Below are 53,218 nucleotides of genomic sequence, written 5' to 3' on the forward strand. Positions count from 1 at the left end.
ACCCGGTCCCATTTCGAACCCGGTCGTTAAGCTTTCCAGCGCCGATGGTACTGCCTCCATGGTGCGGGGTGGGAGAGTAGGTCGCCGCCGGACATCTTTGTGGAGCGGGCAGCCCCTTTCGGGGGGTTGCCCGCTTCTTTTTGTTGTGGGTGGGGTTGTGGGTTGTATCGGCCCCACCCAGGAGCAGTCCGCGAGGCCTGGGAACTGCGGCCTTGTCGGGCTCTTCGCAGTTGAGGGTGTAGTCCGGTCGGCGCGTCGGTGGCCGGGTAGGGGTCGAGGTCTCCCGAGGATGGGGGTGACTATGATCTCGGGCTCGAAGTGCTCGCGCAGCGGTTGGAGCCCGATCGGGCGATTCTCCGGTGCCGGGTTGTCGAGCCCGACAGATGGTGTCGTCGCTGCGGATGCCAGGGCGCGGCCAGGGACACGGTGGTCCGGCGGTTGGCGCACGAGCCGTTCGGGTGGCGGCCCACGGTGTTGGAGGTCAGCCTCCGCCGATACCGTTGTAACGCCGCCTCCGACGACCCGGAACACGGACCGACGACGCGCCGCGAGCCGTCAGTCGCCGACGCTGCCGTCGATCATCTCGCGCAGGATGTCCGCGTGGCCCGCGTGCCGGGCGGTCTCCACGATCACGTGCAGGTACATCCACGTCAGCTCCCTGCCCCGCGGTGTGGTGACGGCGTAGTCGAGGCTGTGCTGGGCGGCGATCTCGCGGGAGCGGTCGCACTCCGCCTGGTAGGCGGCGATGACGTCGTCGAGCTTCTCGTTCGGCTCCAGCCGCAGGTCGGCCTCCGGGTCTGCGTCGGTCCACGGCGGCGTGGGCAGCTCCGCGGCGGGGATCTGCCCGATCTGCTCGGCGAACCCGCCCAGTTCCACCCACCGCAGGTGTTTGATCAGGCCGCCGAGGTTGGTGCCGGTCGGCACCGGGCTGCGCCGGGCGTCCTCCTCCGACACCCCGCGGGCCTTGCGCACGACGGCGTCGCGCAGATAATCCAGGAACGTCTCGAGCTGCTCGCGCTCGCTGGCGGCGACCACGCTGCCGAGGATCTCACCGGGTCTAGTCATGGCCGGAACATAGCACGCGGGCCGACCCTCGCACCGGGGCTGTTTTTGGGCTCTTCGCAGTCGCAGTTGAGGGTGTAGTCCGGTCGGCGCGTCGGTGGCCGGGTAGGGGTCGAGGTCTCCCGAGGATGGAGGTGACTATGCCGTCCATCTGGAAGACCTCGACGTGTCTGACGCTACCTTCGCCCGCCCTGACCTGACCACGTTCGCTCGTCTTGATGATCTCGGGCTCGAAGTGCTCGCGCAGCGGTTGGAGCCCGATCGGGCGATTCTCCGGTGCCGGGTTGTCGAGCCCGACAGATGGTGTCGTCGCTGCGGATGCCAGGGCGCGGCCAGGGACACGGTGGTCCGGCGGTTGGCGCACGAGCCGTTCGGGTGGCGGCCCACGGTGTTGGAGGTCAGCCTCCGCCGATACCGGTGCACCGGGTGCGGTCACGTGTGGCGCCAGGACACGTCGCGGGCCGCCGAGCCGCGGGCGAAGCTGTCGCGACGTGGCCTGTGGTGGGCGCTGGAAGCCCTGGTGTGCCAACACCTGAGTGTCGCCCGCGTCGCCGACGCTCTGGGGGTCTCGTGGAACACCGCCAACGACGCGGTCCTGGCCGAGGGCCGCCGGGTCCTGATCGACGATCCGCACCGCTTCGACGACGTGCAGGTCATCGGCGTGGACGAGCACGTCTGGCGGCACACCCGGCGTGGCGACAAGTACGTGACCGTGATCATCGACCTGACGCCGATCCGCGACGGCACCGGGCTGGCGCGGCTTCTGGACATGGTCGCCGGCCGCTCCAAACAGGCGTTCAAGGCCTGGCTCGCCGAACGGGACAAGTCCTGGCGCGACAATATCGAGGTCGTCGCGATGGACGGGTTCACCGGGTTCAAGACCGCCACCGCCGAAGAGCTACCCGAGGCTGTGCCGGTGCTGGACCCCTTCCACGTCGTCCGTCTGGCAGGCGACGCCCTGGATCAGTGCCGGTGCCGGGTCCAGCAAGCCACCCACGGGCACCGAGGCCGCACCGGCGATCCACTATATGCCGCGCGACGCACCCTGCACACCGGCGCCGACCTGCTCACCGAGACCCAGCAGCACCGGCTGACGGAGCTGTTCGCGGCCGACGCCCACGTCGAGGTCGAAGCCACCTGGGGCATCTACCAGCGGATGATCGCCGCCTACCGTGAGCCCGACCGAACCCGGGGCCGCGAGCTGATGAGGCAGTTGATCGAGTCGATCAGCCGAGGCGTCCCCAGCCCGTTCAGCGAGATCATCACGCTCGGCCGCACCCTGACCAAGCGCGCCGCCGACATGCTCGCCTACTTCGACCGGCCCGGCACATCCAACGGCCCCACCGAAGCGATCAACGGCCGCCTCGAACACCTCCGCGGCTCCGCCCTCGGGTTCCGCAACCTGACGACCTACATCGCCAGATCACTACTCGAGACTGGCGGCTTCCGACCCCAACTACACCCTCGATTGTGAAGAGCCCCTTGTCGGCCTTGATGGATGAGCGAGCAGCATGAGAATTGTCGTTGATGACCTGTCCGGCCCCGAGATTGCCGAGTTCCTCAGCGAGCACCTTCAGCAGTTGCGGTCGATTACGCCTTTGGAGAGTAAGCACGCACTCGATCTCGACAAGCTCCGCGAACCCGAAGTCACCTTCTGGTCTGTGATGGATGGTGAGTCCGTGGTCGGCTGCGCTGCGATCAAGAAGTTGGACGCGGACCACGCCGAGTTGAAGTCGATGCGTACTACCGCACATCGCAAGCGCAGCGGGGTCGCCTCACTGCTGCTGGGCCACATCCTCACCGAGGCCGAGCGTATGAACTTCGCCCGATTGAGCTTGGAGACCGGCAGTGCTGAGTTCTTCCTGCCTGCCAGGAGACTCTATGAAAAGTTCGGGTTCGATTACTGCGCTCCCTTCGCCGATTACCGGCTTGACCCGAGCAGTGTGTTCATGACGAGGTTGATCTAGCGGGTTGCTGCGGCCCTTTTCCTTCCGGCCATGGGCTCCTTCCAGCTGTGGGTTGAATCGGCGCCACGACGAGATCATCCGTCGAGTCGAGAAGTAGCCATTTCCCGGTCGCCGCCGGCGTCCGCGGGTTTGTGGCGGGGGCGGGCCAAAGCCGTCGCTGCGAGGATCAGCGTGGTGAGCACGAACGCGACGCGCAGGCCGTGGTGGTCCGCGACGATGCCGAGAGCTGTGGGACCGACGATCGTGCCGATTCCGAGGAAGAACACGGTCGCGCTGAACCCTGCGGACGGCCGGTCGGGGAAGACGCGGTAGCTCCACACGGCCAGCAGTCCCGACCCCGCCATGAACGCCGACCCGTACAGCACCGCCGAGGTGGCGATGGCGCCCCACGCCCCAGGTGCCACCGACCCGGCCGCCCACGACCCGGAGGCCGCCCCCAGGAGGGCGACGGCGGTCGCGAGCGCGCCGACGAGCAGCGTGTGTGTCCGGCGCAGCCCGAGGCGTTCGGTGAGGGCCCCGGTCAGCACCCCGGAGATCCCGGCCGCGCCCATCAGGGTCCAGAACAGTGGGGCCGCTTCCTGGACCCCGGTGGCCTTAGTGACGGCGTCACCTGCGAACGCCCAGTACACGGCGCCGCCCAGGCCGTAGCTGAACGCCGTGAGGTACAGCGGCACGGCGTCGCGGCGCAGTGACCAGCCAAGGTCCCAGACCGGGACGTTCCGCGCTGGAATCTGTGTCGGGGCCCGGGCCGGTGCCGCACGGCGGGGGAGGACGCGGGCGTTGTAGGCCGTGACGGCGAGGGCGATGAGGGCGAACGCCATCCAGGCGTACCGCCATGCCGCGCCGGCGGCGAGTAGAGCCAGCGGCCCTGCGATGGCTGTGGCGAATGCGGTTCCGCTCGGGAGCAGCGCGAGTACGCGTTCGCGGCGCTGCGGAGGCAGCGCTTGGTCCACGGCGTCGGAGTAGGGCGCCCACGCCCAACCGGAGCTCGTGCCGGCCAGGATCAGCCCGATCACCAGTGGAGGTGTGCTGCCGGCGAACGCCACCATGGCCATCCCCGCTGTCGCGGCGAGGCCGCCCGTGATGATGAGCGGGCGCGGGCCGAGCCGGGAGACGAGGGTTCCCACGAGGGTGAGCGCCAGGAGGTAGCCGAGGTAGGTGGCGCTCGCGACCATGCCGACCAGTGACATCGACAGGCCGAACTCGCGCCGGATCTCCGGCAGGAACAGCCCGTAGCCGTATCTGGCGAATCCGAACGTGACACCGATCGCCATCACCCCGGCGATCCCGATCCGCCAGTGGTCCGGAAGCCTCCGGTGCAGCCGCATTGTTCTCCTCGATCCGCGTTGGGTCTTCCCTTGGGTTCTCCAGGGCCGTTGACCAGGATCGATGGAGGGCGGGTACGTCCACCAGTGGCGTAAAAGCCATTAGGCATTATATTTGCGCCATGGCGAGTGCACTCGGAGAGAGGGAGAGCAAGGGGACCGAGGGGATCAGGACCGTTGTCCCGGTGCTGGCCGACAGTCCGCTGTTCGAGCTGGCCGTGCCCTGCGAGGTGTTCGGCAAGGAGCGGTTCGACCTCGATCCGCGCTGGTACGAGTTGACGCTGTGCGCCACCGCTCCGGGCCCGCAGAACGGTCCGGGCGGGCTGCGGCTCGAAGTCGACGCGGGCGTGGAGGCGCTCGACGACGCCGATCTCGTCGTGGTCCCCGCGTGCAGGATGCCGGACTACCGTCCGCCCGAAGACCTGCTGGCAGGGCTTCGGGCAGCCCATGCGCGGGGCGCGCGGATCGCGGCCGTGTGCTCGGGCGCGTTCGTCCTCGCCGAGGCAGGGCTGTTGGACGGGAAGGAGGCGACGACGCACTGGATGTACGCGGAGGAGCTGCGCCGCCGCCATCCCCGGGTCCTGCTGGTCGAGGACGCCCTCTACGTGGACACCGGGTCGGTGCTGACCAGCGCGGGCACAGCGGCGGGCATCGACCTGTGCCTGCACATCGTCCGCAGCGACTTCGGCGCCGCTGTCGCGGCGGACGTGGGTCGGCGCATGGTCGCTGCGCCGCACCGGGAGGCCGGCCAGTCCCAGTATGCGCCGGACCCGCCGCCGCGTTCCGGCGTCGAGTCGGGGCTGGCGCCGGTCCTCGACTGGGCCGTCGAGCGGCTGCACGAGCCGTTGACCGTTCCGCAACTCGCGGGGCGAGCGGGCATGAGCCTGCGCACCTTCGGCAGGCACTTCGCACGCGAGACGGGCGTCACCCCGCTCGCCTGGCTCAACCGGCAGCGCCTCGCGAAGGCCCGCGAACTACTGGAGACCACCGATCTTTCCGTGGACGCCGTCGCACAGCGGAGCGGGCTCGGCGGCGGCGACCTGCTGCGCCAGCACTTCCACCGCCACCTCGGCAGCACACCGGCCGCGTACCGCCGCACTTTCCGCAGCGGTCCGCCCACCTGGTAGCCGCGGCCCGACCGCCCCGCCTGGGGAGCCGGGCGCCGGAGGCGGCCGCGGGCTTGGGGAGAGGGCGGTCCCAGGCCAACCGAACGGGAATGTCGGCGCCGTTTGTGATCATCAGGCCATGCACACGATGCCCCTTCCCGGCCTGCACACAGCGACCAGCGCAATCGAAGGACGACGGATCGCCTTCGACACCGGCGGCAGCGGTCCGCCCGTGCTGCTCCTGCATGGATTCCCGCAGACCCGCGTGACTTGGCGCGAGGTCGCGCCCCGCCTCATACGACGGTTCGAGGTCGTCTGCCCGGACCTTCCCGGGTACGGAGACAGCGACCGCCTCGCCAATGGTCCGGAAGGGTTTGCCAAGACCAGGGTCGCTGAGCACATGGTCGGCCTGATGCGCTCGCTCGGCCATGACCGCTTCGCCGTCGTCGGACACGACCGAGGTGCGCTCGTGGCCTTTCGCGCCGCACTGGACCACCCCGAGATCGTCAGCCACCTCGGTGTGCTCGATGTGCTTCCGACGGTTGACAACTGGGCCGCTCTGCACGGCGCCAACGGCGTGTTCGCGTTCCACCTGTACCTGCTTGCGCAGCCCAGCGACCTGCCCGAACGGATGATCGGCGCGGACCCGGACGCGTTCTTCGGCCACTTCCTCGACACCTGGACCAAACAAGCCGGCGCGATCCCGCCGGAAGTGCGGGCGCATTACCTTTCCGCCATGCGGCGCCCCGAGGTCATCCGCGCCGTCTGCGACGACTACCGTGCCAGCGCCTTCATCGACAGCGCCCATGACGAGGCGGACCAGAGGGCGGGGCATCGCCTGAAAATGCCGGTGCTGGCCGCATGGCAGGACCCCGGAGACACGCCGCTACCGTTCGACCCCGCCCAGATCTGGTCCACTTGGGCACACGACCTGCTCACCCTCGTCGAGCCATGCGGCCACTTCCTCCCCGAAGAACGCCCCCACCAGATCACCGACGCCATCACGGAGCTCGTCATCCGGTGATCATGGCTGTGTCCCGTAGGTCGATGAACGCGTCACGCAGGTACGCCACCACCGCGAGGACGGCCATGACCGCGCAGGGACCAGGGGTCCCGACATGCCGTAGAGTGAGACGACTTGGACCTACCACGCGCTGCTACTTCTCGGTGGCAGCGCTTTTGAGCGTTTACGGGCGGGACATGACTGACGACAGCGGATCAGCGGGCCGTGGCGGCTCGGGACCGCGCGACCGCGGAGGCCAGCGCTCCGGTGGCTACGGCGGCCAGGGCTCGGGACAGGGCGGCCGGTCCCGTACCGGTTTCGGCGGCGGCTCCGGCGAACGGGGCGGCTTCCGGGGACGCCCCCCTGGGCAGGGGGGCCGCCCCCGTGACGACCAGCGATCCGACCGCCGAGATGACCGCGGTGGCGACCGGCGCGACGACCGTAGGGACGACCGCCGCGACGACCGCGGCGGAGAACGGCGCGACGACCGCTCCGCCCCGCGTGGCGGGCAGGACCGCCGCGATGACCGGTGGGCTCCGCGCGGCGGGCAGGGCGGCGGGCGGCCTGACCGTCGTGACGACCGGTTCGGTGGTGGCCGCGATGACCGTTCCGGCGGACGGCCCGACCGTCGCGATGACCGTTCCGGCGGGCGGCCTGACCGCCGCGATGACCGGTTCGGTGGTGGCCGCGATGACCGTTCCGGCGGGCGGCCCGACCGCCGCGACGACCGCTCCGGCAGTGGCCGTGACGACCGTTCCGGCGGGCGCGGTGGTGAGCGCCGCTGGCAGGGCCGGGGTGATCGCCCGTTCCGGTCCGACGACCGGCGCGGCGGCCGTCCCGACCGTCCGCAGCGCGACCGCGACGAACCCCGCGACCCGCGCGACGTCGCTCCGCCGCTGCCCGAGGAGGTGCAGCCGCACCAGCTCGACGGCGAGGTCCGCGCCGAGCTGTCGACCCTGCCGAAGTCGCTGGCCGACGCCGTTGCCCGGCACCTGGTCATGGCGGGGGAGGTCGTGGAGGAGGACCCCGACCTCGCCTACCGCCACGCGGTCTACGCGCGCCGCAAGGCGTCGCGCGTGGGCGCCGTGCGCGAGGCGTCGGGTGTGGCCGCCTACAAGGTCGGCAAGTGGCAGGAGGCGCTGTCTGATCTGCGTGCGGCCCGGCGGTTGACGGGCAACAACTCCTATCTCGCGATCATGGCCGACTGCGAGCGGGGCCTCGGCCGGCCGGAGCGGGCACTGGAGCTCGCGCGGGGCCCTGAGGCGCAGCGGCTCGGCGGCGAGGACCGTGTCGAGCTCCGCATCGTCGCCTCCGGTGCGCGTCGCGACCTCGGCGAGCTGTCCGCCGCGCTGGCGGAGCTCCAGGGCCCGGAGCTGAAGGAGCGCAGGGCGCGGCCGTGGGTCGCCCGCCTGTTCTACGCCTACGCCGACGTCCTCGAAGAGCTGGGGCGTACGGTCGAGGCGCGCGAGTACTTCGCGAAGTCGTCCTCGGTCGACCGCGAGGGCGCCACGGACGCCGATGACCGCCTGGCCGAACTCGAAGGCGTGGAGATCGTCGACATCGGCGGCGACGTCGTGTGGAGCGACGCCGAGGACCCGGAGTTCGACGAGGACGACGACGAGGTCGACGAGGGCGGCATCCCCGGGGAGGCCGCGTCCGCGTCCTCCGATGAGCGGGCGCCCGAGCGGGACGCGCGGGCGCCCGACGACAGTGGGCGCCGCCGCCCCGATCCCGAGGACTGAGGGGCGCCGCAGCGCCGCATGAGTGCGGCCCCCGCCGGTGCGCGGGGGCCGCATTGTGCTGTGCGGACGGACGGACGGACGGGCGGCGGTGGTCGTCGCCCGCGCCTTTCCCTTTCCCCCGTCCTCCCTGAAGCGGCGACGCGCGGGCTGCCGCCGTCCCACCGCCGTTCCACCGCTGTCCCACCGGGGTCCGCCCTGGTGGACGCGGCGGGCGGCCCCTTGCCATGATCGAGTGTGCTCGTCATCCTCAGCGGCCTTCCCGCGACCGGCAAGACCACGATCGGGCGGCTCGCGGCGGCCGACATCGGCGCGGTGCATGTGCGGGTCGACACCATCGAGCAGGCCATCGTCCGGTCCGGGCTGGCCGAGCACCCGCTCGGCCCCGCCGGCTACACGGTCGGCCACGCCGTCGCCGGGGACATCCTCGCCCAGGGCCTGGATGTGATCGCGGAGTCGGTGAACCCGCTGCCCGTCACCCGATCGGCGTGGCGCGGCGTCGCGTGGTGGGCGGGTTCGGCGTTCGTCGAGGCGGAGGTGGTGTGCTCCGACCCGGTGGAGCACCGCCGCCGGGTGGACACGCGCGGCAGCGACGTCCCCGGCCTGGTTAAGCCGAGGTGGGAGGAGGTGCGCGACCGCGAGTACGCGCCGTGGACGGACGCGCGGCTGGTGCTCGACACCGCGCTGCACGGCCCCGCCGACTGCGCGGCGATGCTGCGCGGCGCCGTCGAGCAGGAGCGTGCGCGCGGCCGGGAACCGGGTGCTGGCTCCTCGGCGGCGGATCGGTGACACTGGATGCATGCCTGAGCTGCCCGAACTTCAGGTCTTGGCGGAGTTCCTCGGTGAGCGGGCCGTGGGCCGTGTGGTCGCGCGCGTCGACGTCTTGGCCGTGTCCGTCCTCAAGACCTACGACCCGCCGGTGGACGCGCTCGGCGGCCTCACCGTCACCGCCGTAGCCCGGCGCGGCAAGTTCCTGGACTTCGACGTCGACGGCCTGCACCTGATCGTGCACTTGGCGCGGGCGGGGTCGCTGCGCTGGCACGAGCGCGTGTCGGGCCGGGCACCGCGGCCGGGGAAGGGCCCGTTGGGGCTGCGCGTGTCCTTGGACGACGGCAGCGGCTTCGACCTCGCCGAGGCGGGCACCCAGAAGCGCATGGCGGTCTCCGTGGTGCGCAGCCCCGACGACGTGGAGGGGATCGCGTCGCTGGGCCCCGACCCGCTCGACCCGGGGTTCGACCGGGCCGGGTTCGCCGCGCTGGCGGCCGGCCGGCGCACCCGGATCAAGGGCCTGCTGCGCGACCAGAAGGTCATCGCCGGAGTCGGCAACGCCTACTCCGACGAGATCCTGCACGCGGCGCGCATCTCGCCGTTCGCCATCGCGGCCGACCTGTCGGCGGAGCAGGTCGACCGGCTGTTCGAGGCGACGCGCGGCGTCCTGTCGGCGGCGGTCGAACGGGCGCGCGGCGCCGATCCCGGTTCCCTCGCGAAGGAGAAGCGGGCGGGTTTCCGGGTCCACGGCAGGACGGGGCGGCAGTGCCCGGTGTGCGGCGACACCATCAGGGAGGTGTCGTACGCGGATTCCGCCCTCCAGTACTGTGCGACCTGCCAGACCGGCGGCAAGGCGCTGGCCGACCGCCGGATGTCCCGGCTGCTGAAGTAGCCCCCGGGGAGTAGCCCCTAGACGAGAGCGGAACGACCGGATGCGCGATGGGGAGACCACCGGGGCGGGCGGTCCGCCGCCGCTGAACGGCGCGGTCGTGCGCATCGGCGCGATGCCCGAACACCACGACTCGGTGGTGTGCCTGCTGTACTCGGGGCGCCGCCCGGTCCTGGTCCGGCACCGCGACCGCGCGTGGGAGTTCCCCGGCGGGCACACCGAGGAGGGCGAGGACGTCGACGCCACCGCGCGCAGGGAGGCGCGCGAGGAGGCCGGAGCGGAGTTGGGCGAGGTGCGCACGGTCGGGTTCTACGTCCTCGCGGGCGGACACACGACCGTGGTCACGCATGCGCAGGTGCGGGCGCTGCGCCCCTTGACCGGTGAGTTCGAGACCGTCGAGGTGCGCGCGTTCGACCGGCTCCCGGCCGACCTGTCGTGGGACGACGGGATCTACGCGCACCTGCTGCGGGAGAGCGGCCTCCCCGGCGCGCCGCCCTCCGGCAGCGGAGCCTGAGCTCAGCGGGCCCCGATGGCGCGCGTGTAGGTCGCCTCCCACCCGCCCGGCCGGTAGCCGAGGCGGGCGTTGACCGCCAGCATGGGGGCGTTGCGGACGTGGTTGTCGGTGTAGGCGCGGGTGAAACCCCGCTCGCGGGCGCGATGCAGCGCCGTGGTCTTCGCGTAGGTGGCGAGGCCGAGCCCCCGGTGCGCGCGCAGCGTGCCGGTGTAGGCGGAGCTGACGCGCGCGGTGGGTGTACCCGGCGCGTTCGGCGAACCGCCGTCCCGGGTCGTCCATCACCAACGCGTGGGCGGTGTCGGCCCCCAGGTCCCGAAGGTGGGCGTCGGCGGCGTCGAGGAGGGCGGCGCCGACCCCGGTGCGGCGGTGCTCGGCGGGCACCATGATTTCGATGATGCCTGTGCGGTGCTCCGCGGGTTGGACGGGGGCCCAGGCGCGCAGTGTGCCCGCGAACACGCCGCCGCGCTCGGCGACCATGCTGAGCAGCCGGGTGCCGGGGGCGGCGGCCTCGAACCGCCAGAGCGCGTATCCGGGTGTGGTGAGGGTGAACGGGATGACGTCGCGCCGCAGCGCGCACACGGCGTCGATGTCGGAGCGGGCGAACGCCCGGACGGTCGCCCCGGGGTGCGGGGCACTCGCGGGTGCGGGCTCCGACGCGCTCACAGGTCGATCCGGTAGGCGGCCTCGTCGGTGTGCGCGCGGTAGCCGAGCCAGGTGTTGATGGCGAGCATCGGGGCGTTGGTCGAGTCGTTGCCGGTGAACGCGTGCGTGTATCCCAAGTCGCGCGCCCGGTGCAGGACGTGGGTCTTGGCGTACTTGGTGATGCCCCGGCCGCGGAACTCGCGCAGGGTGCCGGTGAAGGCCGATCCGATGCGGCCGTCGCCCGACACGTTGATGCCGACGATGGCGGCGGGTGCGCCGTCGGAAACGGCCACGGTGCTCAGTTCGCGGTCCAGGATGGGGTCCGCCCACGAGGTCTGCTGCCAAGTCGCGTAGGGCACCTGGTCGAAGGGGAGGTCGCTCGGCTCGTCGGCCAGGGCGGCGGCCTCGATGGCGTGGATCGGGCGGGGGTCGTCGGCGAACTCGGCGTAGGGCCGGAGTTCGACACCGTCGGGGCGCGCGGGAACCGGTGGCAGCACGGACAGGTCGAGTACCTGGTGCCGGGCGACCGACACTTCGCGGTATCCGGCCTTCTCCGCGCGCCGGCGGCCGGCGGCGTCGGTGGTGAACGAGCGGATGGTGGTGGCGCCGACGGACACCAGGTGCTTCGTCGCCGTGTCGATGAGGGCGGTGCCGATGCCGCGTCCCCGCGCTTCGGCCAGCACCATGGTCAGGTGGAAGCCCTGCCCCGGGACCGACGTCTCCCATTCGAGGGCGGCGCGGGTGAATCCGACGACGCGGCCGTCGAGTTCGGCGACGAAGGACGCGCCTCGTTCGCCGGCGGGCGGGTTGTGGAAGCGCCAGCGCACCTGCTCCGGCGAGCTGATCAGATGCGGGGTGATGGCACTGCGCACGGTGTGGACAGCGGCGGAGTCGTCGGCGGTCGCGGGGCGGATGTCGAAGGTCATGGACGCTGACATTAGACATCCGCCCCGCGGATGTCAGGTGGTTATCGGCCCACGAGCCGGGTCGCCGTCCGGACGTCCGGGCTTGTGGCGGTGAGCGCCTCGACGAGGGCGGCCCCGGTGGCGTGCAGGTCGTCGTCCGTCATGGGCGCGAGCGCGTCGACGATGAACACGGCGCGTGTGGTGGCGCCGGTGAGGCGGGTGCGCACGCACTGGCGCCAGTTCCACCGGCGGCAGGTCACACCGAGGTCGTCGCGCCACACCACCTCCCCGGCGTTGGGGTGCTCCACGGCGGGCTCGCCCGCCTTGGTGATCTCGAAGGACTCGTCGCCGGTGGCGCGCACGAGGCGCAGCGGGCCCTCGTAGTGGTCGACGTCCTCTCCGCCGAGCGGCACGGCGTGGGCGACGGAGACGGCGTTGTACACGTCGGTGAGGCGGTCCACCCGGGGCAGCCCTTCCGCGACCCTGCGCAGCAGCGCTTCGACGCTGGTGCGGGTGCGCTGGGGTTTCGCGCCGAACGCGCGGAAGGCGTCGCGCCAGGACGCCACGTGGGGGTGCTCCTCGGGCGGGGTGGCGCCGAGGGACGCGCGGGCCTGCTCTTCGGCGGCGGCGAGGATCTTCTCGCTGGTGTCGTCGCTCGGGCCGGGGACGAGGCCCTCGGCGAGGACGAGCAGTGCGCGGTAGTCGGGCCGGAGCTCGAAGACGGCGTCGTCGACGGTCGCCCGGTCGAGCCAGCTGCGGGCGTCGGTGGTCATTGTTCCCCCTGGTGGTGGTGTTGGCGCGGATCGGGCGGCGCGGCCGGGGCCGCGGGCAGGTGCACGGTCATGAGGAACGCGCACGGCTCGTCGCCGGCGCACGCGTATCCGTGCGCGACGTCGGCGGCGTAGTGGGCGCTGGCGCCCTCGGGCAGTGCGTATTCGGTGCCGTCGACGGTGAGGGCCGTGGTGCCGGCGGTGACGGTGAGCGTCTCGTGCGTCCCGGCGGGGTGCGGCGCACTGCGGTGGTGCTCGCCGGGGCGCATGCGCCAGTCCCACAGCTCAAGCGGTGCCGGGCCGGGGGTGGTGAACAGGAGCCGGACCGTTCCGTCGGAGGCCCCGCGCCACAGGGGGTCGATCTCATCGGCGCGGACGACGTGGACGCCTGCGGACGGGGCGGACTCGACCAGCGCCGAGACCGGGACGGCGAGGGCGTCGGCGAGCCGGACCAGCGTGGTGAGATTCGGATTGCCGGTGCCGTTCTCCAGCGCGACCAGCGCCCCCTTGCTGACACCGGAGCGCTGTGCGAGGCGGTCCAGGGAGAGCCCCAACCGGGCGCGGGCGGCACGCACACTGCGGGCGACCGTGCGCACGGCCTCCTCCGACAACGCGGCACCCCTTTCGGTCGTTCCAATGACTTCCACGGTCGTTAGAACGACTGTACCGGAGGGTCGGGACCGGACGCGCCGCGCACGCGGGGCGCCCCCGGGCGCCGACGGATCCGGCTCAGCGCAGGTGCAGTCCGCCGTCGAGGGTGACGATCTGCCCGGTGACGTAGGAGTTGGCGAGCAGCGCCGACACCATGTCCGCGACGTCCTCCGGGCGTGCCGCCCGCCGCATCGGCGCCGACTCCGCCCACAGCGCGCGGGCCCCGGCCCAATCGAGGGTGAGCGGGGTGTCGACCAGCCCCGGGGCGACCGCGTTCACCCGGACCCCGGGGCCGAGGGAGGCGGCGAGCAGCAGTGTCACGTGGTTCAGCGCCGCCTTGGACGCCGCATAGGGGATGGACGCGCCCTTGGGGCGCACCCCCGCGTGGCTGGTGATGTTCACGATCGCCCCGCCGCCGTCGCGGTCGGACCGGGCGAGCGCGTCCGCGCATTCGGTGACCAGGGTCCACGGGGCGATCAGGTTGACCTCCAGCAGTTCCCGCCACTGTGCGGGCGGGGCCGCGGCCAGGTCGGCGTGCGCGACCGGACGACTGATCCCGGCGTTGTTCACCAGGACGTCGAGCCGGCCCCGCCAGCCGATCGCCGCGGCGGCGAGGGCGCGGGCCTGCCCTTCGTCGGCGAGGTCGGCCCGCAGGTACCGGCCGCCGATGGACGCCGCCAACGCGGTCCCCGACGCGACGCTGTCGCGGCTGTGTACGGCGACGGCGAACCCGTCGTCGGCCAGGCGGCGGGCGATGCCCGCCCCGATACCGGAGGCCGAACCGGTGACGAGGGCGACCGGACGGTCGGCGCGGGTCACGGGTTGTGGGGGCGTCCCGGTTGGTCGGCCGCGAGCCGGTCGAGCCAGTGGACGATGCCGCTGACGTTGCCCTCGACCCCGCTGAGGACGTCCATGACGGCCTGCGACTCCGCCGCGTCGGCGGGGGCCGGCGTGTAGCGGGACGTGACCTGGTCGCGGACCATGGCGATGGCGTGATCGAGGTCGCCGTCGGTTCCGTGCGCCTCGCGCACGGTCTCGACCCACACCCGGAGTTCCCGCTCGGCGCGGTCGATGGTCTCCGCCACGTCGGTGACCGCGCCGAAGTGGGAGAACATCAGGCGCTGCGGGTCGATTCCGGTGAACAGCCGCAGCGAGGCGAGTGCCGCGTCGAGGTCGAAGTCCGGCGGCGGGGTCGCCGGCCGGACGTCCCCGGTGTGCGGGTTGTACACGCCCAGGGCGTCGCCGACGTAGAGGTCGCCGGTGAGGGAGTCGACGAGGGCCATGTGGTGCTTGGCGTGGCCCGGCGCGTAATGGGAGACCAGGCGGCGCCCGCCGCCGAGGTCGACCTCGCCGGACTCGCCGACGGAGCGGATGCGCTCGGCCGCGGTGGGGTGCATGTCGCCGAACAGCACATCGAGGCGGTCGCCCCACACCATCCGGGCGCTGCGCATGAGCCGCTCGGGGTCTGCCAGATGCCGGGCGCCCCGCTCGTGCACGACGATCTCGGCGTTGGGGAACATCCCGGCGATGGCGCCGGTGCCGCCCGCGTGGTCGAGGTGGATGTGCGTGAGCACCACCGTTGCCAGGTCGGTGGGCTGCACCCCCAGGGACGCGATGCCGTCGCGCAGGGTCTCGGCCGAACCTGCCGTGCCCACCTCGATGACGCACGGGCGCTCGGACCGGATCAGGTAGCTCGACGTGATCCCCGGGCACCCCGCCATGAACGTGTCGATCGCGAAGATGTCCTCGCCCAGCGGCGCGATGCCGCCGACGGCCGATCTCGGGTCCGCCTGCTGCTCCACTGCTGCCCAACTCCTCCCGATCGCCGGTGGGCCTCTCGCCCACACCGGCTGAAATGCGAATCCGCGGGTTGTCCACAGACGGAATCTTCCGCCTTCCCCTGATCATGCCCGCCCGGCGATTCTAGGAAGTGCCCGAAACCGTCCGGCGCACGGAGCCCCCTTGAACACCGGCCGTCCGCCCGCCGAAGTTGGAAGGACCAGTCATGCCGAAGTCGTCCACAGCCCGCGTCCCCGCCTCCCGCGTCCCGTCGGCACCGGCACCGGCGCCCGCGCGCCCGGTGCGCAAGGCCCCGGCCGCGCCCGCCGCCGAGCGGCGCACCGCCGCCCGCGTCCACGACCCCAGCGGCCACCGCAACGAAGTCCTCCTCGCGGGCAGGGTCACCGCCGAGCCGGCGGTGCGCGAGCTGCCCAGCGGCGACCACCTCATCACCTGGCGCATTTCCATCACCCGGCCCACGGCCGAGCAGCGCCCCAACCAACCGGCCGACCCCATCACCTGCGTGAGCTTCCAGGCGATCATGGAGGAGGTCACCCGCGGCTGGCGCATCGGCGACACCGTCCAGATCAGCGGTTCGCTGCGGCGCCGGTTCTGGCGGTCGCCGTCCGGGTCCTCCAGCGTCATCGAGGTCGAGGTAAGGGCCGCGCAGCGGCTGGCCGACGCCGACCCTCCGCCCGGAGCCCCCGCCGGGCCGCCCCAACCGGCCGCCCCGCCGGATGGGCCGGGCCCAACCGATCACCAGCCCAGCTGAGCCAGGGCGGGTCCCGCGTCCGCCTGGTCCGCGCCGTCCCGCCCCGACCAGGCGGCCCCGCACAGGGCGCGCAGGCCGTCGAGCCGGTCGCCTGAGCCGGTGAGCTCCAACCGGCCGCCGCGCACCGTGGCGCGCCAGCCGCCGCAGTCGGCGCCGTCGGGCCCGGTGTGCACGCGGGGGTGCACGGTCCCCATCGCTGCGAGGTCCCACCCAAGGTAGGAAGGACGGTGCTGCGGTGCCGCGGCGATCAACCGCTCCGGGGTGGTCACACCCGAGAGCACCAGCAGGCTGGCCGCGCCGCGGCGGGTCGCGCCCTCGATGTCGGTGTCCAGGCGGTCGCCCACGACCAGGGGCCGCTTCGCCCCGGTGCGCAGCACCCCCTCTTCGTGCAGGGGCCGCATGGGCTTGCCGGCGACCAGCGGCTCCTGCCCGGTGGCCGTGGCGATCACCCGCGCGAACGAGCCGTTGGCCGGCATCACCCCGCGCGCCATGGGGGCCGTGGTGTCGCCGTTGGTCAGCACGAACAGCGCCCCCGCCGCCACCGCGAGCGCACCCTCGGCGATCAGGCTGTAGTCCAGGCGCGGGTGGTACCCCTGCACCACCGCCACCGGTTCCTCGCGGGCGATCGTCACCGGGCGCAGGCCCGCCGCGCGCACCGCCTGGCGCAGCCCGGTGTCGCCCACCACCAGCACGGGCGCGCCCGGGGCGAACCGTTCGGTGAGGAGCCGCGCGGCGGCCTGCGGCGAGGTCACCACGTCGCTCTCCTCGGCGGCCACGCCCATGCCGCTGAGGATCCCGGCGATCGCGGCGGGGGTGCGGGCGGCGTTGTTGGTGACGAACGCCACCCGCATCCCCGCAGCCCGCGCCTTGCCCACCGCCTCGGGGGCCGCGGGCACCGGCTCAGGGCCGATGTAGACCACCCCGTCGAGGTCGAGGAGCGCCGCGTCGTAGACCGTGTCGAGCGGTTCGTCGCACCCGGCCAGGACCGGTGCGCCGCTGCTGGAAGTGTGCTCAGTGCTGGAGGTGTGCTCAGTCATCGTGTGCGTGCGGCGGCCGTGGCGTCGCGCCCGCGGACCCGCCGCTGCCTTCCCCCGTCGATGTCGGTCTCGGTGCGTCCGGGCCCCGTCCCGTCCCGCTCGCGAGACCTCTCCGGCCGGGTCCGGTGCCCATGTCCAGTGCATCATCGCAGGCGCGGTGGCCTGGCGGCGGCCCCAGCCCACCCCGCGCCCGGGGGCGACGCCGCGCCTCCCAGCGGAGGCGAGGCCGCGTCCCGCGGGCCGGAGGTGGCACGGTCCCCAGCCTTGGGACGACGCCGCAGCCGCCACCACCGGGCCGCCGTCCCCCGCACCCCCGTGGACCACCACCCCCCGCCGGCAGACGACCGCGGTCGGGCCCGTAGTCGACTGGTCCGGTGTCAGCGCCGGGTGGTAGGAAGCGCGCATGACCAAGTCGCTGGATTTCCACGAATGCCTCTCCCACATCGATGCCCGCTCCGCTGCCCTGCGCACCGCCATTGCCGACGCTCCCGACCTCGGCGCCCGCGTTCCCGCATGCCCCGACTGGGCGCTGCGCGACCTTGTCGAACACCTCGGTGAGGTGCACCGGTCCTGGGCCGCCGTGGTCGTTGCGGGGCCCAGCGACACACCGCCGTCGGAGGCCGAGCTCGCCATCGGCTCCCCGGGCGACGACCTCATCGCATGGTCGGCCGAGTCGACCGGGCTCCTGCTGGCGGCCCTGCGCGAAACAGGCCCCGACCAGGGCTGCTGGGGGTGGTGGGGCGCTTCCGAGGCCCCACTGACGTCGGGATCGGTGGCCCGCCACCAGGTGCACGAGGCCGCGGTGCACGCCTACGACGCCCAGGAAGCCGCGGGGCGCCCCGCGGCCGTCCCCGAGGCGGTGGCCCTCGACGGTGTCGCCGAGTTCCTCACCGTCGTCCTCGGTGCCGCAGGGCCGTGGCCGCATCGGCCGGCCCGGATCGCCGTGCGCGCCGACACCGGACCGCAGTGGACCGTCGACCTCACCGCTGCGGGCGCCGCGGTCTCCAACGGCGCCGAGGGGGTCCCGGCCACCACCCTGCACGGCCCGGCGAGCGACCTCCTCCTCGCCCTCTACCGCCGCACTCCACTCGACCGTGTGCGGATCGAAGGCGACCGCGCCCTCGCCGAAGAGGTGCTGGCCTGGCCCGACATGGACTGATGGCGAGGGCCGCCCCCACCTCGCGCCGCACCCGTGCCCGGCGCCCCACCGCCCTGAGCAGCCGTCAAAACAAGGCGGGAAGGGGGTACTGCCTCGGCCCCGCCGTCCTTGGTGCTGCTTCTCCCCGCGGACCACCCGAAGGCCGTGCGGCGGCACGGCCTTCTCGCCGACACGGTCTCCCAGAACGCATCGGTCCGCCACGACGAGGAGACCCCGAGACCGAACAGATGAGGGCACCCCCGCGCCGACTCGACGGCACGGCCTGGGGTGTCAGGCCCCCTATGTGTCGTCGTCCGCGCGCAGCACCAGCCCGGTGCGGGGCTTCGGGCCGAAGGAGGTCGACTTGCGCGGTGTCAGCTCGCCCCCGGCGGTGATGGCGTAGACCTCGTCCACCGTCAACGGCGGTACGACCACCACGCTGTCGCGCGGCCCGGTGCGGGCGGCGGCCTCGCTCGGCGAGTCGTGCACCAGAACGGCCGAGTCCTCGGTGATCCCCCACGCCGGGAGGAGTACCCCGTCGAGTACCGCCGTGGGCAGCGTGCGCCACCGCGGCGAGTGGCCGGGCATCGCCGCGGCCAGCCGGTCCGGGCCGAACCCGTGCAGCAGCCACCACCGTCCGGCCCCGCCGAGCAGCAGTGCCGGTCCGTGTGCGGCGGCGTGCAGCCGCTCCACGGCGCCCTCGACCGAGCCCGGGTCGTCGGGCCCGCCGGGCAGCGCTTCGACGTCGGCGGTTTTTGCCGCGGCGCGCGCGGCCATCCGGGCGTCGAGGCCCGGCAGCACGCGGTGGATGGCACGCAGGTGCGGGGGAGAGGTGTCGGAGTCCACGAGCATGGCCAGCCCGTAGCCGGCCCACGGGTCGGCGCCGCCCAGTTCGCCGCGCAACCGCTGATACGCGGCGTAGCGGTGGTGGCCGTCGGCGATGAGCGCCGAGCGCCCGGCAAGGTCCGCGGCGATCGCGGCGTGCACCTCGGGGTCGGCGATCGCCCACAGGCGGTGCGTGGTGCCGTCGGCCGTCACCGCCTCGACCAGGAGTCCCCGCGCCGAATCCGCGGCCGTGTCGACCGCCTGTCCCGCGGCGCCCCGATCCGTGCCGGAGCCGCCCTGGTAGAGCAGGAAGATCGGTTCGAGGTTCGCCCGGGTCGCCGCCATCAGCGCCGCGCGGTCGGCCACCGGCGTGTCCGCGACGTCCTCGTGTGCGCGCACCACGCCGCCCGGGGTGCGGGGCAGCCGCAGCGCGCCGATCAGCCCGCGCTGGCGCTCACCGTCCAGGCCGGTCTGCTCGTAGACGTAGAGAACCGGTTCGGGGTCGCGCACCAGGACGCCGGTGGCGATCCAGCGGTGCAGGGTCGCCGCCGCGGTGCGGTAGCGGTCGGGGCCCGACAGCGCCGACATGCTCCCCGACGCCCCGTTCGCCGCAGGCGGCACCGTGAGCCGCACAGCGTTGCGCGGTTCGGCCTCGATCAGTGCGGCCAGCGCCGCGGCGTTGAGCATGTCGTAGGGCGGCGCGAGCGCCAACGCGATGTCGAACGGCGGCGCGGTGACCAGGTCACCCTCGTCGGCGTAGCGGAGACCGCGCAGCGGGGCGAGTTCGAGGACGTCCCCGCGCGGCGGCACGCCACCGGGCGGCGCCGGGCTCGGGGGCGGGGAGGGCAGGTCAGGCACTGGTGCGCCGCCCGGTCACAGCAGCTTGCGCAGGCGGAGCAGGTCGCTGAAGCTGGCGTCGAGCTTGACCCGACCCGAGAGCATGGCCTTGCCGAAGTCCAACCGGTCCTCGGCGAGCTCGATCAGGTCGTCGCTCGTGGTGGTGATGCGCACCTGCGCGCGGGCGCCCGGGGCGTCGACGGCGCGCGAAGTCACCTCCACGAGCCCCTTCAGGGTCAACCGCATGTCGAACACGGTCCGCAGGTCGGTCACCGTCACGCTCACCGTGCGCTCGACAACGTGCTTGCGCCGTCGAGCCTCATCGATGTCCGTGATCCGGTCCGACACCTTGTCGATCGCTGAACGGCATTCCTCAACGCTGGCCATGGGACCAATGATGCCTTAGCGGGGCCGGTACCGGCCCCGCTAAGGCAACCGCCACCCATCTGTCCGGGTCGCCGCCGGACCGGTCGCGGCGGCGCGCACGACACCGCCGACCCGGCGACTTGGGCCCCACCGGCGCGTCGTTGCCGGTAGCGTTCATAGCCGATGACGCCGACGCTTACGTCGGCCGCGGCACACGGGATTCCACGAGGAGTACTTCACATGGTCGTCGACGCGGTACGCGCCTACCTCGACGCCGCGAGCGGGTTCACGGAGCTGACCCGCAAGCGCGCCGTCTCGGCGGCCAAGACCCTGATCAAGGAGGGCGACGAACGCTCGGGCGGCGCGATCACCCCTGCCGCGGGTACGGCGCGGTCCGCTGCGGAGACCGTGGAGTCCTCGGCCCGCAACACCCGCGTGGGGACCAGCATCCAGAGCCTCGCCGCCGACCTCATCGAGACCAGCCGGAACAACCGCTCAGCGCTGCGCGCCCTGGTCGAGGGGGAGGTCGAGCGCGTGCTCGCCCGCCTCGACCTGGTCCGGCGCGAAGACCACGAGCGCCTGGTCCGGCGGGTCGCCGAGCTCGAACGCCGGCTCGCCTCCCAGGCGGCCGTGCAGCGGGTACGCCGGAGCGAGTCGGCGGCCGGTCCGGGGGACCCCACGGTCCCGGCGTCCGCCGGAGCGGTCGCCGACACCGCCCAGGTCGCCGCCGCGTCGGCCCCGACGGCAGTGGTCGCGGAGTCCCTCGACGCGGCCCCCGCGGTTCCGCCGGCCGACGACACCGGCCCTCCCGGCACGGGGCGCCCCGAGACCGCCGAAGTCCTTGAGGTGCCGGATCCGCCCGAGACGGCCGACGCGCCCGACGTCCCCGAGGGTTCGGAACGGGACGCCGCGCCCGGCACCGACCTCGCAGGCGCTGTCGGTCCCGACCCCGCGGCCGACCCCGGGCCCGCCGCGGCGCCCAACCGCGGCACCCAGGCGAAGACCGCCGCCAAGGGGCCCGAGGCGAAGTCGGCGGCAACGATGCCCGAGGAGCACGAGGAGCCCAAGGAGTCCGAGGGGAGGACCGCGGCCAAGCGGAGCGAGGCGAAGCCCGCCGCCAAGGCCGGTGGGAAGGGCGCCCAGGCCAAGGCGACCGCGTCGAAGAGCGGTTCCGGAAAGGGCACCACCGGCAAGGGCGCCGCGCGGCGCCCCTCCGCCAAGAGCGGCAAGACCGGCCGGTCCGGCGCCAGGAACACCGCCAAGGGAGACGAGGCGTGAGCCCCGCCGACGGGCCCGCGGAACCCGCCGAGGCCGCACTGGCGGACCAGGCCGTCGACAGCGTCCGCGAACGGCTCGCCGCGCTGGACGACCTGCCCACGGTCGAGCACGTCGCCGTCTTCGAGCAGGTGCACGGCGACCTCTCCGCGGTGCTGAACAGCCTGGACTCACCGAGCAACCCCGGATAGGCGGCCCACCCACCATGGCCCGACGCAACCGGTTGGACGCCGAGCTCGTCCGCAGGGGGCACGCACGATCACGCGGGCACGCCGCCGAACTCATCGACGGCGGGTACGTGAGCGTCAACGGGACGCGCGCCACCAAGGCCGCCACCCAGGTCGGCACCGACCAGGCCGTCGTGGTCAAACCGCCCGACGACGACCCCGGCTACGTCTCGCGCGGCGCGCACAAGCTCGTCGGCGCGCTCGACTCGTTCGGGATCGACCCCAAGGGCCGCCGCTGCCTCGACGCCGGGGCGTCCACCGGTGGATTCACCGACGTGCTGCTGCGGCGCGGCGCCGCCGAGGTCGTGGCCGTCGACGTCGGCTATGGCCAGTTGGCGTGGCCCCTGCGCAGCGATGAGCGGGTGCGGGTGCTGGAGCGCCACAACGTCCGCGAACTCGTCCCCGAGCAGGTCGGCGACCCGCCGCCCGACCTGGTGGTGGGCGACCTCTCGTTCATCTCGCTGACCCTGGTCCTGCCCGCGCTGGTGCGCTGCTCCGACCCCGCCGCCGACTTCGTGATGATGGTGAAGCCGCAGTTCGAGGTCGGCAAGGACCGGGTGGGGGCGGGCGGCGTGGTCCGCGACCCCGAGCTGCGCGCCGAGGCGGTGCGCACCGTTGCCGCCGGCGCCCGCACCCTGGGCCTGGGCGTATCCGACGTCGCGGCGAGCCCGCTGCCGGGCCCGTCGGGGAACGTCGAGTACTTCCTGTGGCTCCGCAACGACGCCCCGCCCCTGGAAGAGGCCGCCCTCACCGAGGCCATCACCCGGGGCCCCCAGTAGCGGAAACCCCGGCCGCGTGCCGATGGAGCACGCGGGACGGCGGCGCCACCGTGCGCCGGCGGCCCAGCCGGGGCCGTACTCCGAGTGGGCGCGGGGCCCCGAGGGCGCGGCACGCGTGCGCAGGGGACACCGGCCACGCCCCGGGCGGCCCGCTCAGCCCCGGCTCCAGTCGTCCGACCCGGTCCGGCCTTAGTCCCCGGTCAACCCCGGCCGCAGTCGTCCGGCCAGGTCCAGTCCTTGCGCCGTGAACCGGGACGCGGGCCCGCCTGCGCGGGGCAGTACCGGCCCGCGTCCACCGACCCGTACGGGGAACCGCGCGACCCGGATGGGGGACGCGGCCGCCTCCCGCCGCAGCCGCTGCTACACGGTCGATCCGGGGATCGCCGCGACCAGACCGCCGTCGATGACCAGGTCCTGCCCGTTGACGTAGGACGCCTCATCGGACGCGAGGAAGGCGACCGCGTCGGCGACATCCTCAGCGGTACCGAGACGCCCGCCGACCACCTGGGCGATGACGGCGTCCTGCGCTTCGGGGGTGATGGCGTCGTGGAACATCGGGGTCTCGATGTAGCCGGGGCTCACGGAGTTGACCCGCACCCCCTTGGGCCCCAATTCCGCGGCGAGGGTGCGCGACAGGCTGTGCACCGCGGCCTTCGTCGCCGAGTAGAGCGACGCGTTGGCCATGCCGCGGTGCAGCGTCCACGACGCGTTGATGACGATCGCCGCGTTGTCGGACAGCAGCGGGACGGCCTGCTGGATGGTGAAGAAGACGCCCTTGAAGTTGATGTCCACGAGGCGGTCGAACTCGTACTCGGGGATGTCGTTGTACGGCTGGAACGAGGCGACGCCCGCGTTGGCGAAGACCACGTCCAGCCGCCCGAACCGGTTCCGGATGGCGGCCGTCAGCACGTCGAGGTCGGCGAGTTTCGACACGTCGCTGCGCACCGCGAGGACGCGGTCCCCGCCGTCCAGCTCCTCGACCGCGGCGTCCAACCGGGCCTTGTCGCGCCCGGTGATGACCACCTGCGCGCCTTCGGCGAGCAGCCGCCGCGCGGCCGCCAGCCCCATTCCGCTGGTGCCGCCCGTGATGAGGGCGATCTTGTCGTTGAACCGGGAGTCATTGGTGTTGTGCTTCATGGGATTCAGCGTCACAGCAGGCGAGCGGCGCGAACAGGGCGCGGATATCAGGGGTGTGACACCACCACCCTGGGGGCGTGAACAGCTCGGAGCGGTGCTGTGCGGGTGGCCGAACCGGGGCGGCGTTGTTTGGGGGGGGTTGGCCGGACGGGGGAGCCCTTTTCGACCGGGCGATCGGACCAGAGCGGCACTCTTGGTGATGTGACCGCATCGGAAAGCGCGGCGGGGCAGAGTGCGGCGCAGCGGGGGTTGGATCGCCGAGACCCATGGGGACGGGGCGGGACCGCGAGGCGGCTGCGCAGCAGCGACCGCCGAAGGACGTCCCCACGGCCGGGATCCGGACCCGGACCCCAACAGCCTGGGCGGCACCGCCACCTTCGGGATGGTCAGGTCGGGTCGGCGAGCCGGACGCTCAGCAGCCTTTCGAGCCGGTCCCCGGTGCCCGTCTCAGGGCGCGGGTTGTGCAATTCCAGGTGCCAGTCCGGGCGGTCGGCCACCGACAAGGTCGTCTTGTCGAAGACCAGGTCACCGACCTCGGGGTGGCGCACCGCCTTCACAGCCTGCGTGTGGGCGCCCACGTCGTGGCGCGCCCACATCTCGGCGAAATCAGAGCTCACAGCGCTGAGATACTCGACCACCTGGTCGAAGCCGGGGTCGTCCGGGGCATGCGCCGCGTCGGCGCGGAACGCGGCGACGACTTCGGGCGCGACCGACGCCCAATGGATGTGCATGGCGCGATACCGCGCGTTGGTGAAGAACGTGATCAGGCAGTTGTGGTCGGAATCGTCGAATCCGAACACGGCCTGTGCCGCGTCGTTGGTCGCGATGAGGTTCCAGTACGGATCCCGAAGCAGGGCGGGGCGCGGCGCCCACGCGTCGAGCAGGTGCCGAAGCTCCGGCGTGACCGTGGCATCGCGCACCGCGCCAGATCGCGGCGGGTTGAGACCGGCGAGCACGTACATGTGCGCGCGCTCGGCGTCGCTGAGGCGCAGAGTCCCGCTGATCGCGTCGAGCACCTCGACCGAGACGTTGATGTCGCGTCCCTGCTCAAGCCAGGTGTACCAGGACACCCCGACCCCGGCCAGGGCGGCGACCTCCTCACGGCGCAACCCCGGCGTCCGCCGACGCCCGCCGGCGGGCATGCCGACGTCCTCGGGCGTGAGCCGCGCCCGCCGGGTCCGCAGGAAGTCGCGAAGCTGCTCGCGTCGGCGCCGCGCCACCGCACGGGATTCGCTGGTCATAAGCGCCATGGTAACCACGCCCCACACGACCAACCCGTGCGAGGTCAGGCCACCCACTCACCCCATCGCGCCCCCACGAAGCCCAACCCACCCAACAAACCACCCCAGCCACCCCCGCGCGCGGGGAGCACGCAAGTCGGCGGTACCGGTCGCGCAGGCTCGCGGGTCCATCCCCGCGTGCGCGGGGAGCACGTCGCGCACGTGGTCGACCCATGCACGAGGGCGGGTCCATCCCCGCGTGCGCGGGGAGCACGTGTAGACCCGCCAGGGCGATTCCCCTTCGCCGGGTCCATCCCCGCGTGCGCGGGGAGCACGCACGCTGCGGATGGAACGCGCGGCCTCCGACGGGTCCATCCCCGCGTGCGCGGGGAGCACCCTCTACCTCTACCTCGGTGATGGTGTGCTCCGGGTCCATCCCCGCGTGCGCGGGGAGCACAATCCGGTGTGCCGATCGCAACTGAGGCCGCCGGGTCCATCCCCGCGTGTGATGTGACGGGGCAAGGGGCGGCGGTCCGCGTGATCGTCGCCCTTTCGCATGTCAGCCACTATGCCGCTGACCTGCGGTCCTGCGGATTCGAGGGCGGTGTGGTCCTGCTGGTGTCGCATCCGTGGGCACCCGTAGACGGCCGTACTCGTCCGTTACGGGCCACGTGCGGGCCGGATCCGGGGCCGGTGGGCTGGGCTGATGCGGGTGTGCAGCGGCGGGCAGGCTCCGGCACGGTGCGGCTCGATGCCGTGCCGGGGCGGTCCCGCGCTGGGGAGGGTGGACGGATCTGGGCGCGGGAGCGGCGCACGGCGGGAGATCGGGGGCTGCAAGCTGGTCGGCGAGTAGGGGCCCCTTGGGCTCCACCGCGTCTCGTCCCTACGGCCCCCGATCTTCGGGTCCCGCCGTGCGGTGCGCACGTGTACAGATCCGGCCACCCGGCCCTTCACTGCGAACCCTCGTCCTCGGGGCCGGCGCCGGGAACGCCGATACCGTCGAACACACCGCTCTCGCTGATGATCTTGTTGCCGCGCGTGCGGTCCAACTGGGAGTGCAGCGGGTGGTCCTGACGCTCGGTATCCCAGACGCCGACCCGCCCGTCCGGCAGGATTTTCGTGCGCACCTTGCGGTTGATGATCCGCCCGGCTCTGCGCCCGGCCTTGCGGGCGCGGTCGCGTTCGGCATCATCGGCGCACGCCAGTACGACGGCGCCCGTGTGCCGCAGCTCGGATGCGATCTGCTCGGCGTGCTCGGCGATGCGACGCGCCTCGACGCGGGCGCGCGCCTTCGCGCTGGCGGCGGTTCCGATCGGGCGGACGTTGTCCTCGGCCATGGTCGCTGATGCTACCGGGGACGCTGGGACGCTACGGGCGACCGTGTGAGTGATGCCGGTCGACCTCGCCACGCCGCTACGGAACCAGGCGCACGCCTGACCGGTGCGCGGGTGACCTGACCGGCGGGACAAGCGTCTACCTCCGCGCTGCGCGCGTCCGGGGCGCCCGTGCAGCCGACGTGAGGCGGGCGGCGCGACGCGGCCCCGCGCGAGCACGGCCGACGAAGGAGGCCGCGCGCAGTGCGGTAGCCGCTAGGAGCGCTGTCCGCCGTGCCTTCGCGCTGACGTTTCAGCCCCGGCCGCGCGTAGCGCGGCCGGGGCTCTTGATCCTGTAGGGAAAGTTCTCACCGCAGCATCGGCCATGCTGCCGCCCCTGTGCCGGGGACGGCTGGGCGGGAACTACCGCGCTTCGGCTCGCACGTGGTGCAGGAACGCCGCCCACTCCTCGGCGCCGAACGTGAGGTATCCCGCGTCCCTGTGCTTCGTGTCCCGGACGTCGGCCATGGTCGGGGACTCCCGAACCTCAACGCAGTTGGAACCGTTGGGGGAGTAACTAGAGGTATACCAATCACGCATAGAGGTCCTTCAGTGCTGCAAGCGAGAGATCAAACGGCAAGGATGCCGCCAATGCCGCCGTGAACAGGCTGCTAACACGCTCGTGGGTGTCAGAATTCAAGGTCACACTACCGTCCGCGTAATCGCTGGTGATCACCAGCTCCCCGCTCCTCAAGCGAAACAGCATGACCGGCGACGTGGGAACGATCAGTATGGAACCAGTCGGCACCACGTGAAGCACGACCCTGCCGGTGTCGACCCATTCCACGAGGTGCCGAGCTTGCTGCTTGACCACGGCGCTGGGAAGCCCGGTCAAGGCGGACAACGGAAACACAGCGGTCACACTCAGGTTGGGAAGTTCGTTGAGTCGCTCGCACCTCAGCTTGGTGAGCCGGTCCAGCTCTTCAGGAACTGCTAGCGGCTGACCCGCCGAGAAGACGAAGCGTGCGTACGCCTCGCACTGAAGGTACCCAGGCACCAGGGACGGCGCCGCGATAGAGAGCTGCCGCGCGCCTCGTTCGATCGCGTCGAGGTCGCGTGCCCACTCGGGAAGCCCGGTACCGACCGTGGAGCGGCGCCACGCGGTGAACAGCTCACCGTTGGCTCCCAAGGCAGCGTCCAACCGCTCCGCGTTGTCCCGTTTTGGCAACGAACCACCGTTCTCCCAGCGGTTGACGCTGGAATGTGCGGTGCCACTCCGCGCGGACAACTGGAGCTGGGTGAACCCTGCCAAGTCGCGAAACCTGGTGAGAGCTTCAGAGAAAAGAGTTGGGGTCACGCCTCATACGGTAGCAATGAGCACTCAAAACCGTACAGCAAATTCCAAAATAGCTGCGGACACTATGGGATCGCCGCGCCTGTCTCCAACCTGGGCTTATGGACAGCGATCCCAGCACCACATGCGCAAGCCCTCAGAAACTCCGCAGCCACCCGCGTCGTAGACCTCGTGCCTTCCTCGGCAACGAAGCAGAAGCCCAGAGGATTGAACATGAGTCCCCCGGCTGGCGCTGCGTGTGGCTTCCGCGCCATGGCGAGTTCCTCGCGTTCTTGGACGTGGACATGGCCGACGGCGGGACGAAACCGTCGGTGCGGGGGCCGACAGCAGACCGGGTGTTTTCCGAGATCCGGTCCCACTCGGATCTGCGCGGCGTCATCCGTGCGTACCTGGCCGCGCGGGAGGTGACGGCGTGATGGTTGAGCGTCCGGTGTCGCCGCGCCACCCCTTCCCCGCGTTCGCGCGTGAGTTCGGTCCGCGCGGGTGGAACGTCTTCTGCATCACCGATTCCGACCGTGCGGTCGTGGTCCACGGGGTGTTCTGCGCGTCGCTGCCGATGCTGTGCCCGGACGGGCGCGGGCTGGTCGTGCACGTGCGCACCACGCCGGAGGCGTTCGGGAACTTGATGCGTGAGCACGCGGCGGTTCTGGATCGCCACACGAAGACGTGCGAGTTGTGCGCGGGCGTGCTCGACGGTGCGGTCCGCCGGGCGCTGGCTTCCTTGTAGCCCTTCCTGCCGTGTCGCCGCCCTGCCTGCTCCGTGCGCCTGCGGGGGCCGCACGACCCGGTCCGGGGACCCCGACCCGAAGGGACGAGTTCTGTTCGTCATGGCCAGAGCGCGCGGCCCGCCGCCCTCGCCTGTTCGCTTCCCCCTAGCACTCCGGGCCGCACGAGCCCGCAACCCCGAAGGAACCGCATGTTCACGTTCATCCGTGCCGGACTGCTGGCCGCAACCCTCACCACCGCCGTAGCACTCACCGCCGCCGCGCCCGCCGCTGCCGAGACTGCCGCATCGGGCGGTCACTGCTGGCAGCACTACTGCATCACCAGCGGTTGATCCCGCAGACGTGATCGCATGAGCGCCGCTCGGACCCGCACCCGGCAACCCCGTGTGCGGGTCCGGGCGGCCCCCCGCGCCCCCTGAACCGTCCGGCTCCGCAGGCGGGGCGGAGCCGGACACCCCCATACCGAAGGTGACCATGGCCCCCGACACTGAACCGGCGCCGATTGCCGACCCCTACGCGTGTGCTGAGGATGAGCCGCTTCGTCCCGGCTGGACCGCGCGCGCCATCGTGCGGCTGGCCAACTACGCCGCCACCCACTACCGCTACGCCACCCCCCTGCCCTGGGGCGAGCGCCGCGACATCGCGTGGTCGGCCATCGCCGAACACCTCTACGCGGCGGCCGAACCCCCCGACATCTGGGACCTCATCCGCGCCGGGTGGAATGCCATCACCGCCCACACCCGCAAGCACCGCGCGTTCCACGGCCAGACCGAGCACGGGGCGGCGCCGCAGTTCCACCGGTACTGGATGCTCGCCTCCTCCCCCACCGGCAGTCCTGAGGAGCGCGTCGTGGAACGCCTCGCCCTGGACCAGATCTGGGCCGCCCTGTCCCCCCGCCAGCAGGAACTCATCAGCGCGCTGTACTACCACGAGGACTACACCCGCGCGGCTGCGTCGCTGGGTCTGCCGGTGTCCAGCTTCTACTCGATGATCTCGCGCGCCCGCCGCGCCTTCACCGCGTTGTGGCACGAGCACGAGACCCCGACCAGGGCGTGGGGCAACGATGTGCGCAGCGGCAGACCCCGCCACAAGCACGTCACCACCACCGCCATACGCCAGCGCACCCGCAGTCGTGCCCAGCGCCCCGACCCCGGCCCCGGCTACCGGGCGCGGCGCGACATCGGCATCACCGACACCCGACTCCGCGCCCGCTACGACAACGGCGCCACCATCACCGAACTCGCACGCGAGTACGGCATGGGGTGGGCCTCCATCCAGAACCGCATCACCAACCCGAAGAGCTGAGCGCCACGTGTGCTGGCCCCTGGGACGTCGGCGTTCCGGGGGCTCCGCCGTGTCCGGGCGGGGACGCGCACCCGAATGTGGATAGTTTGCGCATTTCAGACATTCGCCGAATTCGTCCTGCCGATTCGTTGCCTCCCGGTGGTCGCTGAACGCAAACTCTGTGCACGGCGGCCGGGGTTGGCCGCTCCCCGGTTTGCGGAGGTGGCGGGATGCGGGCGCACGGACGCGTGCTCGAAGCGGTATCCGCGCAAAGATTGACCGTGCACATCTCCGTTTCTGTTCCATGCTCGTACTAGAACGTGTTTTCGACGGTGCGGGAGGTGCGGGCGTGACGGAAACCGAACTGTCCCCCGGTATGCGGGCGATGCACGATCGGGTCTCAGGGGCGGATTACCCGGCGTGGCGTCGCCAGGTCGAACGCGTCCGTTTCTGCGCGCGTCCGGTGCGGGTGACGGGTCGCGCTTCGGCGGTGGACACGTCCACGGGTGAGATTGCTGCGTCGTTCTCGTCGTCGTCTCAGCCGGACGGGACTCTGCTGATCGCGTGCGGGGACCGGCGCGCCTCCGTCTGCGCGTCGTGTGCGGAGACGTATCGCCGCGACATGTGGCATGTCGTCGTGAGCGGTCTCCAGGGGCGGTCTACGGCGACCTCGTCGGGCACCCATGCGGGCGCGCGGGCGGACACAGCGGGCTCCGTCGTGCCCTCCTCCGTCGAGTCGCACCCGAGGCTGTTCGTGACGCTGACGGCTCCGTCCTTCGGGCCGGTGCATTCAGCGCGTGGCGGAGCGGCCTGCCGTCCGCGCTCCGGGAGGAGCAGAACGTGTGCGCATGGGCGGCCGGCGGGCTGCGGCCTGGTCCACGACACCGCTCACCCCGTGGTGGGGACCCCGCTGTGCGCGGATTGCTATGACTACGCGGGCGCGGTGCTGTGGAACTCCCACGCGGGCGAGTTGTGGCGGCGGACCCGGATCGGGATCGATCGCGCGTTGGCGCCGCTGGCCTCGGCCGCGACCGGGGACCACGTGACTGCCTCGGGCCTGCGCGACCTCCTCCGCGTCTCCTACGTGAAAGTCAGTGAGTTCCAACGCCGGGGGTTGGTGCATCTGCACCTGGTGATCCGCCTGGACGGCGCCGACTGCAACGGCGGGATCGTTGCGCCTGCCTCGTGGGCGACGGCGGGCCTGCTCTCCTCGGCGGTGCGGCGCGCGGTGGACACGGCGTCGGTAGCCCTGCCCTCACCGGATGGCAGACTTCGGGTCGCCCAGTGGGGAAGCCAGTTCGACGTTTCCGACGTGAGCGCGGGCGGCCCTGCGGGTGACACGCGCCGCGTAGCGGCCTACCTCGCGAAGTACGCGACGAAAACCGCGTCGGACAGTGCGGGGGCCTCGGGGGCGCTCGCCTCGCGCTTCCGCACGCTCCACCGCACCTGGCTGCGCCGCAAGATCGGCCGCCACCTCGCGACCATGGTCGAAACGGCGTGGGACCTGGGCGGACGCCGGGACCTGGAACACCTGAAACTCCGGTCCTGGGCGCACACGCTCGGCTACCGGGGCCACTTCGCCACCAAATCGCGCCGGTACTCGGTCACCCTGGGTGCGCTGCGGGCCGCGCGCCGCACCTGGCGCGCCGAACAGGGTGCGGCCTCCGGGGCGACCGACGTGTGGGCCTCGGCGCGGGGCTCCGGCGCGGACGTGGTGGGCGACTTCTCCTATGCCGGGCGGGGCTACACCCACGCTACGGATGCCGATCTTGCGCGGATGATGGCACGTGAGTATGAGGTCGCCCTTCATGAGTACCGCGACCTTCTGCACCGCGAAGCCGAAATGGCCGAATGGTGCCCGCTCCCTGATGAATAGCGCGGCAGCACAAAGAAGAACGACGCGCGTAGCGCGACCAGTCCAATCCCCCACTCACATTTCCCATTCCCGCAAACGGGATGGATGGAACAGAGATAAGGCGCGTAGCGCTTCCTTTGTCGCTCGCGTCAGCGGCGAATAGGGGCGGCGGCCGGGGTTTGTGGATGGCCCCGCCGGGCGCCGGAAGTCAAGCTAATTCGAGAATTCGCGTTCGGTTGGGGCGGCCGGTTGCGGACACGATTCGACACAATCGGCGGGTGGCCCGTGGGTGGCCCGTGGACTGGATCGGGACAGGTGCGGCAGTGGCACAGCAACAGGTCATGACGATCTCTGAGATGGCGCAAGAACTACGCTTCGACCGGGCGACGGTGTACCGGTGGGTGCGGGCAGGAAACGGCCCGACCGCGTTTAAATCGCCTGGTGGGCGCATTCGGATTCACCGGTCCGATTTCATAGAATGGGCGTGTACGAACGGATTCCCAATCAAGGGCGGTCGCTGATGCCGGGTGGACAGGATATTCAATTCTGGGAGATCCGTAAACGCGCGGGTCGCAGTAAGCCGTTTGAACTGCGGTGGCGTATCGACCAGACACAGAAATCACGGTCGTTCCTCACCAAGGAACTCGCGCGCAACCACGAAACCGCGCTACGGGCGGCGGCGCGGGCCGGTGATGTGTTCTCGCTGTCCTCGGGCGAACCGCTGGCGTGGGAACGGGGTACGGAGTCCTTCTACGGCCACGCGGTGGCCTACGCGCGCCACGCCTGGGGACTCACCGACTCCGGCAACACCCGCCGCACGATCGCGGACAACACCGCGCGGTTGATCCTTGCGGCGGTCGATGACAAAGCGGTCAAGCGCGCTCCGTCCCCCGCGTCCCTGCGTGAGGTGCGCTCGGCCCTGGTGTCCTTCGCGCTGTCCTTCGACACCGACACCACGGCCAACCGTCCTGAGGACCGGGTCACGGCGCGTCCCTGCCCCGATGCGCGAACGGCGGCCCTGCTGACCTGGGCCGAACAGGTATCCCGTCCAGTCTCGGACTTCTCCGGGGCAGAGGCGGTGCGGGCGCTGCTGGATCGCGCCTGCCTGCGTATCGACGGAACCGGCGCCTCGGCTGCGGGCACGATCCGGCGTCGGCGCGGGGTCCTGCTCGCCGTACTCGACCACGCCGTGGCACGCGGGCTGCTCGCCACCAACCCCATGGCGGGCCTCAAGGTGCGGCGCGCGCGGGTCTCCGATGCCGTCAACCCCCGCACCGTGCCGGACACGGCGCAATCGTCCCGGCTGATCACCGCCGTTGCCGACAGCACCAACCCCACCGACCGGTACTTGGCGGCGTTCTTCGTCCTGGCCTACCTGGCAGGCACCCGCCCCGGCGAGACACGGGCCGTGGCGCGCGGGGACATCACCTGGCCTGAGCACATCACCCATACCGACGCCGTACCGGGCTGGGGCCTGCTCACCGCTGCGGGCTCACGTACTGAGGTGGGCGCCTCCTACACCGACGCCGGGTCGGCCGGTGAGTCACGCGAACTGAAACAGCGCGCGACCGGGGACGTGCGCCGGATCCCGCTTCCCCCCGAAGCCGTCGCCGTGCTGCGCTGGCACCTGGCGGAATTCGGTACCGCGCCGGACGGGCGCCTCTTCTGGCACCTGAGCGCGACCGACGCCTTCGCGACGTTGCCGGGCAAGGTGTACCGGCGCGCGTGGAAGCGGGCGCGCGCTGCGGTCCTCACCGACGCTGAGCGGGCCGCACGCCTGGCAGAGCGACCCTACGACCTGCGCCACGCGTGCGCGTCCCTGCTGATCAACCTCGGCGTTCCCGCGCCCGATGTGGCCTACCGGCTCGGGCACTCGGTAGAGGTCCTGCTGACGACCTATACGCACTGGTTCACCTCCCAGACGCACGCCTCCAACAAGATCATTGACCAGGCACTTTCCGAGATCGGGCCTGTCACGGGCCAACTCCTCGAAAACGACGCTGAAACCGAGGAAAACACCAGGTCAGACGGCCATGACACCTGAAGGGACACATCCCCGCGTGCGCGGGGAGCACACCGGGCAGACCGACGCAGCGAGACGGCAAGCGGATGGTCATCGGGTCCATCCCCGCGTGCGCGGGGAGCACACCCTGCTGGGGGCGGTTCTCGGGTGCGTGCAGGGTCCATCCCCGCGTGCGCGGGGAGCACTCTTGCTGACCTCGAAGGTTACCGCGTGGTACCCCCGATTCTGACCACTTCTCGAAAAACGGAAAGGCGAATCTATTCCACATAAATCGCCCGAACAACCACAAGGAACCGAGGGCTTCACTTTTCTGGGAAAGCGCAGAATCCCAGGGTGGTACGTATACCGGCCGTCCTAGGAGGCGACTCCGGCTCGCAGGGCGGCCTTGTCCGCTGTCGGCATCCGGTTCCCAAAAAAGCAGCACCGACGGTGAGCAGGGCCCGGGCGTCGGTTGTACCGAGCGGGGTGCACGGTGGGGAAAAGCGGCTCCAACGGCGGCAGGGGCCGGGCTCGGTTGTTTCGGCTGAGGTGTGCGGGGGTCGGGGTGGGCGACGGGGCAGCGAAGGCCGGTGGTGGGCCGGGGCGCGCTGTCGAAGGCGGCGTTCCTTGGGGCCTCCCACGCGTACCCGCGTCCCTGCGTAGCGGAAAGCACTGCTATCTGCGCATAGCGCCACCCGCGGAGGGTGATTCGGGGTGTATGCCCCTTTTGGTCGCGTGTTTCGCAGCGACTGGGTGCCAATTCGGGCCCTGTGTCAAGATCATGTCCATAATGCGGACGAAGGGCCGGGCTGGGTCCTCCTTGCGCGCCCGGATTGCTGCGTGATGTCCGTTTTTCGCGGGTGGTGCGGGCCTGAGGAGTGGCGGGGTCGCCATCCAGGTGTCATGGGGGCTAATCCTGAGTGGCCATCCTCATTGACTTCTCACTATGTGAGACGACACGAGTGGTGGAGTGCAACACTCGAGCCTCTGACCTGCGGTTATACATGGGGCGCTGCGCCGTGGCGGTGTAACGGACACACCCTCGAACGCTGCGGTGGCCTATCGCGCACCTTGGCCCACCATCGGCCTTTGCTGCCTCGTCGCCCGCCCCGACTTCCACACACCCCACTCGATACCGCCGGGGCCGGGCCCCCCACCCACCCTTGGTGCTGCTTGTCACCGCAGGTCACCCGCATGCGGCCCGGCGACAAGGCCGTTCCGCAGACGGACCGCCCACCAAGAAGACCGGCACGATCCAACCAGGGGCCCGGACCCTGCTCGCCTTTGGTGCTGCCTTCCCCACCGGGGCCGGGTGGTGAGAGTGGACAGGGCCGCCCAGCGGGCCTGGTGGGCGGGTTCGATCACCGCGGGTGCGGGTCACGGCACCTCGGCCGTTCCCGGCTCCGCTCCCGTCCCGCTCCCACCCCCGGCTCCACCCCCTGCTGCCCCGTCCCCGGCTCTGATTCTGCGCCGAAAGCTAGGGGCTGCCCCTCCGTCTGGGAAGGGCCGGTGCCGGTGCTGGAGCATCTGCGCCTTGATTCTCCGCGCGGCGATCACGCACTCGCTCGAAATTGTCGTACGGATGTCCGACGATGAATTTCGGTAGCTGAGTAGTCGGTATGGCAGCTGACCATTTGATCGGCCAGGTGAGGGTGCGAACTGTTCTCGTTCGCTTGCCGGGCGCTGCCAGCGATCCAAGCACGGAGGTAACCATGCGGAAAGTGACCTATTCGCTCGGTGTTTCACTCGATGGGTACATCGCTTCAACGGACGGCAGTATCGACTGGTCGGATCCTGGTGACGACCTGCACCAGTTCCACATCGAGCGGACCCGACGCGTCGGCACCTCGCTGTACGGCAGGCGGCTGTACGAGAACATGGCCGCGTACTGGCCAACCGCCGACGAGGACCCCGAGGCGTCCGACTTCATCGTTGAGTTCGCGCGGCTGTGGCGGGCCATACCGAGGGTCGTGTTTTCGACAACACTCACCGAGGTCGGCCACAACTCGCGGTTGGTGCGCGGCAACGTCGTAGAGGAGGTCAACGCCCTGAAAGCGCAGTCCGGCGGCGAGATCGAGGTAGGAGGCGCCGGGCTCGGCGCGAGCCTCATCCGGCTCGGGCTCATTGACGAGTACGCGGTGTGGGTGTTCCCGGTGATACTCGGCGGCGGCACACCGTTCTTCCCCACCTTGGACAAGCGGATCGAACTGCGGCTGCTTGAGACCCAGGAGTTCAGCGGCGGCATCGTGTACTCGCATTACTCAGCCGAGGTGTAGGCAGACCGGACGTCCGTGGCGCCTCGACCAACGGCCCCCTGCCCGGCGAACCTTGGCAGCGGCGAGGGCCTGCGCCTCTCCACGCTGCCGCGCGCTCGGCCTGGCCGCGCGCGGCCAGAGTCCGGCCGTGCCGCCAGGCCCAGGGGAGCGGGTGGAGCGCTACCCGGTCAAGGTCAGTACCTCGGGCTTGCGGGGGTCGGGGGTGAGGTGGCGCAGGGCAGCGGCTGCGGTGTCGTCGGCGGGGAGGTAGACGACGAGTTGCTGCCCCTCCGCGTCCAAGGTCTCGTACGACAACCGGAGTTCGCCCACCTCCGGGTGTGCCAGGCGTTCGACACCGGTGCGCCGCGGGGGGACCGGTGCGGCCGCCAGCCGTTCGGTGAACGGGGCCCCGGCCACGATGCTCAGCTCCTCGATCAGGTGCGCGAGGTGCGGGTCGTCGAGTGAGGACTCGGACTTGAGCGCGGCGATCCGCTCGTCGGCGACAAGGTCCCAGTCGGGGTACACCTGCCGGGCCCGCTCGTCGGCGAACAGGAACCACACCCGGCTCGCGGGCTGTTCCCCGTCGAGGAGCCCGAGGGGCCCGGCCAACCGCTCATAGCCGGAGGTGTGGGCGAGCGTCTCGCCGAGCCGGTTGAACAGCGCCGCCGGGGCGGGGTCCAACCGGTCGAGCAGCGTGCGCATGGTGGCGCGGACCTCCCGGGCGGGCGGCAGCCCGCCGGGGCAGAGGGCGCCGGCCCCTGAGGCGGCTTTGGACAGGTTGCGCAGGTGGACCCGCTCGTCCAGCGACAGCAGCAGGGCGTCGGCCAGGGCCACGAGCACCTGCGGCGACGGGTTGCGGTCGCGTCCCTGCTCCAGCCGGGTCAGGTAGTCGACGCTCACTCCGGAGATCGTGGCCAGCTCGGCGCGCCGCAGGCCGGGAGCACGGCGGCGCGCCCCCGCGGGCAGCCCTACCCGTTCCGGGACGAGCGCCTCGCGGCGGCTGCGCAGGTACGTCCCCAACTCGCTCTCACTCATGGGCCGAGTCTAGGTCCGCCGGACCGGGCTGATCCTGGCCCTCCCGGAGCTAGGTTCGCCCCGGTCTTCCCCGGGTCCGGATTCTTCCCCAGACTCGGTCCATGACCTTCACACCCGACGAGATCGAGTACCTGGACACCCAGCCCATCGGACGCCTGGCGCGCGGCGCCGGCACCGGCGCCTTCGGGCCCACGGCATGGGACGTGGCCTGATGCGCCACCGACTGCTCGGGCCGACCGGCCTGCGGGTCTCGCAGATGTTCCTCGGCGCGATGACCTTCGCCGACGCCGACGAGGCCCGCCGGATGGTCGACCTGTACGAGGACGCCGGCGGCAACGTCATCGACACCGCGTCCGCCTACGGCGACAGCGAGGAGGTCCTGGGCGACCTCCTCAAGCAGCGCAGGGACCGGTTCGTGCTGGCCACCAAGTACACCCTGCCCCGCGACGCCGCCGACCCCAATTCGGGCGGCAGCCACCGCAAGAACCTCACCCTCTCCCTGGAGGAGAGCCTCCGGCGGCTCCGCACCGACTACGTCGACCTGCTATGGGTGCACACCTGGGACGAGTACACCCCGATCGAGGAGACCATGCGGGCGCTGGACGACGCCGTGCGCGCGGGGAAGGTCCTCTACGTCGGCGCCTCCAACCTGCCCGCGTGGCTCGTCTCCCGGGCGAACACCTTGGCGCAGTGGCGCGACTGGTCCCCGTTCGCGGGCGTGCAGGTCCCGTACAACCTGCTGAAGCGCGACATCGAACGAGAGCTGCTGCCCATGGCCGAGGCGCTGGGCATGAGCGTTGCGACCTACGGGGGACTCGCGGCCGGGGTCCTGTCCGGTAGGTACACCGGGCCGGACGCCGCCCGCACCGGTGGCCGGGTCGACGTCGCGTCCCTCACCCCGCGCGACCACGAGGTCGCGCGCACGGTGGGGGAGATCGCGGGCGAGCTGGGGGTGAGCCCGTCCCAGGTCGCCATCGCCTGGACCATGGCGCGCTCCCGCGCGGTGCACCCCATCGTCGGCGCCAGCAGCGCCCGGCAGCTCCGGGACAACCTTGCGGCCGCCGATGTCGCCCTCCCCGCGCAGGCCGTCGAGCGACTGGAGGCGGTGGCCGACTTCGACCCCGGCTACCCGACCGACCTCAACGCCGGTTCGCAGTCGTGGCTGAACGGCGACACGGAGGTCGAGCCGCCGACGAACCGCTGACACCCCCGCTGCGGTCGGCATACGCCCCTGCCGCGGCCGGTCCGGCACCGGTCGCGGCGGAGGTGGCGGGGGCGGCGATCCGCGCGGCTCGCCAGTGTCCAGCCGCGTCCGTGTCCAGGACCACCGAGCCCAGCCCGCCCACCTCCAGCCTCGCCCGCTCGTCGATGCGGTGGTGGCGCTTTGGCAGGCTTGCCCCATGGTGGACACCGATTTCGACGTGGACGCGTTCCTCGCCCGGCCGCTGACCGCGCGCATCGCCACACAGGGGCCGACGGTGCGCCCGGCCTGGTACCTGTGGGAGGACGGCGTGTTCTGGACTCTCACGGGCCCGTGGACGAAGCTGTACGACCGCGTGCGCGCCGACCCGGCGATCGTGCTCGTCGTGGACGTCTGCGACATCGGCAGCGGGGAGGTCCGCCAGGTCATCGCCCGGGGGAGCGCGGAACTGGTGCCGTTCGACACCGAGCGCGGCTACCGCAAGCTCAGCCGCTACCTCGGCGCGGAAGAGGCGCAGTGGGACCGGCGGTTCCGGAACTACCTGCGGGCCGACCCCGCGGAGTCCGGGACGATGTGGCTGCGGATGCGCCCGGACCGCCTCACCGCGAAGGACCTGAGCTACACCCCGGCCCCGTAAGGGCCCCGCCTCGCGTGGGGGAGTGGACGGGGGTCACCCGGGCCCTGGTCCGGCTCCGGGCGCATGCGGTCGGGGGCGGTCGACGAGCCCGGCGTCGTGGGCGAGGATCGCGGCCTGGACCCGGTTCGCGAGGCCGAGCCGGGTGAGGATCCGGTTCACCCTGCTCTTGACGGTGGCCTCGGTGACCCCCAGTGTCGCGGCGATCGCGACGTTCGGTTCGCCGCGCGCCAGCAGGGCCAGCACCTCCAGTTCGCGTGCGGTGAGCAGGCGGGCGGGGTCCGGTCCGGGCACGCGGCCGCCGTCCGCGGCGTCCCCCGGTCCGAGCCCGCGGCCGCCCTCCGCGGCGTCCCCCGCTGCCGGATGTCCCGAAGTCAGCGACGTCGGCAGACTCGCGAACGACCGGATGAGCCGCTGGGTGACCGATGGCGCGAGCATCGACTCCCCCTCCGCCACGACCGTGATCGCCTCGGTGAGCTTCTCGGGGCGGCTGTTCTTGAGCAGGAACCCCGCGGCACCCGCGCGCAGGGCCGCGTGAACGTACTCGTCCAGGTCGAATGTCGTCAGGATGAGGATGCGCGGGGGCGGCGGGTGCTGCCAGTCGGCCAGGATCCGCCTGCACGCCTCGACACCGGTCATCTCGGGCATGCGCACGTCCATGACGATCACGTCCGGGCGCAGTTCGTACGCCGCGGCGACCGCCTCGGCGCCGTCGGCGGCCTCGCCCAGTACCCGCATGCGGTCGCGGCGGTCGATGACCGCGCGCAGCGCCGCCCGCACCACGGCCTGGTCGTCGACCACCAGGACCCCGATTGGTTCGTTCACAGGTCCCCTGCCGGGTCGAGGGGGAACGTCGCCCGGAGCCGCCAGCCGCCGCCCGTTTCGGGACCGGAGGTCAGGGTCCCGGCGAAGATCCCGGTCCGTTCGCGCAGCCCGAGCAGTCCGAGGCCCGTGCCGTCGAAGCGTTCGCGTGTCCGCTCAGGGGGCCCGTTGACGACCTCGACGGACAGGGACGCGCCCGTGCGCAGCACGGTGACGGTGACATCGGCGGGCGCCGCGTGTTTGATCACGTTGGTGACCCCTTCCTGGACGACACGGTGGGCCGTTGTGCGCAGAGAGGCGGAGAGGTCGCCGAAGGGGCCTTTTGTCTCGACCACGACCGTGCATCCCGCTGCGCGGGCCGGTGCGACGAGCCGGTCCAACCGGTCGAGCGACGCCTCCGGGGCCGGCCCGGTGTCCGGCGCGCCGTTGGCCAGGAGGCCGAGGAGGCGGCGCATATCGCCGAGCGCGGTGTCGGCGGCGGTCGCGATCGTGCGCATCCCGTCGCGGACGGCATCGGGGTCGTCGGCGAGTTCGTCGTTGTTCGCGTGGGCGACGACGGCGATTCCGCTGATGTGGTGGGCGACGACATCGTGCAGGTCGTGGGCGATGCGGTTCCGCTCAGCGGCCAGGGCCCGCCGGGTGCTGAGTTCCCGTTCGGCCCGCAACTGCTCGGCGAGGCGACGCAGCCGCTCTGCGTCCTCCTGCATGCGGCGGCGGCTGTGTCCCAGCGTCCAGATGACGATGGGGAAGCCGAGCAGGATCACCGACTGGAGCAGGGCGGTGGGCGCCAGTCCCGGCCATGCGGCGGGGTCGGAGCCGAAGCGGCCCAGCGTGTCGGTGAGGATGAAGGCGCACAGCACACCCAAGCCGGCCAGTCCGACCGCCGTCCGGGCGTAGCGGGCCAGGGAGTAGAGCGCCACCGCGACGTAGAGCGGGGCGAGGGCGGCCACGGGTGAGGCGAGCGGGATCTGCGTCCACGTCCACGCGCCCAGGCTCACGAAGACGAACATGGCCGTCGGGTGGGTCGACCGCCAGATGAGCGCCAGGGGCGGCAGGCATATCAGTGCCACTGCGGCGACACCTGTTCCGACGGTCCCGTCGACCCCACCGGCCCCGTCGGTCCCACCTGTTCCGCCCGCTCCTTCCGGCGCGGTCGCCCACGACAGGAGCTGGATCGCCACCGCGCCGAAAGCGAGGACCAGGTCGCTCGGCCGGGGCCGTGCGGAGACGAACGCGTACGCCCTGGTGGCGAGCCCGCGTGCCGACGGGCCCTTCGGCGGCCGGCCGGAGGAGATCACCTCGGCCATCGGCCGCCCTTTCCACCCATGGTCCGAGGATAGGTCCTGCGCCGCCGGGATTCGAGGTCCGGAATGATGAGCTGCGCGCGAATATAAAGTTGCGCGGCCGCCGAATGAAGTCCCTACCTGTGAGTGACGCGCCGGGGTAGACCCGTTTTCTAGGCTCGTCCCACTATCCGCGAACGAGAATTCCCGGGGCACGGACGAGGATCACGGAAATCCTTTCGTTGAGTGCCGCCGGGTCGATTCTCGCTGTCGAATTCGGGGTCCTGCGATGAGTGTTGGACAGGTCGGCCGCGACTGGAATGAGCTGGGGGAGAGCGACCCTCTTTGGGCGGTCCTCACCGAACCGGGAAAGAAGAACAACCAATGGAGTGCGGCGGAACTTTTCGCCACCGGGTGCGCCCAGGTCGCCGAGGACATCGCGTGGGCCGATGGTCTCGGCATCACCATTCGCGGCGGCCGGGCATTGGATTTCGGTTGCGGGGTCGGTCGCCTCACGAATGCATTGGCGGGCCATTTCGATGAGGTGGTCGGCGTCGACATCGCCGAATCGATGCTGGCGCACGCCCGCCGACTCGACCGCAGCGGCGGACGCATTCGATACATTCACAACACGGCCGACGACCTGCGCTTTCTGGAGGACGGCGGGTTCGATCTCGTTTACACCGATCGGGTCATCCAGCACCTTCCCCCGAAATCCGGCCGAGCTTACCTCCGAGAATTGATGCGGGTCACCCGCCCGGGCGGCGCGCTCATCGTGGGGGTTCCCGATGGCGCGACGAGTTACGTGCGCGCGGCGCTCGCCGCACTCGCACCGAACCCCCTGCTCCGATCGTTCCAGCGCCGTGTCCTGCGGTTTCCGGCGCCCATGCGGATGCATGCCATCGGGCGGGCCGAGTTCGCCGACGTGATGACCAGGGCCGGGGGGACGCTGTGCGCGACACGGCCCTACGGCGCCGACCCCTGGTGGCGGCACGTCCGCCACCTGGTGGTGAAGGAGCCCCGGCACGCGGGAGAAGCGCTGGTGTGGGCTCGGCCCGACGGCCGATCCGGGGCCGTTGCCGGCCCCGCCGCCGACCCCGCCGCCGACCCCGCCGCCGACCCCGCCGCCGACCCCGCTGGGGCGCCGTCGGCGTAGTCGCCCGGCTGAGGGCGGTGAGGTGTGGGGCGGGGGTGCCGTCGGCCCCGCCGCACTGTGCGGCGGCCGGGACGGTCCGGGCCCGGCCGCCGGTGCCCTGTCGAGTCGTCGGCGGCGTTCAGGCGGGGCCGGGGAGCATGGAGTTCTCCAGGTCGGCCACAACGCGCCGCCAGTGACCGCGCTGCCGCTCGCGTTCTGCCGGGCCGGACATCCGCTCCTGGTGGAAGCCGATCGTGGTACCGCTCGGCGCGCGTGCCATCGTGACCTGGATGGTGGTCTCACGGCCGCCGCCTGCTGGGCGGTGGGTGAGGCGGATGCGCGTCCCCTCGTGGAATCCGCGCACCTCGCCGTTGGTTCCGTCGTCGGTCCGGTAGGCGGTGCCGCGTTCGCGGGAGAGGACGGCGCCCCGGCCGAGCCAGAGGGCGATCCCGTCCGGCCCGGTGAGGAAGCGCCAGACGGCCTCGGACGGCAGCGGGAGCGTGCGGGAGACGCCGATCTGGAATCCGGCGTCCTTGGTCAGTCCGGGTGGGCGGGTCATCCTCCGTTCCTCTCCGCAAGGTCGCGGCGGGCGCGTAGGGCCTGGACCTTGTGGCGGTTTCCGCAGCGCTCCATGGAGCACCAGCGGCGGCGTCCGGGCCGGGAGGTGTCGACGAAGATCAGCGCGCAGTTGTGCCCGCCGCATTCGCGGATCCGATCGGCGAAGTGGCCTGTGAGCAGGTCGATCGCGTCGCGGGCGATGGTCGACAGCACCTGGCCGCCGGACGCCGGCAGTGCCCAGGCGTGCGCCGAGTCGGCGGTGATCCGCGGGACGAGGGGCGGGTGGGCGGCGGTGCTGTTGATCTCGGCCAGGTCGCCGCCCGGATGGGGCTCCCCGTTGGCGGCCGCGGACGCGACACGCCACAGTGCGTCGCGCATGCGGCGGCCCGCCGCCAGTTCGCCGGTCGTGATGCGGACGTCGGCGGCGTCGAGGCCGAGACGGGATTGCGGGAGCCATCGGGCCAGGTCGTCGGGTTCGTACAGGATCTCGTAGCGGCGGCCCGCCGGGCTCGGCCCGCCGGTGGTGAGGAACTGAAGGCAGAGCGCCCCCGGATCGAAGGAGAACCGGGTGCCTTCCAGCGATTGGAGGGTCATCACCGTTGCCGTCGTTCGCATGTAACCAGTATAACTGGTTACAACAACATGGGGCCAGGCGAAGTCGGAGCCCCATCGGAGACTGGAGGACCAGATGGCTGTGCACTGGAAACTCGTCGTCGACTGTGCGGATCCGCTGGCGATCGCCGAATTCTGGGCGCAGGCGCTCGACTACGAGGTCGAGGACCACAGCGCGCTCATCGACCGGCTGCGCGGGGCCGGTGTGATCGAGGACGCCGCCTACACCGTGGTCGACGGGCGCAAGGCGTGGCTGCACGCCTCCGGGGTGCGCCACCCCGAGGACCCGGTCGACCCGGACACCGGGGTCGGCCTCGGCCGCCGGCTGCTCTTCAACGTGGTGCCGGAAGCCAAGCAGGTGAAGAACCGCCTGCACATCGATTTGCACTTCGATCCCGGGCAGCGCGACGCGCAGGTGCGGCGCCTCGAAGGGCTCGGCGCCAAGGCGGTGCAGGCCGTGGAGGAGCCCGGCAGTAGCCACGTCGTCATGTCCGACCCGGAGGGCAACGAGTTCTGCGTTCACTAGTGTGTTGCGGATCTCGGGCCTCGGACCTGGGGTCTGGGGTCTCGGTTCTGGGGTCTAGGGCGAGCCTTGTGGATCATAGTGTCGCGGCCCACGCCCAGCCGCCCTGACGCGAGTTCTCACCACGCCGTGTAGCGGGCGTGGGTGCCGAGAGCGTCCTTGTCCCCAGTGGACCTGGGCTGGGCTGCCGTTGAGCCTGCGCAGCAGCGTCGGCCGAAGCGGACGCTGAGGTTTCGCGACCAGATTGACCCCTGGGACGGGCCGGCGACGCGGGCATGTCTGCTGCGGGGTCCGCGGGGTCCGCAGGATCCGCGGAGGGCCGGGTCTGGCGGTCAAGGTGCGGGGTGTGTATCGGCCGTCGCTGCTGCGCAGGCTTTCCGGCAGCCTGGCTCCTGTCTCCTGGGGTCAGGGGCGCTCTCGCCCCAGACGTCTCCGGTCCAGACCGAGGGTTCAGGGCGGCCGGTGCTCGGGCCGCGGGTTTCCGAACGGACGGTGCTCAGGCCAGGTCCCCGGGCTTTCAGGCCACGTCCCTGGGTTTCAAGGCCAGGTCCCCGGGTTTTCAGACCTTTCAGTCCACGTCCCCGGGCTTGATGAGCGGTGCGTCCCGGGTGAACGCGCGGAACCCGGCGCTGTAGTACAGTCCGCGCGCCTGCGGGTGCCCCGGCGCGCCCAGGCAGGCGACCGTCATGTGAGCGGCCCCTGCCGCCCGCGCCAGCCGCATCCCGTGCAGCAGCATCGCCCGGCCCAGTCCTCGGCGCCGGTAGTCCGGATGCGTCCCGACCGGCTCGAACTCCGCCGTCTCGTTCGCGTCGTCGAGCCACATGATGGTCGATGACGCCATCGTCCCGTCCGGCGCCTCCACCAGGATGTGCAGGTCGCCGCGGTACGCCGCCGTCCCCCGGACACCCTGGTAGCTCTCCGCCGTGTACGTCGAGGGGGTCCAGGCGTCCACATGGGCCTGGACCGCGGCCTCCGGCCCGGCTTCGTCGGCGGTGCGGAACCGGAATCCGGCAGGCAGCGCCGGCTGCGCCACGTCGGTGAGGTCCCGCTCGTTGACCTGGATCCAGGACCCGGTGTCGCCGAGCGAGGCCGGGTCGGTCACGTAGCCGTGCGCCGCCCACCGCTTCAGCGCGAACCCGTCGGCGGCGCTCGGCAGGACCGTGCGCTCCATACCTGCCGCTGTGGCGTCGTACCAGTCGATCACCTCATCGACCAGCCCGGCGTGGTCGGGATGGACCTGGTACGCCAGATAGGCGCCGGTGACGTCCTTCACCGACCCGTCGTTGCGCCGCACCCGGTGCGGCAGGTGGGCCCAGCCCCACGCCACCAGGTCCCCGCCGGAGAACCACAGCCGACGCCGCCAGTTCGCGCCGCCGCCGATGTGCCCCTTGCCCCAGTTCCAGGCCAGCTCGCCGAACGCCGCGTCGCTGTTCACCAGGTCGGGGCGGGTGGCGGTGACGTGCTGCGCCAGGGACTGCATGAGCTGCACGTCCGCGGCGGTCAGGTGCTCGGGGTTCGCCATGGTGTGCGCCACTGTGTCAAGGCGCCGTAGCGCCGTCGACCCGTTTTCAGGGGGCGGGCTGCCTGTTTCAGGAGACGGCCTGCCCGGTGTCCGGGGCTGGGGCTGAGGCCGGAGCGGGGGCCGCGGCGGCGGTCTCGACGTCGGCGAGGCGGTTGAGGAAGTCGGCGATCGTGTCGAGTTGGGTCTTGTCGTAGTCGGCGAGGATCGCGGCGAGGCGCTGCAACCGTGGGGCGTTCTCCTGCTCCAGCAACTCGTTGTTGAGTGTCACCTCGACCTTGCGGCGGTCGTTGACGCACCGCGCCCGCTGGACGTAACCGGCCTGCTCAAGGCGGTCGATCACGCCGGTGATGGTGCCGGAGGAGCTGAGCCCGGCGAGCCGTCCCAGCTCGCCGGGGCTGAGCGGGCCGTGCAGGTGCAGCAGGTCGATGAAGCTCGCCTCGTACGTGCTCAGCGTCAGTCCCGCTTGGGCGCCCATTTCGTGGTCGAACCGGGCGGTCGCCGCCGCGTGGCGCAGCGCGGCGTTCTGGACCCGCACGCACAGCGCAGGTGACGCGTTTGTCATCGGCGATCCTCTCCTTTAACGTGTCGTCTGAACGACTTAGTCGTATAGACGACATAGTTCTTCCGGCGACCTTGTCGCCGTCCTGTCATTTTACGCCCGCGACTTGGAGCGCAGCGGTGACCGCTGAAACAACGACCGTCCCAACCACCTCCGACTCCGAGGCGCCGTACCCGCGCCGATGGGCCGCCATGATCGTGCTCATCCTGGCCTTCATGCTCGACCTGGTGAACGTCACCATCGTCAACGTCGGCCTCCCCGCCATCCAGCGCGACTTCGGGGCGAGCCCCACCCAACTGGAGTGGATCTCGGCGGCCTACCTGCTCGCCTTCGCCGCCGCCCTCATCACCTTCGCCCGGCTGGGCGACCTGTGGGGACGCAAGCGGGTCTTCCTGGCCGGGGTCGCCGCGTTCGCGGCGGCCGGAGTGTGGTCCGGCATCGCGCAGGGCCCGACGGAACTCATCGCCGCCCGCGCCGTGCAGGGTGTCGCGGCGGCGGCGCTCGCCCCGCAGGTCATGAGCAGCCTGTACGGCATGTTCCACGGGAGGGAGCGCGCCACCGTGTTCGGCGTGTTCGGCATCGTCGCCGGGTTGGCCCAGGCCGGCGGGCTGGTGCTGGGCGGGGTGCTCATCACCGCCGACATCGCCGGGCTGGGGTGGCGCACCATCTTCCTGGTGACCGTGCCCGCTGCCGTCGTGCTGGTCGCGGCGGGCGCCTGGCTGGTGCCGGAGAGCCGCGTGGCGGGTGGGTCGCGGCCGCGGTGGCTCGCCACGGGGGTGCTCACCGCCGCTCTGGTCGCGATCGTGTTCACACTGCTGGAAGGCCGCACCTACGGCTGGCCGGCCTGGATCTGGCTCGGCCTGGCGGCGGGCATCGCCGCGGTGGTGGGACTGGCCCTGGCCGAACACCGCCGCCCGGAGCGGCGGGCGGGCGCCCTGCTGCCGCTGGACCTCCTCCGGCGCCCCGTCGTCGCCTCGGGACTCGCGGTGCAGCTGCTCGCGTTCGCGGCGTTCAGCGGTTTCTTGCTGGTGTTCGTCCTGTGGTTGCAGGACGGGCAGGGCTACTCCGCCCTGGACGCCGGCATGGCCGCCATCGGCTTCTCGGCCGGAGGGCTCGCGATGGCGCCGTTCACCGGACGCCTCATTGTCCGGTTCGGCCGCCTCGTGACACTCGCCGGGTGCCTGCTGTCCGGAGCGGGCGCGCTCGGCGTCCTCGCCGCCGCGCACGCCGCGCCGCAGTCCGTCGGCGCGTGGACGCTGATCCCGGGGCTGTTCGTGATGGGCGCCGGAATGAACCTCGTCATGCCCTCGTTGAGCACGCTGTTCCTCAACGGGGTGCCGTCGGAGCACGCCGGGTCGGCGTCGGGCATCTGGAACACCAGCCAGCAGTTCGGCGCCGCGTTGGGCGTCGCGGGTGTCGGCACGGTCTTCTTCGCCGGACTGGACGCGGGTGGGCACGCGATGGCGTTCACCGCCAGCATGCTGGCGGTGGTGGCGGCGCTGCTCGTCAGCGCCGCCCTCTGCCTCACCCTGCCCGCCCGGACCGGGCCGCAGGACGCATAACGCGTGACGCGTGACCCCGCCTCGGACGTCGGGGGACGTCGGGGGACGCCCACCGCTGAGACGTCCCGGCCACCGAATTCGGTGGCCGGGACGTGGCGTCGGGATTCAGTCCTGGTCGGTGCGCTCCACCGGAAGCCGCTGAGCGGGGACCGGTGTAGGGGACTGCGCCGGGACCGAGACTGGGGCCGGGGACGACAGGAGGCTCTGCGAAGGCTGCCAGCGGGGGAGGAGCCCGCGGTCTCTGAGCGTGCAGATGGCGTCGCGCAGCCGCCGCGTCAGGTCCGCGTCCGGGGCGCTGGGCGGAGACGCGGGGATGCTGCCGCCTTGGCCGCCGTCCGCTTCCGGTCCGCCGTGTCTGCGGCTGCTGTTGCGGATCGCGGGGACGGCCTTCTGGGAGGTGTGCAGATCGCGGATCGCGGCCAGGCGCGCGCCGAGGGCGGCGATGCTGGTGGCGGTGATCAGCACGGGCAGGCCGGAGTCCAGGTGCTCGGGGAACAGGACCGCGCACAGGTAGGGGCGGCCGTGCTGGTCGTGGAACGCGCACACCTGGTAGTCGGTGAAGCGGGCGCGCAGCGCGGCGAGTTCCGCGCTCGGGTAGAGGTCGTAGGTCATGGCGGACTCACCGGCGGCGGAAGGGTGCACGGGGGCTGGTGCGCGTGGTGACCCAGCGGGTGTCGACCACACGACCGGGATTGCGGCGCTCGGCCGCCAGTTCGGCGGGAGCGATGTCCTCTCCGGCGACGCGCACGAGGATCCTGCTGCCGGGGGTGAGGGCGCCGTGGTTCTCCAACCAGTCGCGCAGGTGGTCCAGCAGCCCCATGAGAGCGGCCATGTCGTCGGCCGCCATGAAGTCGGACCCTTTGGCGATGTGCGTCATGTCCCTCGTGAACTCGCTGGGGACTCCGTTGTGGATGATGTCGACGCGAGTAACCTGCGCCCGCGCGGCCCATGGGACATGGGACGGGCCTTCCTTGGAAAGGTCATTTGACTTGGTATGGAGACGGACAACGTTCGTCATGTGTGCCTCGTTCGTTGGATTGGTTCACTGGCTGGTGAGACCATTCAACAGGTCGCCAGGTTTAATCCAACAGTGCCTGAACAGGTCATCTCTGAGCTATCAGTTCAACTCAACCGTCCAATCTCGTTCTTGAAGGACTAGCAAGGTTGAACGTTGACGCTTTATCGTTGAATGATGGGAGATCAGGCAAGGGCGCAGTGGGTTCGGTTCGGCCGGGAGCTTCGGAGGGTGCGCGCTCAGCAGGGCATGACGCAGCAACAGCTAGGAAAATCCGTCTCGGTGTCGTACGCCATGATCAGTGCAATTGAACGTGGAGTACGTGGAGCAAGACGGGATCTAGTGGAGCAAATCGACCACTTGCTCTCAACCAAAGGATCCCTGTTGCGCCTATGGGAGACGGTGGGTAGCAGTAGTGGCGGATTCCCGGACTGGTTCCGGAGCACTGCCGATCTAGAGCAGCGAGCTAGCGAGATCAAGACATCCCAGCCGCTTCTCATTCACGGACTTCTTCAGACGGAAGGCTATGCGCGCACGATTCTCCGCGATGGGCGCCCCACCGACACCGAGGCTGAAATTGACGAACTCGTCGCGGGACGGCTTGAACGGCAGGCTGTCATGGAACGAGATCGACCCCCGTCGTTTCTCATGGTGCTCGATGAGACCGCGGTTCGGCGACCCGTCGGCGGCCGTGAGATCATGAAAGCTCAACTCACCCGTGTGTTGGAAGCTTCCGAGCGTTCGCACGTCGTCGTGCAAGTACTGCCTCAGGCATCGGCGAACAACCCTGCGTTGAATGGGCCGTTTACGCTGATCACTGCTGAGGAAACCGAGATTCTGTACATGGAGACGCCGCTCTCAGGCACTGTGATCGATGCTCCTAGAATCGTCGGTCAGTACGGGCGCCTACTGGGTGATATCCGAGGTGTCGCGCTGCCTCCACGCGAGTCGCGGGTACTGATCGACACGGTACGAGGAGAGTACTCATGAGCCCCCACGCTCTCAACTGGCACACCTCCAGTTACAGCAATGCCTCAGGTGGTGAATGCGTCGAGGTCCTTGAGCACGCGGATGGTGCTGAGGTCCGCGACACCAGGCATCGGGACCTCGGGCGGCTGGCGTTCTCCTCGTCGGCGTGGGCCGGGTTCCTCACCTCGGTGAAGCGCGGGGAGCTGTAGCCGTCCCGCACGGCGTCACTCCTCCGCGCACGCCTTTGCGCGGCTGCGGAGGAGGGCGCGTTCGCGTTCGTTGCCCGTCAGGGACGCCGCGCGCTCGAACTCCGCCCTTGCCTCCCCGGTGCGGCCCAGCTTTGCCAGCAGGTCGCCGCGCACGCTCGGCAGCAGGTGGTACGCCTTGAGCGTGGGTTCGTCGGTCAGCGAGTCCACGAGTTCGAGCCCCACCAACGGCCCGAACGCCATCCCCAGCGCGACCGCCCGGTTCAGCTCAACGACCGGCGACGGCACACGCTGCACAAGCGCCGCGTACAGGGCCGCGATGCGCACCCAATCGGTGTCCTCCGGTGTGTTCGCACGCGCGTGACACGCGGCGATCGCGGCTTGCAGCGCATACGGCCCCGGCGGGCCGCCCAGCCGCTCGGCGCGCTCCAACCCGCTGAGGCCGCGCCCGATAAGCATCCGGTCCCAGCGGGCCCGGTCCTGGTCGAGGAGCAGCACCGGTTCACCGTCGGACCCCGCCCGGGCACGGGTCCGCGACGCCTGGAGTTCCATTAGCGCGACCAGGCCGTGCACCTCCGGCTCCGCCGGAACCAGCTCGGCGACGATCCGGCCGAGCCGCATCGCCTCCTCGCACAGCGCGGGCCGCATCCAGTCGTCACCGGACGTCGCCGCGTACCCCTCGTTGAACACCAGGTAGATCACTTCGAGGACGGAGGCCAGGCGTTCCTCGCGCTCGTCGCCCTGCGGCACCTCGAACGGGACGCCGGCCTCGGTGAGCGTCCGCTTGGCGCGCACGATCCGCTGGGCGATCGTGGGTTCGGCGGTGAGGTAGGCCCGCGCGATCTCCTTCGTGGTCAGGCCGCACAGCAGACGCAGGGTGAGCGCGACCCGCGCCTCGGTGGACAGCACAGGGTGGCAGGCGGTGAACACCAGCCGCAGCAGGTCGTCCTCGATGGTGTCGTCGAGGACCGCGTCGAAATCCGCCGTGCCCTGGTTCCCGTCCTCTTCGAGGGAGCGGCCGAGCTGGGCGTACTTGTCCTCCAGGCGCCTGTTCCGCCGGAACCCGTCGATCGCGCGGCGCTTGGAGATGGCCATGAGCCAGGCGCCGGGGTTGTCGGGGATACCGGAAGCGGGCCACTGCTCCAGCGCGGCGACAAGGGCGTCCTGCGCGAGTTCCTCGGCGAGGCCGATGTCGTTCACCATGCGCGAGAGACCGGCGATGATGCGCGCCTCCTCGATGCGCCACACCGCCTCGACCGCACGGTTGGTCCCGGTGGTCTCCACAACCACCCATCACAGCAGCGCAGCCCGCTCTCGTCCATCCCCGCACCGCCGGCGTTCCGGTGGGGTGTGTGGACGAGCGTGGTCCGCCGTAGCCCGCTGATCTCGACAAAGCTGTTCTCTCACCTGGGGGTGGGGTTTCGCCCCGTCCGAAACAACCGAGGGAACCGCTTCGTCAAGACCAGCGGTGCGCGCGGCTACCGTCCCGCGTTCTTGCGCTCCAGGTCCGCCCGCATGGCGTTTTGGCGGGCCGCCTCCTCCGGCGAAAGAGTCTCCTCCGGGAAGTCGGTGGTCTCGAAGACCTGGCGGATCTCGATCACGCCGCCCGGGCCCTGCTGCGGAGCGGGGCACCGGGAGGCCCACGCCACCGCCTCCTCCTTCGACTTCACCTGGATCAGCCAGAACCCGGCGACCAGCTCCTTGGACTCGGTGAAGGGGCCGTCGGTGACGCTGGGCTTTCCACCATCGAACGAGACGCGCGCCCCCGCGGAACTGGGGTGCAGGCCCTCACCGGCCAGCATGACCCCGGCCTTCACCATCTCCTCGTTGTACCGGCCCATCGCCTCGATCTCTTCCTTGGTGGGCATGACGCCCGCCTCGGAGTCCTCGTTCGACTTGATGATCATCATGAACCGCATTGCCATCACTCCATCGGTGAACCGAGTGCCTGATCGGCCGGTTCCGCCCGGCCTTTGCTGACGCGTCGAACGGGGCGGGGCCGGATCGACACGGGAGCGCGATTCTCTTCCGAATTTTTCTGGTTCCCATTATCGGTGCAGGTCACGCGGTATGTAAGGGGGTTCGGTCCCTGCCAAGGGTGGAATCGGCAAAAGCGGGTCAGCGGGCGGATCAGCGGGTGTCCCAGCCGGCGTCCGCCATGATCCGGGCGACGGTCTCGGCTTCGGTCGCGTCCGCCGCGATGACCTGCTCGCGCTCGCCGGGCAGCAGGTCGCCGGGGCGGTACCACTCGCGCATCTGCTCCTCGTCCACCTCGGCCGCCAGCGGGCGACCCGCATGGCGCCGCAGGGTCTCATCGAATCGCAGGTCGAAGTAGTAGCAGCGGCTGAGGCCCCGGTGGTCGTCGCACAACCGCTCCAGCATCGGGGCGTAGCGCTCGGCGTGCATGATGCCCTCGACCACCACGTGGTAGCTGCTGTCGAGCGCATAGCGCGCGACGTGGTCGATCAGCCCGATGTTCACTCCGCCGGGCACGTCCTTCTCCCGCAGGACCGTCCGCCTGATGTTGTCCTGCGCCACTACCGCGAGCCCGTACCCGTACCGCCCCCGAACGGCCTGGGCGACGGTGCTCTTGCCCGACGCGGAATTGCCCCGCAGCACGATGAGGCGCGTTTCCTCTGACCCGGTCGGCATCGGTCCAGACTAGGGACCGGCGGTCCCAGGCGCCGCCCGTCTGGGCAACCGGGCAGCCGGGCAGTCGGGTGGCCCCAGGCTCCGTCAGTCCGGTCGATTCGGGTGGGCGGTCGGTGGGCGAACATGTATTCGCTATCGTCGCGTTGTCCTCGGAGCCGGTGCCGCGCCACGGGTCCGGGGGATAACGTCAGTGGGGACGGTCGGCGGCCGGGCGCACTGACGGCGGACGTGCCCGGCACGGCGGTGACACCGCGAACGAGGAGGATGCTCCACGATGACCAGGCATGGCGACCCCCACGGCGCCGCTGCTGCGGCCCGCCTCGGCCGCAGCGTGCTGCTCATCGCGCACACCGGGCGCCCGGCCGCGCTGCGCAGCGCGCAACTGGTGCACCGCAGCCTCACGGACGCCGGAGTGACGGTGCGGCTGCTGGAGTCGGAGGCCGACGAGCTGAAGAGCGCAGGGTACGAGCTCGACCCCGTCGAGGTGGTGCCGGCCGACGCCCGCGCCGCGGCAGGGGTCGAGCTGGTCATGGTGCTCGGCGGCGACGGAACCCTGCTGCGCACCGCCGAACTGGTCCGCTCCGCCGGCGCCCCGCTGCTCGGGGTGAACCTCGGCCACGTGGGTTTCCTCGCCGAAGCCGAACGCGAGGACCTCAACGAGACGGTGCGGGCCGTGGTCGACCGCGAGTACGTGGTCGAGGAGCGCATGACGCTCGACGTCGCCGTCTACAACGGCGGCAGGTGCGGCCCCGAGCCGCCCGTGCGCACGTGGGCGCTGAACGAGGCCACGGTCGAGAAGGCCACCGCGCGGCGGATGCTGGAGATCGTCCTGGAGATCGACGACCGCCCGCTGTCGCGGTGGGGCTGCGACGGCGTGGTCTGCGCTACCCCCACCGGGTCGACCGCGCACGCCTTCTCCGCGGGCGGCCCCATCGTGTGGCCCGAGGTGGAGGCGCTGCTGGTGGTCCCCATCAGTGCCCACGCCCTTTTCGCGCGCCCGATCGTGGTGTCCACCGACGCCACCATCGCGCTGGAGGTCCTGCCCGACACGACCGATGGCGTGCTCTGGTGCGATGGACGCCGTATGGTCGAATTGCCGGCAGGTGCGCGAATTGAGGTTTCGCGTGGTGATATGCCGGTGCGGCTGGCCCGCTTGCAGCGGGCCCCGTTCACCGACCGCCTGGTCGCGAAGTTCGGCCTGCCCGTCGCCGGATGGCGGGGCCGCGCCGAGGCCGACCCTGAGGACGGGTGAGCCGCACCTCCGGCAGGGCGCGGGGGCCGGACGGTCCGGCGAGACGACAACGAGGCGTGCAGGCGCGGCGCCAACGTGGCGAAGCAGGAGAGGGTTCGGTGCTGGAAGAAGTCCGTATCCAGGGGCTCGGCGTCATCGATGACGCCGTGCTGGAACT

Annotated in this window: 59 protein-coding genes, 1 rRNA gene, 2 pseudogenes and 1 CRISPR repeat array (1 of these 63 cut by a window edge); of the genes and pseudogenes, 32 read left to right on the top strand and 30 right to left on the bottom strand. The window is 71.4% G+C overall.

The features are described from left to right. Both rrf and CLV63_RS23645 read left to right on the top strand, forming a co-directional pair. Positions 1–93 (top strand): 5S ribosomal RNA (rrf, locus tag CLV63_RS23640); the annotation flags it as partial. A gap of 210 nt (positions 94–303) precedes the next feature. Further along, a pseudogene (locus tag CLV63_RS23645) lies at positions 304–504 on the top strand (ISL3 family transposase); the annotation flags it as partial. Between the two features lie 51 nt (positions 505–555). On the opposite strand, the gene CLV63_RS23650 reads toward CLV63_RS23645, so the two are convergent. Further along, on the bottom strand, positions 556–1,065 hold the full coding sequence (locus CLV63_RS23650; protein ID WP_106585401.1) for a DinB family protein: 510 nt from the start codon (positions 1,063–1,065) through the stop codon (positions 556–558). Between the two features lie 163 nt (positions 1,066–1,228). Between CLV63_RS23650 and CLV63_RS23655 the strand changes: the two genes are divergently transcribed. Both CLV63_RS23655 and CLV63_RS23660 read left to right on the top strand, forming a co-directional pair. Continuing rightward, complete coding sequence (locus tag CLV63_RS23655; RefSeq protein WP_106585402.1) at positions 1,229–2,536, top strand: ISL3 family transposase; 1,308 nt, start codon at positions 1,229–1,231, stop codon at positions 2,534–2,536. A 37-nt stretch (positions 2,537–2,573) separates the two neighbouring features. Then, the gene (locus CLV63_RS23660; RefSeq protein WP_106585403.1) at positions 2,574–3,029 is read left to right on the top strand and encodes a GNAT family N-acetyltransferase; all 456 of its coding nucleotides are present in this window, start codon (positions 2,574–2,576) and stop codon (positions 3,027–3,029) included. A 74-nt stretch (positions 3,030–3,103) separates the two neighbouring features. On the opposite strand, the gene CLV63_RS23665 is transcribed toward CLV63_RS23660, so the two are convergent. Continuing rightward, complete coding sequence (locus CLV63_RS23665) at positions 3,104–4,357, bottom strand: MFS transporter (RefSeq protein WP_106585404.1); 1,254 nt, start codon at positions 4,355–4,357, stop codon at positions 3,104–3,106. A gap of 119 nt (positions 4,358–4,476) precedes the next feature. Between CLV63_RS23665 and CLV63_RS23670 the strand changes: the two genes are divergently transcribed. Then, positions 4,477–5,481 (top strand): helix-turn-helix domain-containing protein, encoded by a 1,005-nt coding sequence (locus CLV63_RS23670; protein ID WP_106585405.1) that lies wholly within the window; start codon positions 4,477–4,479, stop codon positions 5,479–5,481. A gap of 118 nt (positions 5,482–5,599) precedes the next feature. Further along, positions 5,600–6,484: an alpha/beta fold hydrolase gene (locus CLV63_RS23675; RefSeq protein ID WP_245929006.1), complete on the top strand. Its 885-nt coding sequence runs from the start codon at positions 5,600–5,602 to the stop codon at positions 6,482–6,484. 194 nt (positions 6,485–6,678) lie between these two features. On the opposite strand, the gene CLV63_RS23680 is transcribed toward CLV63_RS23675, so the two are convergent. Then, complete coding sequence (locus CLV63_RS23680) at positions 6,679–7,383, bottom strand: hypothetical protein (RefSeq protein ID WP_106585406.1); 705 nt, start codon at positions 7,381–7,383, stop codon at positions 6,679–6,681. Between CLV63_RS23680 and CLV63_RS23685 the strand changes: the two genes are divergently transcribed. The 4 genes from CLV63_RS23685 to CLV63_RS23700 all read left to right on the top strand — a co-directional run bounded on the left by CLV63_RS23685 (position 7,372) and on the right by CLV63_RS23700 (position 10,373). Beyond that, the gene (locus tag CLV63_RS23685) at positions 7,372–8,205 is read left to right on the top strand and encodes a hypothetical protein (protein ID WP_245929007.1); all 834 of its coding nucleotides are present in this window, start codon (positions 7,372–7,374) and stop codon (positions 8,203–8,205) included. The genes CLV63_RS23680 and CLV63_RS23685 overlap by 12 nt on opposite strands. Positions 8,206–8,439: 234 nt before the next feature. Next, complete coding sequence (locus tag CLV63_RS23690) at positions 8,440–8,991, top strand: AAA family ATPase (protein WP_106585407.1); 552 nt, start codon at positions 8,440–8,442, stop codon at positions 8,989–8,991. Positions 8,992–9,001: 10 nt separating this feature from the next. Next, positions 9,002–9,862 (top strand): Fpg/Nei family DNA glycosylase, encoded by an 861-nt coding sequence (locus CLV63_RS23695; protein WP_106585408.1) that lies wholly within the window; start codon positions 9,002–9,004, stop codon positions 9,860–9,862. Positions 9,863–9,902: 40 nt separating this feature from the next. Then, the gene (locus CLV63_RS23700) at positions 9,903–10,373 is read left to right on the top strand and encodes an NUDIX domain-containing protein (RefSeq protein WP_106585409.1); all 471 of its coding nucleotides are present in this window, start codon (positions 9,903–9,905) and stop codon (positions 10,371–10,373) included. A gap of 2 nt (positions 10,374–10,375) precedes the next feature. Here the strand turns inward: CLV63_RS23700 and CLV63_RS35170 are convergent, their stop codons facing one another. The 7 genes and pseudogenes from CLV63_RS35170 to CLV63_RS23735 form a co-directional block, all read right to left on the bottom strand. Then, on the bottom strand, positions 10,376–10,573 hold the full coding sequence (locus CLV63_RS35170) for a GNAT family N-acetyltransferase (RefSeq protein ID WP_342751434.1): 198 nt from the start codon (positions 10,571–10,573) through the stop codon (positions 10,376–10,378). Positions 10,574–10,670: 97 nt separating this feature from the next. After that, positions 10,671–10,850, bottom strand: a pseudogene (locus CLV63_RS35305) (GNAT family N-acetyltransferase); the annotation flags it as partial. Between the two features lie 182 nt (positions 10,851–11,032). After that, on the bottom strand, positions 11,033–11,941 hold the full coding sequence (locus CLV63_RS23715) for a GNAT family N-acetyltransferase (protein ID WP_245929008.1): 909 nt from the start codon (positions 11,939–11,941) through the stop codon (positions 11,033–11,035). Positions 11,942–11,982: 41 nt separating this feature from the next. Beyond that, positions 11,983–12,693: a B3/B4 domain-containing protein gene (locus CLV63_RS23720; RefSeq protein WP_106585410.1), complete on the bottom strand. Its 711-nt coding sequence runs from the start codon at positions 12,691–12,693 to the stop codon at positions 11,983–11,985. Further along, positions 12,690–13,301, bottom strand: a complete 612-nt coding sequence (locus tag CLV63_RS23725; RefSeq protein ID WP_211301438.1) for a helix-turn-helix domain-containing protein — start codon at positions 13,299–13,301, stop codon at positions 12,690–12,692. The genes CLV63_RS23720 and CLV63_RS23725 overlap by 4 nt, the downstream gene beginning before the upstream one ends. A gap of 118 nt (positions 13,302–13,419) precedes the next feature. Continuing rightward, positions 13,420–14,160, bottom strand: a complete 741-nt coding sequence (locus CLV63_RS23730) for an SDR family NAD(P)-dependent oxidoreductase (protein WP_211301439.1) — start codon at positions 14,158–14,160, stop codon at positions 13,420–13,422. Next, positions 14,157–15,062 (bottom strand): MBL fold metallo-hydrolase, encoded by a 906-nt coding sequence (locus CLV63_RS23735; RefSeq protein WP_106585529.1) that lies wholly within the window; start codon positions 15,060–15,062, stop codon positions 14,157–14,159. Before CLV63_RS23735 ends, CLV63_RS23730 begins: the two co-directional genes overlap by 4 nt. 284 nt (positions 15,063–15,346) lie before the next feature. Here CLV63_RS23735 and CLV63_RS23740 point away from each other — a divergent pair, with 284 nt between their 5' ends. After that, positions 15,347–15,892, top strand: a complete 546-nt coding sequence (locus CLV63_RS23740; RefSeq protein WP_106585412.1) for a single-stranded DNA-binding protein — start codon at positions 15,347–15,349, stop codon at positions 15,890–15,892. Here the strand turns inward: CLV63_RS23740 and CLV63_RS23745 are convergent. Beyond that, positions 15,877–16,929 carry an HAD-IIA family hydrolase gene (locus tag CLV63_RS23745; RefSeq protein ID WP_106585413.1) on the bottom strand — a complete coding sequence of 351 codons (1,053 nt, stop codon included), beginning with the start codon at positions 16,927–16,929 and terminating at the stop codon, positions 15,877–15,879. The genes CLV63_RS23740 and CLV63_RS23745 overlap by 16 nt on opposite strands. A gap of 403 nt (positions 16,930–17,332) precedes the next feature. Between CLV63_RS23745 and CLV63_RS23750 the strand changes: the two genes are divergently transcribed. Beyond that, a complete protein-coding gene (locus tag CLV63_RS23750) occupies positions 17,333–18,088 on the top strand; it encodes a maleylpyruvate isomerase family mycothiol-dependent enzyme (RefSeq protein ID WP_106585414.1) in 756 nt (251 codons plus the stop codon). A 279-nt stretch (positions 18,089–18,367) separates the two neighbouring features. On the opposite strand, the gene CLV63_RS23755 is transcribed toward CLV63_RS23750, so the two are convergent. Beyond that, positions 18,368–19,741 (bottom strand): DUF1015 family protein, encoded by a 1,374-nt coding sequence (locus tag CLV63_RS23755; RefSeq protein ID WP_245929022.1) that lies wholly within the window; start codon positions 19,739–19,741, stop codon positions 18,368–18,370. A gap of 24 nt (positions 19,742–19,765) precedes the next feature. After that, positions 19,766–20,116, bottom strand: coding sequence for an SCP2 sterol-binding domain-containing protein (locus CLV63_RS23760; RefSeq protein WP_106585415.1), 351 nt, complete (start codon positions 20,114–20,116; stop codon positions 19,766–19,768). 219 nt (positions 20,117–20,335) lie between these two features. Between CLV63_RS23760 and CLV63_RS23765 the strand changes: the two genes are divergently transcribed. The 3 genes from CLV63_RS23765 to CLV63_RS23775 are packed head-to-tail and all read left to right on the top strand — an operon-like array spanning position 20,336 to position 22,376. Then, complete coding sequence (locus tag CLV63_RS23765) at positions 20,336–21,373, top strand: membrane fusogenic activity family protein (protein WP_211301440.1); 1,038 nt, start codon at positions 20,336–20,338, stop codon at positions 21,371–21,373. Beyond that, positions 21,370–21,561: a hypothetical protein gene (locus CLV63_RS23770; RefSeq protein ID WP_106585416.1), complete on the top strand. Its 192-nt coding sequence runs from the start codon at positions 21,370–21,372 to the stop codon at positions 21,559–21,561. Before CLV63_RS23765 ends, CLV63_RS23770 begins: the two co-directional genes overlap by 4 nt. 14 nt (positions 21,562–21,575) lie before the next feature. Beyond that, a complete protein-coding gene (locus CLV63_RS23775; protein ID WP_106585417.1) occupies positions 21,576–22,376 on the top strand; it encodes a TlyA family RNA methyltransferase in 801 nt (266 codons plus the stop codon). 360 nt (positions 22,377–22,736) lie between these two features. Here CLV63_RS23775 and CLV63_RS23780 read toward each other — a convergent pair whose 3' ends face one another. From CLV63_RS23780 to CLV63_RS23800, 5 genes are all read right to left on the bottom strand, one after another. Further along, the gene (locus CLV63_RS23780) at positions 22,737–23,513 is read right to left on the bottom strand and encodes a glucose 1-dehydrogenase (RefSeq protein WP_106585418.1); all 777 of its coding nucleotides are present in this window, start codon (positions 23,511–23,513) and stop codon (positions 22,737–22,739) included. Positions 23,514–23,899: 386 nt separating this feature from the next. Continuing rightward, complete coding sequence (locus CLV63_RS23785; RefSeq protein WP_106585419.1) at positions 23,900–24,754, bottom strand: helix-turn-helix transcriptional regulator; 855 nt, start codon at positions 24,752–24,754, stop codon at positions 23,900–23,902. A gap of 162 nt (positions 24,755–24,916) precedes the next feature. Beyond that, positions 24,917–25,190: a CRISPR direct-repeat array (repeat unit 30 nt; unit sequence CGGGTCCATCCCCGCGTGCGCGGGGAGCAC). Positions 25,191–25,683: 493 nt separating this feature from the next. Then, positions 25,684–26,070: a hypothetical protein gene (locus tag CLV63_RS23790; RefSeq protein ID WP_106585420.1), complete on the bottom strand. Its 387-nt coding sequence runs from the start codon at positions 26,068–26,070 to the stop codon at positions 25,684–25,686. A gap of 399 nt (positions 26,071–26,469) precedes the next feature. Continuing rightward, on the bottom strand, positions 26,470–26,646 hold the full coding sequence (locus CLV63_RS23795) for a DUF397 domain-containing protein (protein WP_106585421.1): 177 nt from the start codon (positions 26,644–26,646) through the stop codon (positions 26,470–26,472). Beyond that, positions 26,639–27,403, bottom strand: a complete 765-nt coding sequence (locus CLV63_RS23800; RefSeq protein WP_106585422.1) for a Scr1 family TA system antitoxin-like transcriptional regulator — start codon at positions 27,401–27,403, stop codon at positions 26,639–26,641. Before CLV63_RS23800 ends, CLV63_RS23795 begins: the two co-directional genes overlap by 8 nt. Before the next feature lie 98 nt (positions 27,404–27,501). On the opposite strand from CLV63_RS23800, the gene CLV63_RS33275 reads away from it, so the two are divergent. The 8 genes from CLV63_RS33275 (at position 27,502) to CLV63_RS23840 (ending at position 35,542) form a co-directional block, all read left to right on the top strand. Then, positions 27,502–27,816, top strand: coding sequence for a hypothetical protein (locus CLV63_RS33275; protein ID WP_146165644.1), 315 nt, complete (start codon positions 27,502–27,504; stop codon positions 27,814–27,816). Continuing rightward, positions 27,816–28,127, top strand: coding sequence for a hypothetical protein (locus CLV63_RS23810; protein ID WP_146165645.1), 312 nt, complete (start codon positions 27,816–27,818; stop codon positions 28,125–28,127). Before CLV63_RS33275 ends, CLV63_RS23810 begins: the two co-directional genes overlap by 1 nt. Positions 28,128–28,316: 189 nt before the next feature. Further along, positions 28,317–28,457: a hypothetical protein gene (locus CLV63_RS33735; RefSeq protein WP_170134307.1), complete on the top strand. Its 141-nt coding sequence runs from the start codon at positions 28,317–28,319 to the stop codon at positions 28,455–28,457. Between the two features lie 142 nt (positions 28,458–28,599). Continuing rightward, a complete protein-coding gene (locus tag CLV63_RS23815; protein WP_146165646.1) occupies positions 28,600–29,430 on the top strand; it encodes an RNA polymerase sigma factor in 831 nt (276 codons plus the stop codon). Positions 29,431–29,758: 328 nt separating this feature from the next. Next, positions 29,759–31,285 (top strand): replication initiator, encoded by a 1,527-nt coding sequence (locus CLV63_RS23820; RefSeq protein WP_245929010.1) that lies wholly within the window; start codon positions 29,759–29,761, stop codon positions 31,283–31,285. 320 nt (positions 31,286–31,605) lie between these two features. Next, positions 31,606–31,785, top strand: a complete 180-nt coding sequence (locus tag CLV63_RS35310; RefSeq protein ID WP_106585532.1) for a helix-turn-helix domain-containing protein — start codon at positions 31,606–31,608, stop codon at positions 31,783–31,785. Continuing rightward, positions 31,749–33,308: a tyrosine-type recombinase/integrase gene (locus CLV63_RS23830; RefSeq protein ID WP_245929011.1), complete on the top strand. Its 1,560-nt coding sequence runs from the start codon at positions 31,749–31,751 to the stop codon at positions 33,306–33,308. Before CLV63_RS35310 ends, CLV63_RS23830 begins: the two co-directional genes overlap by 37 nt. A 1,670-nt stretch (positions 33,309–34,978) precedes the next feature. Continuing rightward, positions 34,979–35,542, top strand: coding sequence for a dihydrofolate reductase family protein (locus CLV63_RS23840; protein ID WP_106585427.1), 564 nt, complete (start codon positions 34,979–34,981; stop codon positions 35,540–35,542). A 159-nt stretch (positions 35,543–35,701) separates the two neighbouring features. Here CLV63_RS23840 and CLV63_RS23845 read toward each other — a convergent pair whose 3' ends face one another. Then, complete coding sequence (locus CLV63_RS23845) at positions 35,702–36,556, bottom strand: helix-turn-helix domain-containing protein (RefSeq protein WP_106585428.1); 855 nt, start codon at positions 36,554–36,556, stop codon at positions 35,702–35,704. Positions 36,557–36,767: 211 nt separating this feature from the next. On the opposite strand from CLV63_RS23845, the gene CLV63_RS23850 reads away from it, so the two are divergent. Beyond that, positions 36,768–37,760, top strand: a complete 993-nt coding sequence (locus tag CLV63_RS23850) for an aldo/keto reductase (protein ID WP_106585429.1) — start codon at positions 36,768–36,770, stop codon at positions 37,758–37,760. 196 nt (positions 37,761–37,956) lie between these two features. Continuing rightward, complete coding sequence (locus CLV63_RS23855) at positions 37,957–38,394, top strand: pyridoxamine 5'-phosphate oxidase family protein (protein ID WP_106585430.1); 438 nt, start codon at positions 37,957–37,959, stop codon at positions 38,392–38,394. A 33-nt stretch (positions 38,395–38,427) separates the two neighbouring features. Here CLV63_RS23855 and CLV63_RS23860 read toward each other — a convergent pair whose 3' ends face one another. After that, a complete protein-coding gene (locus CLV63_RS23860) occupies positions 38,428–39,216 on the bottom strand; it encodes a response regulator transcription factor (protein ID WP_245929012.1) in 789 nt (262 codons plus the stop codon). After that, the gene (locus tag CLV63_RS23865) at positions 39,213–40,520 is read right to left on the bottom strand and encodes a sensor histidine kinase (RefSeq protein ID WP_106585431.1); all 1,308 of its coding nucleotides are present in this window, start codon (positions 40,518–40,520) and stop codon (positions 39,213–39,215) included. Before CLV63_RS23865 ends, CLV63_RS23860 begins: the two co-directional genes overlap by 4 nt. A gap of 265 nt (positions 40,521–40,785) precedes the next feature. Between CLV63_RS23865 and CLV63_RS23870 the strand changes: the two genes are divergently transcribed. After that, complete coding sequence (locus CLV63_RS23870) at positions 40,786–41,652, top strand: methyltransferase domain-containing protein (protein ID WP_106585432.1); 867 nt, start codon at positions 40,786–40,788, stop codon at positions 41,650–41,652. A 118-nt stretch (positions 41,653–41,770) separates the two neighbouring features. On the opposite strand, the gene CLV63_RS23875 is transcribed toward CLV63_RS23870, so the two are convergent. Beyond that, positions 41,771–42,190 carry an SRPBCC domain-containing protein gene (locus tag CLV63_RS23875; protein WP_106585433.1) on the bottom strand — a complete coding sequence of 140 codons (420 nt, stop codon included), beginning with the start codon at positions 42,188–42,190 and terminating at the stop codon, positions 41,771–41,773. After that, entirely contained in the window at positions 42,187–42,804 is a 618-nt protein-coding gene (locus CLV63_RS23880) for a CGNR zinc finger domain-containing protein (protein ID WP_106585434.1), read from the bottom strand. The genes CLV63_RS23875 and CLV63_RS23880 overlap by 4 nt, the downstream gene beginning before the upstream one ends. A 73-nt stretch (positions 42,805–42,877) precedes the next feature. On the opposite strand from CLV63_RS23880, the gene CLV63_RS23885 reads away from it, so the two are divergent. Next, entirely contained in the window at positions 42,878–43,327 is a 450-nt protein-coding gene (locus CLV63_RS23885) for a VOC family protein (protein ID WP_106585435.1), read from the top strand. Between the two features lie 565 nt (positions 43,328–43,892). Here the strand turns inward: CLV63_RS23885 and CLV63_RS23890 are convergent. Together CLV63_RS23890 and CLV63_RS23895 are read right to left on the bottom strand one after the other, a co-directional pair. Then, positions 43,893–44,846: a GNAT family N-acetyltransferase gene (locus CLV63_RS23890; RefSeq protein ID WP_106585535.1), complete on the bottom strand. Its 954-nt coding sequence runs from the start codon at positions 44,844–44,846 to the stop codon at positions 43,893–43,895. Positions 44,847–44,913: 67 nt separating this feature from the next. Then, a complete protein-coding gene (locus CLV63_RS23895; protein ID WP_106585436.1) occupies positions 44,914–45,408 on the bottom strand; it encodes a MarR family winged helix-turn-helix transcriptional regulator in 495 nt (164 codons plus the stop codon). 116 nt (positions 45,409–45,524) lie between these two features. Between CLV63_RS23895 and CLV63_RS23900 the strand changes: the two genes are divergently transcribed. After that, the gene (locus CLV63_RS23900; RefSeq protein WP_106585437.1) at positions 45,525–46,967 is read left to right on the top strand and encodes an MFS transporter; all 1,443 of its coding nucleotides are present in this window, start codon (positions 45,525–45,527) and stop codon (positions 46,965–46,967) included. A gap of 105 nt (positions 46,968–47,072) precedes the next feature. Here the strand turns inward: CLV63_RS23900 and CLV63_RS23905 are convergent, their stop codons facing one another. Continuing rightward, the gene (locus tag CLV63_RS23905; RefSeq protein WP_106585438.1) at positions 47,073–47,579 is read right to left on the bottom strand and encodes a hypothetical protein; all 507 of its coding nucleotides are present in this window, start codon (positions 47,577–47,579) and stop codon (positions 47,073–47,075) included. A gap of 7 nt (positions 47,580–47,586) precedes the next feature. Then, on the bottom strand, positions 47,587–47,985 hold the full coding sequence (locus tag CLV63_RS33280) for a hypothetical protein (RefSeq protein ID WP_146165648.1): 399 nt from the start codon (positions 47,983–47,985) through the stop codon (positions 47,587–47,589). A gap of 174 nt (positions 47,986–48,159) precedes the next feature. On the opposite strand from CLV63_RS33280, the gene CLV63_RS23915 reads away from it, so the two are divergent. After that, positions 48,160–48,972, top strand: a complete 813-nt coding sequence (locus CLV63_RS23915; RefSeq protein WP_281260757.1) for a helix-turn-helix domain-containing protein — start codon at positions 48,160–48,162, stop codon at positions 48,970–48,972. Next, complete coding sequence (locus CLV63_RS23920; protein WP_106585441.1) at positions 48,969–49,160, top strand: DUF397 domain-containing protein; 192 nt, start codon at positions 48,969–48,971, stop codon at positions 49,158–49,160. The genes CLV63_RS23915 and CLV63_RS23920 overlap by 4 nt, the downstream gene beginning before the upstream one ends. A 15-nt stretch (positions 49,161–49,175) precedes the next feature. Here the strand turns inward: CLV63_RS23920 and CLV63_RS23925 are convergent, their stop codons facing one another. From CLV63_RS23925 to CLV63_RS23935, 3 genes are all read right to left on the bottom strand, one after another. Further along, complete coding sequence (locus CLV63_RS23925; RefSeq protein WP_106585442.1) at positions 49,176–50,441, bottom strand: RNA polymerase sigma factor; 1,266 nt, start codon at positions 50,439–50,441, stop codon at positions 49,176–49,178. Between the two features lie 194 nt (positions 50,442–50,635). Continuing rightward, complete coding sequence (locus CLV63_RS23930; protein ID WP_245929014.1) at positions 50,636–51,082, bottom strand: YciI family protein; 447 nt, start codon at positions 51,080–51,082, stop codon at positions 50,636–50,638. A 205-nt stretch (positions 51,083–51,287) separates the two neighbouring features. Further along, a complete protein-coding gene (locus CLV63_RS23935) occupies positions 51,288–51,809 on the bottom strand; it encodes an AAA family ATPase (protein ID WP_106585444.1) in 522 nt (173 codons plus the stop codon). 274 nt (positions 51,810–52,083) lie between these two features. On the opposite strand from CLV63_RS23935, the gene CLV63_RS23940 reads away from it, so the two are divergent. After that, positions 52,084–53,061 (top strand): NAD kinase, encoded by a 978-nt coding sequence (locus tag CLV63_RS23940; protein ID WP_106585445.1) that lies wholly within the window; start codon positions 52,084–52,086, stop codon positions 53,059–53,061. A 98-nt stretch (positions 53,062–53,159) separates the two neighbouring features. Then, positions 53,160–53,218 carry the start of a DNA repair protein RecN gene (recN, locus tag CLV63_RS23945; protein WP_106585446.1) on the top strand. Its footprint extends 1,648 nt past the window's final position, so 59 of the gene's 1,707 nt are visible here — the first part of the coding sequence; its start codon is at positions 53,160–53,162; its stop codon lies off the right edge, out of view.

This window comes from Murinocardiopsis flavida (assembly GCF_003014485.1).
Taxonomy (GTDB): Bacteria; Actinomycetota; Actinomycetes; order Streptosporangiales; family Streptosporangiaceae; genus Murinocardiopsis; species Murinocardiopsis flavida.

What these genes read in the sequence shown, in the direction of transcription:
- CLV63_RS23650 (WP_106585401.1), bottom strand. Translation starts at nt 1,065, where the DNA reads ATGACTAGACCCGGTGAGATCCTCGGCAGCGTGGTCGCCGCCAGCGAG.
- CLV63_RS23660 (WP_106585403.1), top strand. Translation starts at nt 2,574, where the DNA reads ATGAGAATTGTCGTTGATGACCTGTCCGGCCCCGAGATTGCCGAGTTC.
- CLV63_RS23665 (WP_106585404.1), bottom strand. Translation starts at nt 4,357, where the DNA reads ATGCGGCTGCACCGGAGGCTTCCGGACCACTGGCGGATCGGGATCGCC.
- CLV63_RS23670 (WP_106585405.1), top strand. Translation starts at nt 4,477, where the DNA reads ATGGCGAGTGCACTCGGAGAGAGGGAGAGCAAGGGGACCGAGGGGATC.
- CLV63_RS23675 (WP_245929006.1), top strand. Translation starts at nt 5,600, where the DNA reads ATGCACACGATGCCCCTTCCCGGCCTGCACACAGCGACCAGCGCAATC.
- CLV63_RS23695 (WP_106585408.1), top strand. Translation starts at nt 9,002, where the DNA reads ATGCCTGAGCTGCCCGAACTTCAGGTCTTGGCGGAGTTCCTCGGTGAG.
- CLV63_RS23700 (WP_106585409.1), top strand. Translation starts at nt 9,903, where the DNA reads ATGCGCGATGGGGAGACCACCGGGGCGGGCGGTCCGCCGCCGCTGAAC.
- CLV63_RS23715 (WP_245929008.1), bottom strand. Translation starts at nt 11,941, where the DNA reads ATGACCTTCGACATCCGCCCCGCGACCGCCGACGACTCCGCCGCTGTC.
- CLV63_RS23720 (WP_106585410.1), bottom strand. Translation starts at nt 12,693, where the DNA reads ATGACCACCGACGCCCGCAGCTGGCTCGACCGGGCGACCGTCGACGAC.
- CLV63_RS23735 (WP_106585529.1), bottom strand. Translation starts at nt 15,062, where the DNA reads ATGGCGGGGTGCCCGGGGATCACGTCGAGCTACCTGATCCGGTCCGAG.
- CLV63_RS23740 (WP_106585412.1), top strand. Translation starts at nt 15,347, where the DNA reads ATGCCGAAGTCGTCCACAGCCCGCGTCCCCGCCTCCCGCGTCCCGTCG.
- CLV63_RS23745 (WP_106585413.1), bottom strand. Translation starts at nt 16,929, where the DNA reads ATGACTGAGCACACCTCCAGCACTGAGCACACTTCCAGCAGCGGCGCA.
- CLV63_RS23750 (WP_106585414.1), top strand. Translation starts at nt 17,333, where the DNA reads ATGACCAAGTCGCTGGATTTCCACGAATGCCTCTCCCACATCGATGCC.
- CLV63_RS23760 (WP_106585415.1), bottom strand. Translation starts at nt 20,116, where the DNA reads ATGGCCAGCGTTGAGGAATGCCGTTCAGCGATCGACAAGGTGTCGGAC.
- CLV63_RS23765 (WP_211301440.1), top strand. Translation starts at nt 20,336, where the DNA reads ATGGTCGTCGACGCGGTACGCGCCTACCTCGACGCCGCGAGCGGGTTC.
- CLV63_RS23775 (WP_106585417.1), top strand. Translation starts at nt 21,576, where the DNA reads ATGGCCCGACGCAACCGGTTGGACGCCGAGCTCGTCCGCAGGGGGCAC.
- CLV63_RS23780 (WP_106585418.1), bottom strand. Translation starts at nt 23,513, where the DNA reads ATGAAGCACAACACCAATGACTCCCGGTTCAACGACAAGATCGCCCTC.
- CLV63_RS23785 (WP_106585419.1), bottom strand. Translation starts at nt 24,754, where the DNA reads ATGACCAGCGAATCCCGTGCGGTGGCGCGGCGCCGACGCGAGCAGCTT.
- CLV63_RS23790 (WP_106585420.1), bottom strand. Translation starts at nt 26,070, where the DNA reads ATGGCCGAGGACAACGTCCGCCCGATCGGAACCGCCGCCAGCGCGAAG.
- CLV63_RS23795 (WP_106585421.1), bottom strand. Translation starts at nt 26,646, where the DNA reads ATGCGTGATTGGTATACCTCTAGTTACTCCCCCAACGGTTCCAACTGC.
- CLV63_RS33275 (WP_146165644.1), top strand. Translation starts at nt 27,502, where the DNA reads ATGGACAGCGATCCCAGCACCACATGCGCAAGCCCTCAGAAACTCCGC.
- CLV63_RS23810 (WP_146165645.1), top strand. Translation starts at nt 27,816, where the DNA reads ATGGTTGAGCGTCCGGTGTCGCCGCGCCACCCCTTCCCCGCGTTCGCG.
- CLV63_RS33735 (WP_170134307.1), top strand. Translation starts at nt 28,317, where the DNA reads ATGTTCACGTTCATCCGTGCCGGACTGCTGGCCGCAACCCTCACCACC.
- CLV63_RS23815 (WP_146165646.1), top strand. Translation starts at nt 28,600, where the DNA reads ATGGCCCCCGACACTGAACCGGCGCCGATTGCCGACCCCTACGCGTGT.
- CLV63_RS35310 (WP_106585532.1), top strand. Translation starts at nt 31,606, where the DNA reads ATGACGATCTCTGAGATGGCGCAAGAACTACGCTTCGACCGGGCGACG.
- CLV63_RS23840 (WP_106585427.1), top strand. Translation starts at nt 34,979, where the DNA reads ATGCGGAAAGTGACCTATTCGCTCGGTGTTTCACTCGATGGGTACATC.
- CLV63_RS23845 (WP_106585428.1), bottom strand. Translation starts at nt 36,556, where the DNA reads ATGAGTGAGAGCGAGTTGGGGACGTACCTGCGCAGCCGCCGCGAGGCG.
- CLV63_RS23850 (WP_106585429.1), top strand. Translation starts at nt 36,768, where the DNA reads ATGCGCCACCGACTGCTCGGGCCGACCGGCCTGCGGGTCTCGCAGATG.
- CLV63_RS23855 (WP_106585430.1), top strand. Translation starts at nt 37,957, where the DNA reads ATGGTGGACACCGATTTCGACGTGGACGCGTTCCTCGCCCGGCCGCTG.
- CLV63_RS23865 (WP_106585431.1), bottom strand. Translation starts at nt 40,520, where the DNA reads ATGGCCGAGGTGATCTCCTCCGGCCGGCCGCCGAAGGGCCCGTCGGCA.
- CLV63_RS23870 (WP_106585432.1), top strand. Translation starts at nt 40,786, where the DNA reads ATGAGTGTTGGACAGGTCGGCCGCGACTGGAATGAGCTGGGGGAGAGC.
- CLV63_RS23875 (WP_106585433.1), bottom strand. Translation starts at nt 42,190, where the DNA reads ATGACCCGCCCACCCGGACTGACCAAGGACGCCGGATTCCAGATCGGC.
- CLV63_RS23880 (WP_106585434.1), bottom strand. Translation starts at nt 42,804, where the DNA reads ATGCGAACGACGGCAACGGTGATGACCCTCCAATCGCTGGAAGGCACC.
- CLV63_RS23885 (WP_106585435.1), top strand. Translation starts at nt 42,878, where the DNA reads ATGGCTGTGCACTGGAAACTCGTCGTCGACTGTGCGGATCCGCTGGCG.
- CLV63_RS23890 (WP_106585535.1), bottom strand. Translation starts at nt 44,846, where the DNA reads ATGGCGAACCCCGAGCACCTGACCGCCGCGGACGTGCAGCTCATGCAG.
- CLV63_RS23895 (WP_106585436.1), bottom strand. Translation starts at nt 45,408, where the DNA reads ATGACAAACGCGTCACCTGCGCTGTGCGTGCGGGTCCAGAACGCCGCG.
- CLV63_RS23905 (WP_106585438.1), bottom strand. Translation starts at nt 47,579, where the DNA reads ATGACCTACGACCTCTACCCGAGCGCGGAACTCGCCGCGCTGCGCGCC.
- CLV63_RS33280 (WP_146165648.1), bottom strand. Translation starts at nt 47,985, where the DNA reads ATGACGAACGTTGTCCGTCTCCATACCAAGTCAAATGACCTTTCCAAG.
- CLV63_RS23915 (WP_281260757.1), top strand. Translation starts at nt 48,160, where the DNA reads ATGGGAGATCAGGCAAGGGCGCAGTGGGTTCGGTTCGGCCGGGAGCTT.
- CLV63_RS23920 (WP_106585441.1), top strand. Translation starts at nt 48,969, where the DNA reads ATGAGCCCCCACGCTCTCAACTGGCACACCTCCAGTTACAGCAATGCC.
- CLV63_RS23930 (WP_245929014.1), bottom strand. Translation starts at nt 51,082, where the DNA reads ATGGCAATGCGGTTCATGATGATCATCAAGTCGAACGAGGACTCCGAG.
- CLV63_RS23935 (WP_106585444.1), bottom strand. Translation starts at nt 51,809, where the DNA reads ATGCCGACCGGGTCAGAGGAAACGCGCCTCATCGTGCTGCGGGGCAAT.
- CLV63_RS23940 (WP_106585445.1), top strand. Translation starts at nt 52,084, where the DNA reads ATGACCAGGCATGGCGACCCCCACGGCGCCGCTGCTGCGGCCCGCCTC.